Annotated in this window: 56 protein-coding genes (1 of these 56 cut by a window edge); 9 read left to right on the top strand and 47 right to left on the bottom strand. The window is 60.6% G+C overall.

Going from position 1 to position 56,724, the window contains the following annotated elements:
- Positions 1-123 precede the first annotated feature (123 nt).
- Positions 124-600, top strand: a complete 477-nt coding sequence (locus N2601_RS15100; protein ID WP_104825238.1) for a chemotaxis protein CheW — start codon at positions 124-126, stop codon at positions 598-600.
- Positions 601-685: 85 nt separating this feature from the next.
- On the opposite strand, the gene N2601_RS15105 is transcribed toward N2601_RS15100, so the two are convergent.
- From N2601_RS15105 to N2601_RS15145, 9 genes are all read right to left on the bottom strand, one after another.
- Positions 686-2,344, bottom strand: coding sequence for an OFA family MFS transporter (locus N2601_RS15105; RefSeq protein WP_260303183.1), 1,659 nt, complete (start codon positions 2,342-2,344; stop codon positions 686-688).
- A 118-nt stretch (positions 2,345-2,462) separates the two neighbouring features.
- The gene (locus N2601_RS15110) at positions 2,463-2,720 is read right to left on the bottom strand and encodes a formate dehydrogenase subunit delta (protein ID WP_104824570.1); all 258 of its coding nucleotides are present in this window, start codon (positions 2,718-2,720) and stop codon (positions 2,463-2,465) included.
- Positions 2,710-3,537 (bottom strand): formate dehydrogenase accessory sulfurtransferase FdhD, encoded by an 828-nt coding sequence (gene fdhD / locus N2601_RS15115; protein ID WP_260303184.1) that lies wholly within the window; start codon positions 3,535-3,537, stop codon positions 2,710-2,712. Before fdhD ends, N2601_RS15110 begins: the two co-directional genes overlap by 11 nt.
- Before the next feature lie 52 nt (positions 3,538-3,589).
- On the bottom strand, positions 3,590-6,469 hold the full coding sequence (fdhF, locus tag N2601_RS15120; protein WP_104824572.1) for a formate dehydrogenase subunit alpha: 2,880 nt from the start codon (positions 6,467-6,469) through the stop codon (positions 3,590-3,592).
- A 6-nt stretch (positions 6,470-6,475) separates the two neighbouring features.
- Positions 6,476-8,032, bottom strand: a complete 1,557-nt coding sequence (locus tag N2601_RS15125; RefSeq protein WP_104824573.1) for a formate dehydrogenase beta subunit — start codon at positions 8,030-8,032, stop codon at positions 6,476-6,478.
- Positions 8,029-8,508 (bottom strand): formate dehydrogenase subunit gamma, encoded by a 480-nt coding sequence (locus tag N2601_RS15130; RefSeq protein ID WP_104824574.1) that lies wholly within the window; start codon positions 8,506-8,508, stop codon positions 8,029-8,031. Before N2601_RS15130 ends, N2601_RS15125 begins: the two co-directional genes overlap by 4 nt.
- A gap of 117 nt (positions 8,509-8,625) precedes the next feature.
- Positions 8,626-9,522 carry a LysR family transcriptional regulator gene (locus N2601_RS15135; RefSeq protein WP_104824575.1) on the bottom strand — a complete coding sequence of 299 codons (897 nt, stop codon included), beginning with the start codon at positions 9,520-9,522 and terminating at the stop codon, positions 8,626-8,628.
- A 620-nt stretch (positions 9,523-10,142) separates the two neighbouring features.
- Positions 10,143-10,481, bottom strand: coding sequence for an ArsR/SmtB family transcription factor (locus tag N2601_RS15140; RefSeq protein WP_104824577.1), 339 nt, complete (start codon positions 10,479-10,481; stop codon positions 10,143-10,145).
- A 101-nt stretch (positions 10,482-10,582) separates the two neighbouring features.
- Positions 10,583-11,353: an SDR family NAD(P)-dependent oxidoreductase gene (locus N2601_RS15145; protein WP_104825239.1), complete on the bottom strand. Its 771-nt coding sequence runs from the start codon at positions 11,351-11,353 to the stop codon at positions 10,583-10,585.
- A gap of 98 nt (positions 11,354-11,451) precedes the next feature.
- Between N2601_RS15145 and N2601_RS15150 the strand changes: the two genes are divergently transcribed.
- Positions 11,452-12,225, top strand: a complete 774-nt coding sequence (locus tag N2601_RS15150; protein ID WP_104824578.1) for a DeoR/GlpR family DNA-binding transcription regulator — start codon at positions 11,452-11,454, stop codon at positions 12,223-12,225.
- A gap of 117 nt (positions 12,226-12,342) precedes the next feature.
- The gene (gene glpD / locus N2601_RS15155) at positions 12,343-13,854 is read left to right on the top strand and encodes a glycerol-3-phosphate dehydrogenase (RefSeq protein ID WP_104824579.1); all 1,512 of its coding nucleotides are present in this window, start codon (positions 12,343-12,345) and stop codon (positions 13,852-13,854) included.
- A gap of 113 nt (positions 13,855-13,967) precedes the next feature.
- Here the strand turns inward: glpD and soxR are convergent, their stop codons facing one another.
- On the bottom strand, positions 13,968-14,426 hold the full coding sequence (soxR, locus tag N2601_RS15160) for a redox-sensitive transcriptional activator SoxR (RefSeq protein ID WP_104825240.1): 459 nt from the start codon (positions 14,424-14,426) through the stop codon (positions 13,968-13,970).
- 74 nt (positions 14,427-14,500) lie between these two features.
- On the opposite strand from soxR, the gene N2601_RS15165 reads away from it, so the two are divergent.
- Together N2601_RS15165 and N2601_RS15170 are read left to right on the top strand one after the other, a co-directional pair.
- Positions 14,501-15,076: an NADPH-dependent FMN reductase gene (locus N2601_RS15165; RefSeq protein ID WP_104824580.1), complete on the top strand. Its 576-nt coding sequence runs from the start codon at positions 14,501-14,503 to the stop codon at positions 15,074-15,076.
- A 192-nt stretch (positions 15,077-15,268) separates the two neighbouring features.
- Positions 15,269-16,519 (top strand): acyltransferase family protein, encoded by a 1,251-nt coding sequence (locus N2601_RS15170; RefSeq protein ID WP_104824581.1) that lies wholly within the window; start codon positions 15,269-15,271, stop codon positions 16,517-16,519.
- 40 nt (positions 16,520-16,559) lie between these two features.
- Here the strand turns inward: N2601_RS15170 and N2601_RS15175 are convergent, their stop codons facing one another.
- Genes N2601_RS15175 through N2601_RS15185 form a run of 3 tightly spaced genes read right to left on the bottom strand, consistent with a single transcriptional unit; the run spans position 16,560 to position 20,397 of the window.
- Positions 16,560-17,681, bottom strand: coding sequence for a mandelate racemase/muconate lactonizing enzyme family protein (locus N2601_RS15175; RefSeq protein WP_104825241.1), 1,122 nt, complete (start codon positions 17,679-17,681; stop codon positions 16,560-16,562).
- Between the two features lie 21 nt (positions 17,682-17,702).
- Entirely contained in the window at positions 17,703-19,202 is a 1,500-nt protein-coding gene (locus tag N2601_RS15180; RefSeq protein WP_104824582.1) for an aldehyde dehydrogenase, read from the bottom strand.
- A 1-nt stretch (position 19,203) separates the two neighbouring features.
- On the bottom strand, positions 19,204-20,397 hold the full coding sequence (locus N2601_RS15185; protein WP_245463996.1) for an iron-containing alcohol dehydrogenase: 1,194 nt from the start codon (positions 20,395-20,397) through the stop codon (positions 19,204-19,206).
- Between the two features lie 68 nt (positions 20,398-20,465).
- Here N2601_RS15185 and N2601_RS15190 point away from each other — a divergent pair, with 68 nt between their 5' ends.
- Positions 20,466-21,371 carry a LysR substrate-binding domain-containing protein gene (locus N2601_RS15190; protein WP_104824583.1) on the top strand — a complete coding sequence of 302 codons (906 nt, stop codon included), beginning with the start codon at positions 20,466-20,468 and terminating at the stop codon, positions 21,369-21,371.
- A gap of 75 nt (positions 21,372-21,446) precedes the next feature.
- Here the strand turns inward: N2601_RS15190 and N2601_RS15195 are convergent, their stop codons facing one another.
- The 8 genes from N2601_RS15195 to N2601_RS15230 form a co-directional block, all read right to left on the bottom strand.
- Positions 21,447-21,854 (bottom strand): F0F1 ATP synthase subunit epsilon, encoded by a 408-nt coding sequence (locus tag N2601_RS15195; RefSeq protein ID WP_104824584.1) that lies wholly within the window; start codon positions 21,852-21,854, stop codon positions 21,447-21,449.
- 75 nt (positions 21,855-21,929) lie between these two features.
- Positions 21,930-23,360: a F0F1 ATP synthase subunit beta gene (atpD, locus tag N2601_RS15200; protein ID WP_104824585.1), complete on the bottom strand. Its 1,431-nt coding sequence runs from the start codon at positions 23,358-23,360 to the stop codon at positions 21,930-21,932.
- Positions 23,361-23,383: 23 nt separating this feature from the next.
- Positions 23,384-24,268, bottom strand: a complete 885-nt coding sequence (locus tag N2601_RS15205) for a F0F1 ATP synthase subunit gamma (protein WP_104824586.1) — start codon at positions 24,266-24,268, stop codon at positions 23,384-23,386.
- 29 nt (positions 24,269-24,297) lie between these two features.
- Positions 24,298-25,827, bottom strand: coding sequence for a F0F1 ATP synthase subunit alpha (gene atpA, locus N2601_RS15210; protein WP_104824587.1), 1,530 nt, complete (start codon positions 25,825-25,827; stop codon positions 24,298-24,300).
- Complete coding sequence (locus N2601_RS15215; RefSeq protein WP_104825243.1) at positions 25,827-26,393, bottom strand: F0F1 ATP synthase subunit delta; 567 nt, start codon at positions 26,391-26,393, stop codon at positions 25,827-25,829. Before N2601_RS15215 ends, atpA begins: the two co-directional genes overlap by 1 nt.
- A gap of 262 nt (positions 26,394-26,655) precedes the next feature.
- Positions 26,656-27,039, bottom strand: a complete 384-nt coding sequence (locus N2601_RS15220; RefSeq protein ID WP_104824588.1) for an AGROH133_08824 family phage infection protein — start codon at positions 27,037-27,039, stop codon at positions 26,656-26,658.
- A 108-nt stretch (positions 27,040-27,147) separates the two neighbouring features.
- Positions 27,148-29,379 carry a primosomal protein N' gene (locus N2601_RS15225; RefSeq protein WP_260303185.1) on the bottom strand — a complete coding sequence of 744 codons (2,232 nt, stop codon included), beginning with the start codon at positions 29,377-29,379 and terminating at the stop codon, positions 27,148-27,150.
- 137 nt (positions 29,380-29,516) lie between these two features.
- Positions 29,517-30,473 carry a GNAT family N-acetyltransferase gene (locus tag N2601_RS15230; RefSeq protein ID WP_104824590.1) on the bottom strand — a complete coding sequence of 319 codons (957 nt, stop codon included), beginning with the start codon at positions 30,471-30,473 and terminating at the stop codon, positions 29,517-29,519.
- Positions 30,474-30,718: 245 nt separating this feature from the next.
- Between N2601_RS15230 and N2601_RS15235 the strand changes: the two genes are divergently transcribed.
- Positions 30,719-31,654 (top strand): tyrosine recombinase XerC, encoded by a 936-nt coding sequence (locus N2601_RS15235; RefSeq protein ID WP_104824591.1) that lies wholly within the window; start codon positions 30,719-30,721, stop codon positions 31,652-31,654.
- 117 nt (positions 31,655-31,771) lie between these two features.
- Positions 31,772-32,863 carry a TraB/GumN family protein gene (locus tag N2601_RS15240; RefSeq protein ID WP_104825244.1) on the top strand — a complete coding sequence of 364 codons (1,092 nt, stop codon included), beginning with the start codon at positions 31,772-31,774 and terminating at the stop codon, positions 32,861-32,863.
- On the opposite strand, the gene N2601_RS15245 is transcribed toward N2601_RS15240, so the two are convergent.
- The 20 genes from N2601_RS15245 to sdhC all read right to left on the bottom strand — a co-directional run bounded on the left by N2601_RS15245 (position 32,841) and on the right by sdhC (position 52,762).
- A complete protein-coding gene (locus tag N2601_RS15245) occupies positions 32,841-33,488 on the bottom strand; it encodes a DUF2867 domain-containing protein (RefSeq protein WP_311319434.1) in 648 nt (215 codons plus the stop codon). The two genes, N2601_RS15240 and N2601_RS15245, sit on opposite strands and share 23 nt — an antisense overlap.
- 23 nt (positions 33,489-33,511) lie before the next feature.
- Entirely contained in the window at positions 33,512-34,918 is a 1,407-nt protein-coding gene (lpdA, locus tag N2601_RS15250) for a dihydrolipoyl dehydrogenase (protein ID WP_104824593.1), read from the bottom strand.
- Between the two features lie 29 nt (positions 34,919-34,947).
- The gene (locus N2601_RS15255) at positions 34,948-35,586 is read right to left on the bottom strand and encodes a LysE family translocator (protein ID WP_104824594.1); all 639 of its coding nucleotides are present in this window, start codon (positions 35,584-35,586) and stop codon (positions 34,948-34,950) included.
- Positions 35,587-35,604: 18 nt separating this feature from the next.
- Positions 35,605-36,360 carry an SDR family oxidoreductase gene (locus N2601_RS15260; RefSeq protein ID WP_104824595.1) on the bottom strand — a complete coding sequence of 252 codons (756 nt, stop codon included), beginning with the start codon at positions 36,358-36,360 and terminating at the stop codon, positions 35,605-35,607.
- The gene (locus N2601_RS15265; protein WP_104825245.1) at positions 36,357-36,863 is read right to left on the bottom strand and encodes a hypothetical protein; all 507 of its coding nucleotides are present in this window, start codon (positions 36,861-36,863) and stop codon (positions 36,357-36,359) included. The genes N2601_RS15260 and N2601_RS15265 overlap by 4 nt, the downstream gene beginning before the upstream one ends.
- A 20-nt stretch (positions 36,864-36,883) precedes the next feature.
- Positions 36,884-37,633, bottom strand: coding sequence for a DUF4241 domain-containing protein (locus tag N2601_RS15270; RefSeq protein ID WP_104824596.1), 750 nt, complete (start codon positions 37,631-37,633; stop codon positions 36,884-36,886).
- A gap of 14 nt (positions 37,634-37,647) precedes the next feature.
- Positions 37,648-38,877 carry a 2-oxoglutarate dehydrogenase complex dihydrolipoyllysine-residue succinyltransferase gene (odhB, locus tag N2601_RS15275; protein WP_104824597.1) on the bottom strand — a complete coding sequence of 410 codons (1,230 nt, stop codon included), beginning with the start codon at positions 38,875-38,877 and terminating at the stop codon, positions 37,648-37,650.
- Between the two features lie 31 nt (positions 38,878-38,908).
- Positions 38,909-39,229 (bottom strand): YciI family protein, encoded by a 321-nt coding sequence (locus tag N2601_RS15280; protein ID WP_104824598.1) that lies wholly within the window; start codon positions 39,227-39,229, stop codon positions 38,909-38,911.
- Between the two features lie 26 nt (positions 39,230-39,255).
- Positions 39,256-42,240 (bottom strand): 2-oxoglutarate dehydrogenase E1 component, encoded by a 2,985-nt coding sequence (locus N2601_RS15285; RefSeq protein WP_104824599.1) that lies wholly within the window; start codon positions 42,238-42,240, stop codon positions 39,256-39,258.
- A 176-nt stretch (positions 42,241-42,416) separates the two neighbouring features.
- Complete coding sequence (gene sucD / locus N2601_RS15290) at positions 42,417-43,319, bottom strand: succinate--CoA ligase subunit alpha (RefSeq protein WP_104824600.1); 903 nt, start codon at positions 43,317-43,319, stop codon at positions 42,417-42,419.
- 12 nt (positions 43,320-43,331) lie between these two features.
- Positions 43,332-43,823, bottom strand: coding sequence for a DUF1579 family protein (locus N2601_RS15295; protein ID WP_104824601.1), 492 nt, complete (start codon positions 43,821-43,823; stop codon positions 43,332-43,334).
- A 5-nt stretch (positions 43,824-43,828) separates the two neighbouring features.
- On the bottom strand, positions 43,829-45,022 hold the full coding sequence (sucC, locus tag N2601_RS15300; RefSeq protein WP_104824602.1) for an ADP-forming succinate--CoA ligase subunit beta: 1,194 nt from the start codon (positions 45,020-45,022) through the stop codon (positions 43,829-43,831).
- Between the two features lie 27 nt (positions 45,023-45,049).
- Positions 45,050-46,012 (bottom strand): malate dehydrogenase, encoded by a 963-nt coding sequence (gene mdh / locus N2601_RS15305; RefSeq protein ID WP_104824603.1) that lies wholly within the window; start codon positions 46,010-46,012, stop codon positions 45,050-45,052.
- A gap of 180 nt (positions 46,013-46,192) precedes the next feature.
- Positions 46,193-47,356, bottom strand: coding sequence for a cell division protein ZapE (gene zapE, locus N2601_RS15310; protein ID WP_104824604.1), 1,164 nt, complete (start codon positions 47,354-47,356; stop codon positions 46,193-46,195).
- 61 nt (positions 47,357-47,417) lie between these two features.
- Positions 47,418-47,936, bottom strand: a complete 519-nt coding sequence (locus tag N2601_RS15315) for a protease inhibitor Inh/omp19 family protein (RefSeq protein ID WP_104824605.1) — start codon at positions 47,934-47,936, stop codon at positions 47,418-47,420.
- Between the two features lie 390 nt (positions 47,937-48,326).
- Positions 48,327-49,106, bottom strand: a complete 780-nt coding sequence (locus N2601_RS15320) for a succinate dehydrogenase iron-sulfur subunit (protein ID WP_104824606.1) — start codon at positions 49,104-49,106, stop codon at positions 48,327-48,329.
- Positions 49,099-50,055: a hypothetical protein gene (locus N2601_RS15325; protein ID WP_104824607.1), complete on the bottom strand. Its 957-nt coding sequence runs from the start codon at positions 50,053-50,055 to the stop codon at positions 49,099-49,101. The genes N2601_RS15320 and N2601_RS15325 overlap by 8 nt, the downstream gene beginning before the upstream one ends.
- On the bottom strand, positions 50,056-51,912 hold the full coding sequence (gene sdhA, locus N2601_RS15330) for a succinate dehydrogenase flavoprotein subunit (protein ID WP_104824608.1): 1,857 nt from the start codon (positions 51,910-51,912) through the stop codon (positions 50,056-50,058).
- A gap of 6 nt (positions 51,913-51,918) precedes the next feature.
- Positions 51,919-52,299 (bottom strand): succinate dehydrogenase, hydrophobic membrane anchor protein, encoded by a 381-nt coding sequence (sdhD, locus tag N2601_RS15335; protein ID WP_104824609.1) that lies wholly within the window; start codon positions 52,297-52,299, stop codon positions 51,919-51,921.
- A gap of 64 nt (positions 52,300-52,363) precedes the next feature.
- Positions 52,364-52,762 (bottom strand): succinate dehydrogenase, cytochrome b556 subunit, encoded by a 399-nt coding sequence (gene sdhC, locus N2601_RS15340; protein ID WP_260303186.1) that lies wholly within the window; start codon positions 52,760-52,762, stop codon positions 52,364-52,366.
- Between the two features lie 311 nt (positions 52,763-53,073).
- Here sdhC and N2601_RS15345 point away from each other — a divergent pair, with 311 nt between their 5' ends.
- Positions 53,074-53,577: a hypothetical protein gene (locus tag N2601_RS15345; protein WP_245463904.1), complete on the top strand. Its 504-nt coding sequence runs from the start codon at positions 53,074-53,076 to the stop codon at positions 53,575-53,577.
- 6 nt (positions 53,578-53,583) lie between these two features.
- On the opposite strand, the gene N2601_RS15350 is transcribed toward N2601_RS15345, so the two are convergent.
- The 6 genes from N2601_RS15350 to N2601_RS15375 all read right to left on the bottom strand — a co-directional run.
- Positions 53,584-54,234 (bottom strand): class I SAM-dependent methyltransferase, encoded by a 651-nt coding sequence (locus N2601_RS15350; RefSeq protein WP_104824611.1) that lies wholly within the window; start codon positions 54,232-54,234, stop codon positions 53,584-53,586.
- A 19-nt stretch (positions 54,235-54,253) separates the two neighbouring features.
- A complete protein-coding gene (locus N2601_RS15355; protein WP_104824612.1) occupies positions 54,254-54,685 on the bottom strand; it encodes an EVE domain-containing protein in 432 nt (143 codons plus the stop codon).
- Between the two features lie 2 nt (positions 54,686-54,687).
- Positions 54,688-54,981, bottom strand: coding sequence for a YciI-like protein (locus N2601_RS15360; protein WP_104824613.1), 294 nt, complete (start codon positions 54,979-54,981; stop codon positions 54,688-54,690).
- A 67-nt stretch (positions 54,982-55,048) separates the two neighbouring features.
- On the bottom strand, positions 55,049-55,483 hold the full coding sequence (locus tag N2601_RS15365) for a PIN domain-containing protein (RefSeq protein WP_104824614.1): 435 nt from the start codon (positions 55,481-55,483) through the stop codon (positions 55,049-55,051).
- Entirely contained in the window at positions 55,480-55,779 is a 300-nt protein-coding gene (locus N2601_RS15370) for a hypothetical protein (RefSeq protein WP_104824615.1), read from the bottom strand. Before N2601_RS15370 ends, N2601_RS15365 begins: the two co-directional genes overlap by 4 nt.
- 60 nt (positions 55,780-55,839) lie before the next feature.
- Positions 55,840-56,724 carry the 3' portion of an NAD(P)H-dependent glycerol-3-phosphate dehydrogenase gene (locus tag N2601_RS15375; RefSeq protein ID WP_104824616.1) on the bottom strand. It continues 105 nt past the right edge of the window, so the window shows 885 of its 990 coding nt (coding positions 106-990); its start codon lies off the right edge, out of view; it ends in the stop codon at positions 55,840-55,842.

Below are 56,724 nucleotides of genomic sequence, written 5' to 3' on the forward strand. Positions count from 1 at the left end.
AGAAGTACCTAAAGTATATCCTGCCGAAATCTCTTCGGCAGGTTTAGGTTTGAGCAACATTCTTGCGTTATTCTCATGATAACGCGTCAGTTTTGACGCCATACTTGAATGGGAAGAATGTTCATGGCCACGATCAATTCCACCAGCTTCAGCGGCGACACCTTGGAGATCATTGCCTTCCGGCTTCATGATCAGGAGTTCTGCGTCAAGACCACCACGATCCGCGAAATCCGCGGCTGGGCGCCGTCGACGCCGATCCCGCATGCGCCGGCCGATGTCATCGGCGTCATGAACCTGCGCGGCTCGGTCATTCCGATCATCGACCTCGCCTACAAGCTCGGCATGAAGAGCACGGTCGCAAACGAGCGCAGCGCCATCGTCGTCGCCGAAGTCCACAACATGGTCATCGGCATGCTGGTCGACCGCGTTTCCGACATCCTGACGATCTCCTCGAGCCAAGTCCAGCCGGTCCCCGAAGTCACCGCTTCTTTCGATCGCGCCTTTTGCGAAGGCATCATCGCCACCGAAAGCGGCATGATCTGCTTCCTGAACCTCGCCAAGATGTTCAAGGAAAACGAAACGGAAGAACTCGCCGCCTAAACGCTCGTTCTTCATACCATTCTCTATGAATAGAGCCGCCCCGGTTTTCCGGGACGGCTTCTGCATATAGTCGCCGTGCCGGGGTTCAGCCAAACAGCGCGTATGTGCTCTTGATCGTCACCCAGACGCCCCAGAGCAACGGGATGCCGACGATCGCCCAGGCGATCAGCGCCCTGGCGTCGAGGCCGCCTGTGCCGATGCCGAAGGAACCGGTGGGGCCGGCGTTCGCGGCGGCGGTTCTCGCCTGCAAGGCAGCAACCTCGCCATCCGACATGAACCATTTGTCCGAAAGCGGCTTCACCAGCGAGTTGGCGATCAGACCCAACGCCAACATGCCGGCGAGGATATACATGGTGAAGCTGTAAAGCTGCGCGCCTTCGACGCCGGCAGCCTTCTGCGCCTCGCGGATATAGTTGACCACCACCGGACCGATGATGCCGGCCGTCGCCCAGGCGGTGAGCAACCGGCCATGGATCGCACCGACGAACTGCGTGCCGAAGATATCAGCGAGATAGGCGGGAACCGTGGCGAAGCCGCCGCCATACATCGACAGGATGATGCAAAGGGCACCTACGAACAGCACCTTGCTGTGAATGCCCGCTGCCCACGGTGCAAGGACATAGAGCGCAATCCCGATAACGAAGAAGCAATAATAGGTGTTCTTGCGCCCGATTCTATCGGACAAGGATGCCCAGAAGAAGCGACCGCCAATATTGAAGAGCGACAGGAGACCGGCAAAGCCCGCGGCGATCGCAGCGACGGCGGCCACCTGGTCTTTGCTCAGAGCGGCGAACGTCACATCCGGCAGACCGATCAGCGCACCACCGAAGATTTCCTGTAGCATCGGCGAAGCCATGCCGATGACGCCGATGCCAGCCGAGACGTTGAGGCATAGCACAGCCCAGATCAGCCAGAACTGCTTGGTCTTATGGGCGTCGCGCAGATGCACGTGCTTGGTCGTGATCATCGTGCTCTTGGCGGCGGGCGGCGTCCATCCATCCGGGCGCCAGCCGGCCGGCGGCAGGCGGTAGCCGAAGGCGCCGCCCATCATGAAGACGAAGTAGATCGCCGCCATGACGACGAATGTCTGCCAGACTCCGGCTGAACCGTCGCTGCGGAAGCTGGTCATCAGCAGGTTGGCGAGCGGCGCGCCGATCATCGCTCCTCCCCCGAAGCCCATGATAGCCATGCCCGTCGCCATGCCGCGCCGATCGGGAAACCATTTGATAAGCGTCGATACCGGCGAGATATAACCGAGACCGAGACCGACGCCGCCGATGACGCCGGCGCCGATCCACATCAGCCAAAGCTGATGGAAGACGACGCCGATCGCGGCAACCAGAATGCCGCCGCACCAGCAGCAAGCGGAGACGACGCCCGCCTTGCGCGGCCCGACCCGCTCCAGCCAGCCGCCCCAAATGGCAGCGGAAGAGCCCAGCAATACGAAAAACAAGGTATAGATCCAGCCGAGATCGCTGACGCGCCAATCGCAGCTCGTGGTGACGAGGGCGGAAAGAAGATTGAGGCCAGCGCATTCGGCCGGCGGCGTCGAAATGCCGAGTGCTTTCGACAATGGCAGCCAGAAGACGCTGAAACCATAAGCCATGCCAATGCAAAGATGGATCGCCAGAGCTGCTGGCGGCACCAGCCATCGATTGAAACCGGGTTTGGCGATAATGCGCTCCCGATCGAGCAAACCTGATGTTATCTGTTCTCTTGAAATATCTGTTTCCGCAGTCGTCATGAACAACTCCTCCTTGATTCAGAGACTGGAACTTCTCAAGTATTCTACTTTAAATTGTATTAACAGGCAGATTCCGCCATCCTCCCTTCTTATTAAGAATATCTAATATTTGACTGGATCAGTCTTGCTTGACTGGCTCCGGCCTATGGATCAATGGGGCTGCCTCCAGCACCAGGGGATCCAATCCGCTATTTCCATTATCAATTATTTCGAAAAACTGCCGCCGCATCCGCGGATCCCAGAATTTATTGATATGCGTCGCAACGCCCTGTGCCGCCTCGTTGGCTGGCTGCGTTTTGAAGAAAGTAGCGATCTGGTTCGCCATATAGACGAGCTTGGCTGACGTTTTGCCGTGGGGTGTTTCGTCAGGCGACATCGGCGATGCTCCCTGGGGTAATGCGCTGCGGATGGGTGAAAATCTCGAAATCGTCGCCGCGCACCAGTGCTACCAGCGTCATGCCGGCTTCTTCGGCGGTGCGGATGGCGAGTGCGGTCGGCGCGGAAATGGCAATGAGGACGGAGCTGCCCAGTATCGCAGCCTTCTGCACCATCTCGACCGACAAGCGGCTGGTGACGGCAACGACGCCCTCAGGCCCCCTATGGCCGGAACGGATGAGGGCGCCGCAGAGCTTGTCCAACGCATTATGGCGCCCGACATCTTCACGCACGGCGATCAATCCCTCGGCCGGAATATAAAAGCCCGCCCCATGCACGGCGCGGGTCTCATGGTTCAACACCTGCGCGTCGCTCAAAAGAGCGACCGCTTTGACGATATCCCCATACGAGATTGTCAGAGCGACCTTCGAAACATCCGGCACCTCGCGCACCGCCTGCTCGATCGATTCGATGCCACAGAGCCCACAGCCGACCGGCCCGGCCATATGCCGCCGCCGGACGCGCAGCGCATCGGCCGCGTCATCGACCAGAGTGATCTGCATATCGATCCCCCGCTCGTCCTCTATCGGCTCGATCGCGGCTATCTGATCGACATTGGTAATGATGCCCTCGGTCAGGCTGAAGCCGACCGCAAAATCCTCGATATCGGCAGGCGTACCCATCATCACCGCATGCGACGTGCCGCCATAGGAAAAGGCAATCGGAACTTCTTCCGGCACGGTGCGCGTACCCGAGCGTACCAGGCCATTGCGGCGGGCAGTTTCGGGGACGGTCGTGGTGGGGGTGAAACGGGTCATGTGGCGACCCTTCCTTCTCCCCGACGGGGAGAAGGGGTCAATCCATCGGATATCACTCCGCTGCCTCCAGCTTCCCAGCAATCCGGCGCGATTGCCGCGCTTGTTCGTCATAGTCGATCTGCCATTGCGACGGGCCGTTGGAGGGCGAGACCTGCACCGCCGTCACCTTGTATTCCGGACAATTGGTCGCCCAGTCGGAATAGTCGGTTGTGATGACATTCGCCTGCGTGTCCGGATGATGGAAGGTCGTGTAGACGACGCCGGGGGCCACGCGATCGGTGATCAGCGCGCGCAGCGTCGTGTCGCCCGAGCGGCTGGCGAGCTTGACCCAATCGCCGTCGCGGATGCCGCGCTGTTCGGCATCGTGCGGATGGATCTCCAACCGGTCCTCCGCATGCCAGACAACATTGTCCGTCCGCCGCGTTTGTGCGCCGACATTGTACTGGCTGAGGATACGCCCGGTGGTGAGCAGCAGCGGAAAGCGCGGGCCGGTGCGTTCGTCGGTCGCGACATATTCCGTGCGGATGAACTTGCCCTTGCCGCGCACGAAACCATCGACATGCATGATCGGCGAGCCAAGAGGCGTCTTCTCGTTGCATGGCCACTGCACCGAGCCCATCTTTTCCAGATAGTCATAGGAGACAAGCGCGAAGCTCGGCGTCGTCGCGGCGATCTCGTCCATGATCTCGGACGGATGCGTATAGTTCCAGGCAAGGCCCATGGCCTGCGCCATCTTCTGCGTCACTTCCCAATCCCCATAGCCGTTGCGTGGGGTCATGACTTTGCGCACGCGATTGATGCGACGCTCGGCATTGGTGAAGGTGCCGTCCTTTTCGAGGAAGGTCGAGCCCGGCAGGAAGACGTGGGCGTAGTTGGCCGTCTCATTCAGGAAGAGGTCGTGAACGACGACGCATTCCATGGCGGCAAGGCCGGCGGCGACATGCTTGGTGTCCGGATCGGACTGCAGAATATCCTCACCTTGGATGTAGATGCCTTTGAAGGTGCCATCGACGGCGGCATCGAGCATGTTGGGGATGCGCAGACCGGGCTCGTTGTTGAGCTTTACGCCCCAGAGCTTTTCGAAGATGTCACGCGTCGCATCGTCGGAGATGTGGCGATAGCCCGGCAGCTCATGCGGGAAGGACCCCATGTCGCAGGAGCCCTGCACATTGTTCTGGCCGCGCAACGGGTTCACGCCGACGCCCGGACGGCCGATATTGCCCGTCGCCATGGCGAGATTGGCGATCGCCATAACGGTCGTCGAGCCCTGGCTGTGCTCAGTGACGCCAAGGCCGTAATAGATCGCGCCATTGCCGCCCTTGGCATAGAGGCGGGCCGCGCCACGCACGAGATCGGCGGGAACGCCGGTGAACTTTTCCGTCTCCTCCGGGCTATGCTGCGGCTCGGCGACGAAGGCAGCCCAATCCTCGAATTCGGACCAGTCGCAGCGTTCGCGGATGAACTTCTCGTCGAACAAGCCTTCGGTGACGATGACATGGGCGAGCGCCGTCAGCATGGCGACGTTGGTGCCCGGCTTCAGCGGCAGGTGATAGCTCGCCTCGACATGCGGCGTGCGCACCAGATCGATGCGGCGGGGATCGATGACGATAAGCTTGGCGCCCTGGCGCAGCCGCTTCTTCAGCCGCGAACCGAAGACCGGATGGCCGTCCGTCGGATTGGCGCCGATGACGACGACGACATCGGAATGTTCGACGCTGTCGAAATCCTGCGTGCCGGCCGAAGTGCCGAAGGTCTGGCCGAGGCCGTAGCCGGTTGGCGAATGGCAGACGCGGGCGCAAGTATCGACGTTGTTGTTGCCGAAGCCGGCGCGCACCAGCTTCTGCACGAGGTAGGTCTCCTCATTGGTGCAGCGCGACGAGGTGATGCCACCGATGGAGTCGCGGCCGTATTGATATTGCAGGCGCTTGAACTCCGTGGCGATGTGGGCAAAGGCCTCATCCCAGGTGACTTCCCGCCAGGGATCGCTGATCTTCTCGCGGACCATCGGATTGAGGATGCGGTCCTTGTGAGTCGAATAGCCGTAGGCGAAGCGGCCCTTGACGCAGGAATGGCCGCGATTGGCTTGGCCGTCCTTCCAGGGCACCATGCGCACCAGTTCCTCGCCGCGCATTTCCGCCTTGAACGAGCAGCCGACGCCGCAATAGGCGCAGGTGGTGACGACGGAGTGTTCCGGCTGGCCGATCGATATCACCGATTTCTCGGTCAGAGTCGCGGTCGGGCAAGCCTGCACGCAGGCGCCGCAGGAAACGCATTCCGAATCGATGAAATGCTCATGCATGCCCGCCGAGACGCGCGAGCCAAAACCGCGGCCCTCGATAGTCAGCGCGAAGGTGCCCTGCACCTCCTCACAGGCATTCACGCAACGGGAGCAGACGATGCATTTCGACGGATCATAGGTGAAATAGGGATTGGACTCGTCCTTAGGCATCCATTTCTGATTGATGTCGCCGTTGTTGCGTGCCTTGACGTGATTGTCGCCGTCGTAGCCATAGCGCACGTCGCGCAGACCGACAGCGCCCGCCATATCCTGCAATTCGCAATCGCCATTGGCGGCGCAGGTCAGGCAGTCGAGCGGATGGTCGGAGATATAAAGCTCCATCACGCCACGGCGAATATCCTTCAATCGTCCGGTCTGTGTGTGCACCACCATGCCCGGCGCCACCGGCGTCGTGCAGGAAGCCGGCGTGCCTGCCCTTCCCTCGATCTCGACCAGACAGAGGCGGCAGGAGCCGAAGGCATCGATCATGTCGGTGGCGCACAGCTTCGGCACCATGATCCCGGCTTCTCTCGACGCGCGCATGACCGAGGTACCTTCCGGCACGGTGATTTGCTGCCCGTCGATGGTCAAGGACACCATGCTTTCGGAGCGGGAGGCTGGAGTACCGTAATCAATTTCGGAAACAAGGGACATCTGGTCTTACTCCGCCGCTTCAATCAGGGGAACCGGAGAGAAATCCTCCGGAAAATGCGTCATCGCGCTCATGACCGGATAGGGCGTGAACCCGCCGAGTGCGCAAAGCGAGCCGAATTTCATCGTGTTGCAGAGATCGGCAAGCAGCGCCCGGTTCTGTTCCGGCTCGATGCCGCGTGCGATCTTGTCTGCCGTCTCGACGCCGCGGATCGAGCCGATACGGCAGGGCGTGCACTTGCCGCAGCTTTCCACCGCGCAGAATTCCATGGCGAAACGCGCCTGCTTCAACATGTCGGCCGTATCGTCGAAGACGACGATGCCGGCATGGCCGATCAGCCCGTCCTTGGCCGCAAAGGCTTCATAGTCGAAGGGCGTATCGAAGAGCTTGCGAGGGAAATAAGCCCCCAGCGGCCCGCCGACCTGCACCGCCTTCACCGGCCTGCCAGACCTCGTGCCGCCGCCGATCCTGTCGACGATATCGCCAAGCGATAGGCCGAAGGCCGTCTCATAGAGGCCAGCATGTTTGACGTTGCCGGCGATCTGGAGAGGAATCGTGCCGCGCGAACGGCCCATGCCGAAATCGCGGTAGAAGGCAGCCCCCTTGTCCATGATGACCGGGACGGAGGCGAGCGAAATGACATTGTTGATGACGGTCGGACAGTCGAACAGGCCCTTATGCGCCGGCAGCGGGGGCTTGGCGCGCACAACGCCGCGCTTGCCTTCCAGGCTGTTGAGCAGCGACGTTTCCTCGCCACAAACATAGGCGCCGGCGCCGCTGCGGATCTCCATATCGAAAGCCTTGCCGGAGCCAAGCACCGAGGCACCGAGAATGCCGGCAGCTCTGGCGATCTCGACCGCCTCGGTCATGACGGCAATCGCATGCGGATATTCCGAGCGCGTGTAGACGAAACCCTTGGTCGCGCCGGTCGCTAGGCCGGCGATCGCCATGCCCTCGATCAGCACGAAGGGATCGCCTTCCATGATCATACGGTCGGCGAAGGTGCCGCTGTCGCCCTCGTCGGCATTGCAGACGATGTATTTGCGGTCGCCCGGCGCGTCGAGCACCGTCTTCCATTTGATACCGGTCGGGAAACCTGCACCACCGCGACCGCGCAGGCCGGAATCGGTGACCTCCTTGACGATATCGCCTGCCGCCATGTCGACGGCGCGACGCACCCCCTTCAGACCGCCATGGGCTTCATAGTCTTCCAGTGAAAGAGGATCTGTGATGCCGCAACGGGCGAAAGTGAGACGGGTCTGTTCCTTGAGGAATGGGAGGTTTTCGACCTCCCCAAGACAGAGCGGATGAGCGCCGCCGGTGATCAGCCCGGCATCGAAAATATCAGCCACGTCCTTGGCCTTCACCGGCCCATAACCGATACGCTTGCCGTCGACTTCAACCTCGACCAGCGGCTCCAGCCAGAACATGCCGCGCGAGCCGTTGCGCACAATCTGCGCATCAAGACCCCGGCTGGCGATCTCCTGCGCGACCGCCTTCGCCACCTTTTCGGCACCGAGGGAAAGAGCGGCAGCATCGCGGGGAATGTAAATCTTCACCGTCATCGGCGCGCCTCCTTCACGAGGTCTTCGACGGCCTCATCGTCCAGGCGGCCGTGCAGCTCGCCGTCCAGCATCGCCGACGGCGCGCAGGCGCAGAGGCCGAGACAGTAGACCGGCTCCAGCGTCACGCTGCCATCCAGCGTCGTCTGGTGAAAATCGATACCAAGCAGCCGCTTGACGTGCTCGGCCAGCGCATCGCCGCCCATCGACTGACAGGCTTCGGCACGACAGAGCTTCAGGACATGACGGCCAGCGGGATGATCGCGATAATCATGGTAGAAGGTCATCACGCCATGCACTTCGGCGCGCGATAGGTTCAGGGCCTTGGCGATCAACGGAAGCGTATCCTGCGGCACATAACCGAATTCCTCCTGGATCCCGTGCAGGATCGGCAGGAGCGGACCTTCCATCGACTTCATGCTGTCGATGATAACGCCGGCGCGGGCCGCGATCTCGCCCGAACCAAGATGCAAATTCATATGCAGCCCTCCCAGGCTTTCCTCCGTAAACAGGCGTCGACGCGTGCTCACCAAACAAAAATCGCAAGGAAGAGGCGGGGGATCAATAAGGTAATCCCGTCAGTCGATAGAAAACTCCTATCGACTCTTATTGCCTTCGGCCAGCAATCGTGCCTCGTGCAGCAAAGCGGAGACAAGCGGCGTAAACGGTTCGCGATGGGTGGCCACCAGGCCGACGAGATGCTCCGCCTCCGGCTCCGTGATGGGGATCTTATGAATATCGGCCGGAAAGCCGAAGGAATCGGCGATATTCTTCGGCATGATGCTCGCCCAGCGTCCGGTCTGGACATGGGAAAACAGCACGATCATCGAATTGGATTCCAGCGTCGGCCGGGCGGTCGCGCCGGCTTCGCCGAGATGCCGGTTGATGATCCGGCGGTTCTGCATATCGGCCGTCAATAGACAAAGCCGAAGATCGCCCACTTCCTTCCACGTCACACTTGTGCGCTCGGCCAGCGGGCTGCCGGCGGCCGTTATCAGATGATAGCGCTCGGCATAAAGCGGCACGCTGGTGACGCGGCCGAGCGGCTCGTTTTCCAGATAGGTGATGCCGGCATCGATCTCGAGGTTTTCAAGCAGGCTCAGCACCTGCAGCGAATTGCGCGAGGTAATGGAGAAGGTGACGTCGGGATGCCGCTCCTGAAACGGCGCGGTGATCTTCTGCACCATGGCAAGCGCCGTCGGAATGGCGGCGATGCGGAGATGGCCGGCAAGCCCCTTGCGCGCAGCCCGCATTTCCTCGCGCATGGTTCTGGTATCGCCGACGATGCGTCGCGCCCATTCCAGCACCCGCTGGCCCTCCGGCGTGAGCCCCTGAAAGCGCGAGCCGCGGCTGACGAGCATGACGCCGAGCTGATCCTCCAACTGCCTGATCGCCGCCGACAATGTCGGCTGCGTCACCCCGCATTCCTCCGCAGCACGGCCGAAATGCTTCTGGTTGGCAAGCGCGATGAAGAATTCCAGCTTATCGATCATTTAACTCTCCTGAATGCGAGAGTTAAACGGGCCAGGGCATCAGCGCAACATTGGAAAATAGAAGTGAGGCATTGGGGCGGTTCACCGCACTCCTCCAGCAATCACACCCCGTCTCTGCCTCTGAAGGCGCAAGTAAGAATGCAGCCGGAAAGGCTTTCGCCAAATCCGGCTGCATTCACTAGCTTCTACTGCCGTCGTCGGAAATCGTGCCCCTCCGAAAATTCCCTAGAGAGCGGTCTCGCCACCAGCCGATGAGCGCTCAATGAAAACGCGAGGGATAAACGGTATCGCATCCTGTTCGGCAGAGGCAGCATTTCTCGCACGGGCCGTTTTTTCCAGAAGTTTCGCAAAGTCGCTCAACGATACGCGATCGGCACGGAGCATCTGGCGGATCATCGGATCTCGCAGAACTTCCGAAATCGTCATTTCACTATTCTGCACGGCCTATCCTCCTTTTATCTTATAAGGGAGTATTAGCGGCCTTGCATAACACTGTCATGTCAGGCAGTTGACGATACGATGATGAATTGAAGGCCAAAACGAGGCTTCGGAAATTTCCGAATAAACGCAGAGGCCAGTCGGCAGTCGCGGCTCAAGCCTGACAGCCCGAGGAGGACGTTTCAGCAATCGCCCGTGCAGAAGATTTTTTGCAGCGAATTGATTGCGGCGCAGATTTCAGAACTGGCGACAGCATAATAGATGAGCCGGCCTTCGCGACGCGTATCGACCAGCTTTTCCAGGCGAAGCCGCGCCAGATGCTGAGAAACCACCGCCTGCTGCAGACCGAGCAACCCCTCGATCTCCGTAACGGTCTTTTCGCCAGTGGCCAGCATAAAGAGGATGATCAGCCGCGTCTCGTGCGACAGAGCCTTCAACAAAATGCTCGCCCGCCGGGCCTCCGCCGTCAGTTCCTCGACATTATGCTCGGCGGCACCGCCAGGCGGTGGAGACAGCGACATAGGATGGCCTCTAGTGATAACTCACATAGAGATATGTTTATAATATTATGAATCCATAAGCTGGTTCAAAAGGTCGCAGAACACCAAAAAAGGTCCGATTATCAGCAGATAAGCTGTCCTCCGTTGATCTCGATCACTTGGCCGGTGATGTAGCCCGAGAGCGTTGGCGCGGCGAGGAAGAGATAGGCAGGCGCGCAATCCTCCGCTGTGCCCAGACGCTGTAACGGGATCGACCGGCGGGTCTGTTCGAGTTTTTCCTTCGACGAATACCGCTCGTGGAAATCGGTGGCGATGGTTCCCGGCGATACGCAATTCACCCGGATCCCGTCCGGCGCCAGCTCGCGCGCCAAAGCCTTCGAGTAGGTGGCAACGAAAGCCTTGGAGGCGGAATAGATCGCCGACCCAGGACTGCCGCCGGTCAAAGCCGAGATCGAGACCGTATTGACGATCGCCGCCTGCCCGGCCGCCCGCAACAGCGGCAACAGCGCCCTGGTCACCTCGACGACCGAGGTCTGGTTGAGCTGGACAATCCGGTCATACCACTCGTCGGTCAATTCGCCGGCCGGAAAGCGGCCGACCATGGTACCGGCATTGTTGACCAGCACATCGATGCGGTCGAACACATCAGCGGCGGCGAGAGCAAAGTCCCTGGTGCCGCTTTCACTGGTGAAATCAGCGGGAACGAGAAAGGCGCGACGATCGAGTTCGGCCTCCAACAGAAAATCCGGCAGCTCACGGCCGGGGTCGCGGCCGACATGGACGAGAACGCGCGCACTGCAATCGAGAAACTGCCGCGCCACCTCCAGCCCGATGCCACGGCCGGCGCCGGTGACGACGACATTGCGATTTTCGAATAGCTTCGGATGAAACACCATGACCTCCCCAATGTGCAGAATCCGCGCGTCGGCAATTGCGGAATTTTCACTTTATCATATGATGACGAAAAAACGAAAGAAAGGGAGCGTCGACAATGTTCCTATCCGGACGCCAGACGGAGATTCTGGAAATCGCCAAGGCTGAGGGGCGCGTGCTGGTGGAGGAACTGGCGCTGCGTTTTTCGGTAACGCCACAAACCATCCGCAAGGATTTGAACGATCTCTGTGACGGCCGCGTTCTATCGCGCGTCCACGGTGGCGCGATCTTTCCCGGCGGTACGGAAAACGTCAAATACGAAGCGCGCCGCTCCATCGCCGCCCCTGAAAAGCAGGCGATCGGCCGCGCCGCCGCCGGCTTGATCCCCAACAACACCTCTCTTTTCATCAATATCGGCACCACCACGGAAGCAGTCGGCGAGGCGCTCCTCGGCCATCACGAATTGATGGTCATCACCAATAACATCAACGTTGCCAATAAGTTACGTATTTTCCCGTCGATCGAAGTGGTTATCGCGGGCGGCGTCGTGCGCGGCTCGGATGGCGGCATCGTCGGGGAAGCCGCGGTCGATTTTATCAGGCAATTCAAGGTGGACTACGCCATCATCGGGACTTCGGCTGTCGACGCCGACGGCGCGCTTTTGGATTTCGATTTCCGCGAAGTGAAAGTGGCGCAGGCAATCATTGCCAATGCCCGCCATGTCATCCTGGTGGCCGACAGCACCAAGTTCGAACGCACCGCTCCGGTGCGCATCGGCCATCTCTCGCAAGTCCATACTTTCGTTACCGACGAATGTCGCGTCGAATCCGTCCGCGCCGCCGCGGCGGAACACGGCGTTCGCCTGTTGGAAACCTCGCGCCGCCAGAATTGATCCTCACATCGCTTTCGTCACGAAACGTTCGTTTGACATTCGGATTGATTTCGTTTTAGATGAATCAATTTTCGAATTTTCCATTTCCCAAAATGGCAGACCTTTTCGGAGGGGCGGGTGAGCGAGCAGATTTACGACATTTTCGTTATCGGCGGCGGCATCAACGGCTGCGGCATAGCTCGTGACGCTGCCGGACGCGGCTACAAGGTGGCGCTTGCGGAAATGAATGATTTCGCCTCCGGCACATCGTCCGGGGCGACCAAGCTCATCCACGGCGGCCTGCGCTACCTCGAACATTATGAATTCCGCCTGGTGCGCGAGTCGCTGATGGAGCGTGAAGTGCTCTGGGCGATGGCGCCGCACATCATCTGGCCGATGCGTTTCGTCCTGCCTTACCACAAGGGCGGCATCCGCCCGGCCTGGTTGATCCGCCTCGGCCTCTTCCTCTATGATCATCTCGGTGGCCGCAAGCTGCTGCCGCCGACCGCGACGCTGGACATGAAGAGGGACCCGGCGGGAAAACCGCTGAAGGCGTTGTTTACCAAGGCTTTCGAATATTCCGACGGCTGGGTGGACGATGCGCGCATGGTCGTGCTCAACGCCCGCGACGCGGCCGATCGCGGCGCCACGATCATGCCGCGGACCAAGGTAATTTCCGCTCGTCGCGAAGGGGTCACCTGGACGATTGAAACACAGGACACCGTCACCGGCGAGAAGCGCACGTTCCAGTCGCGCATGCTCATCAATGCCGCCGGTCCCTGGGTCGACCATGTCCTGTCCGACGCCTTCGGCAAGAACCAGGTGCACAATGTCCGCCTGGTGCAGGGCAGCCATATCATCGTCCGCAAAAAGTTCGACGATCCTCGCGCCTATTTCTTCCAAAATCCAGATAACCGCATCATCTTCGCCATCCCCTATGAACAGGATTTCACCCTTATCGGCACGACGGATCGCGACTACAAGGATGATCCGAAGGATGTGAAGATTTCCGACGAGGAAACCACCTATCTCTGCAGCGCCGCCAGCGAATATTTCAAGGAGCCGGTCCGGCGCGAGGACATCGTCTGGTCCTATTCCGCCGTACGTCCGCTCTATGACGACGGCGCTTCCAAGGCGCAGGAAGCGACGCGCGATTATGTGCTGAAGGTCGAAGGCGCCGAGGGACAGGCGCCGTTGCTCAACGTTTTCGGGGGCAAGCTCACCACCTATCGCCGCCTTAGCGAACATGCGCTGGAAAAGATCGGAGAGGTCATCGGCCTCAAGGGAACGCCATGGACGGCCAAGAGCTCCCTTCCGGGCGGCGATTTTCCGGTTCGCGGCTACGAGGCCGAGGTCGCCAAGCTGAAGGCACGTTATCCCTTCCTCGCCGACCCGCATGCCCGCCGGCTGGTGCGCCGATATGGCACCCGCGCCGCTATGCTCCTTGGAGAGGCGAAGACCGCGGCCGATCTCGGCCGCAGCTTCGGCAGCGATCTCTATGAAGCGGAAGTCCGCTATCTCATGGCGCATGAATGGGCCTATACCGCCGCCGACGTCCTTTGGCGTCGCTCGAAGAAAGGCCTCTATCTCTCGAAGGATGAAGCCGCCGCGCTGGATGATTATATGGCCGGCACGCGCGTTCATGCTTAGGCAGGCACGGCGCTCCAGAGCAATTCCAGCAAAAGTGCGAAACGGTGTTGCATCCGGAATTGCTTGAAAACAAGAGATAGAGTACTTCCGTGGTTCGAAGAAACACGGATACTCTAGGGATCCAGCAGACGCGGCCCAGGCCCCTCTTCTGACAGCACATCCCAGGGATTGCGCAAGGGGCAGGTCTGCATCGAGAGACAGCCGCAGCCGATGCAGCCGTCGAGTTGATCCCGCAGGCCCTGCAGCCGCTTGATCCTTTTGTCGAGATCATCCTTCCAGTGTGCCGAGAGCGCCCGCCAATCGGCGCCTGTCGGCGTCCGGCTTTGCGGCAGCGTGTCGAGTGCCGCTTGAATCTCGGCAAGCGGAATGCCGACACGCTGCGCCACCTTGATGACCGCCACCCGGCGCAGGACCTCGCGGGCGTAACGCCGCTGATTGCCGCGGCTGCGATGGCTCTCGATCAGCCCTTTTGCCTCGTAGAAATGCAGCGTCGAGACCGCGACGCCGCTGCGCGCCGCCACCTCGCCGACCGTCAGCAATTTGGAAAATTGATCGGATTCGATTTTTTCCATCATACGTCCTTGACCTCAACTTTACTTGAGGTTCTATAGCTCCTGCTCCGAAGCGCGTAAAGCAGGAGCAACACATGACTGGACCTACCAAGCTGGCAATTCTCTACGGCAGCACCCGCAAGGGCCGACTATGTGACCGCGTGGTCAATTGGGTCGTCCGTGAGCTGGAAAACTATCCGCTGATCGACATCGACATTATCGATCCCCTTGAATTCGACCTGCCGGCGCAGCACGACCGCGAGCATCCGGCCGTCGCGGCCCTCGCCGAGCGGCTCTCCAAGGCCGATGCCTTCATCGTCGTCACGCCGGAATACAATCACAGCTTCACCGCCTCGCTGAAATTCGTGCTCGATCTCGTTTATGAGCCATGGCAGGGCAAGCCGGTCGCCTTCGTTTCCTATGGCGGCATTTCCGGCGGGCTTCGTGCCGTCGAACAATTGCGGCTGGTCTTTGCCGAGCTGCATGCCGTAACCGTGCGCGACACCGTCAGCTTCGCCAATCCCTGGGGCCGGTTCGCCGAAGATGGCTCCCTTGAAAACCCGATCGAGGCACGTCAATCGCTGGTGCGGATGATGGCGAAGCTGCATTGGTGGAGCGCGGCCTTGAAACCGGCTCACGCAACGCGCCCCTATCGCTCCGTCGCCGCCTGAGCGCCTTCTGCAATATCCGAACACGGTCTTTCGTTTCTGGCAGGTGCGAAAGACCGGTTTGACGTCCGGACCTGGTACCCCAGGTCCGGACGTCTGTTATACACCCAGAAGTTTACCTTGCCGCAAAGCTGCGCTTGCCGAAGTCGCCTCGATGACCTAACCCAATAGGAAGACAGTTTCGGCGGTATTGCGATGGAGAACGAGAAACGTCTTGGAGGAGCGGATTTCATGCGCGCCGTCGCATGTCTGATGGTGCTCGCCCACCATCTCGCGCTCCGGATGGATTTCAACAAGATCCCCCCGACCTTGGACTTGACCTTCATGTTGGCGCGCTTCGGCAATCACGGCGTCTCGGTCTTCTTCGTTCTCAGCGGCTTTCTTCTTTCGCGTCCCTTCTGGCTGGCGCTGGATAGAGCCCAGCCGCTACCGTCATTGAAGATCTACACCATGCGCCGCGCTGCACGCATCCTGCCGGGCTTCTGGGTCGCGCTCACGGTCGGCTTCGTGCTAAGTTTCACCATCTATGGATTTCCACTCGATGGAGAGTTGATCGGCCGCTATGTCGCCGGCTTCTTCCTGATGAGCCAATGGCATTGGCGCACCTTTTTTCCGGTGCAGGGTGACGGCCCCCTATGGTCGATCCCCTTCGAGACAACCTGCTATGTCCTTTTGCCGATCGGCTTCCTGCTGCTGTTCCATGCAACGCCGAGATCACGCTCCGTTCTCGTCAGCCGGTTGCTCTGGATCGGCATTATCGCGGCCGCGCTGGTCGGCCATTGGCTGGTGGTGAGCTATCTCCCGACAGACAGCGTCGGAAAGGGATGGCAATATGGCTTCGAGGGCGGCGCCAAGGAATGGATGCCGCGCTACAACCCCGTCGGCTTCTTCGCGATATTCGCGATCGGCGCGCTGGCTGCCGGAATACAGACCATCCTTCCTGCCCGCCGCTTGGTAATCTACGATATCATCGGAGCGCTTATGATCGTCATGGGCGCATGGCAGTTGCCGCAATCCATCGGCGGCCCGGCGGAAGGCTATGCGTGGCTTGGCATTCCCTATCAATTCCCGCTGCTTCCCCTGGCGGCGGCTACCGCGCTCTGCGTTCTGCCGCAGTCGGTCTTTCTGGGAAGAGTTGTCGACTTCAGTCTCATCCGCTATGTCGCCACCGTCTCGTTCGGCGTCTATATCTGGCAGGATATCGTGCTGACGCTGATGAAGACGCTCTTCCCCTGGACCTTCGGCACCGGCTCCGACAATGTGCTTGGCGGATGGATCACATCGAGCCTCGTCGCAATCCTCATCATTTTCGCGATCGGCACCTTCAGCTATTTCTGCCTGGAACGCCCAATCATCCGCTGGGCGCGCACCCGCGAGCAGGCGACACGGACGATGCCCACATCCGACAAAAAAGCCGCCCAAGGGAACCCATTGGGCGGCAGATAAGGTGGGAAACGAAACTCGACCGGCAAGGCCGAGCATCATGTCAGATGCGGGTGGCTTTCAGTCGCTCCTCATCGAGAACAACACCGAGGCCGGGAGATAGCCCCAAATCCAGCCAGCCCTCATCGTGCTTGAGCGGCATCGCCATCGGATAGTCACGACGGGCCTCGCTCCATTCCGGATTGTCATACGGATATTCGAGCCAAGGCGCATCCCCGACACCCGCGGTCAAATGCGCGTTCGCCAGCACACCGATACCATTCGTCCATGAGTGCGGCGTAAATTGGACACCCGCCTCGCGCGCCTGGTAGACCAGCCGCCGGCAGCCGGTGATACCGCCGACCAGCGCCACATCCGGCTGAATGACATCGAAGGCGCGTTCCTCGATGATGTCACGGATCTCATACAGCTCCCGCGTCATCTCGCCGCCGGCAATGCGCACGGAGGTCGCCTGCTTCAGCTCCTTCATGCCCTTGCGGTCCGAGCGGTGCAGCGGCTCCTCCATCCAGTAGATGCCGAGCCGCTCCAGCTCTTTTGCAACCGCCAGCGCATCCTTGAAAGTCCATGGTAATGTCGTATCCCACGGCATGCGCCAACCCTGGTTGCAGTCGACCATCAACTCCAGCCTGGTGCCCACACGCGCACGGATCGCCTCCAGGGCCTTCACATCGTCCCGCCAACTGCCGCGCCCGCCCGCAGACGAAGAGAAACGCACCTTCATCGCCGGAAAGCCTTCTTCGAGATAACGTTCCGCCTGCTCCGCCATTGCAGCCGGCTCTCGCAACACGCCGGAGGAAGCGTAGAGGCGCACACGGCTGGCCCGGCCGCCAAGCATCCGCCAAACCGGCTCGCCAGTGATCTTGCCGGAGAGATCCCAGAGCGCCAGATCCATCGGCCAGCAGCGGCCGTAGTGAAAATTAATATGCGACAGGACCTCGTAATGGCGCTCCAGATGCCGCGGGTCCTGACCGATGAACAGATCCTCGTGCCCCTCGAATCCCTTCATCAGATCGCCGGAGCCGATGCCTTCGCGGCCCTCGTCATCCCGAACGCGAACGATCGTCGCATCGAATTGCCGGCGCGGCCGCCCATCCCAGCTCGCCTTGAACGGCGGATCGAGCGGCAGCCGATGGTGGGTGATCTCAATGGAAACGATCTTGCTCATGGCCATGCCTCTCCGCAAACCTCAGCCGAACTGCTGCCAGATGGTCTTGTAGTCGCAATATTTATCGATCGCATGCACCGAGCGATCACGCCCGAAGCCGGACTGCTTGAACCCGCCGAAGGGCGTGGCGAAATTCGACATGTCATAGGTGTTGATCCATACGGTGCCCGCATGGATCGCCTCGGAAAAGCGCTGAGCACGATCCATGTCCTTGGTGAAGACGGCACCGGCGAGGCCGTAGATGGTGTCATTTGCGATCTTTAGGGCCTCCTCCTCGGTATCGAAGGGAATAGCGGCGAGCACGGGGCCAAAGATTTCCTGCCGCGCCAGGCTCATATTATTTGTCATGTCGACGAAGACGCCGGGCGAAACATAATAGCCCCCAGTCTCGCTCAAGACACGCTCGGCGCCGAAGGCGCGGCGCGCGCCTTCCTTCTCGCCGGCGGCGATCATGGACAGCACCTTGTTCATATGCTCCTCCTCGATCAGCGCGCCGATCTGCGCCGAAGGATCGAGAGGGTGCTTGAGAGCGATATCGGAGCGAGTCACCGCCTCGATCTTCGCAATCAGCTTCTCTTGCACCGAGCGCTGCACGATCAGCCGCGTCGAGGCATGGCAGGTTTCGCCGGAATTGTAGAAGCAGCCCCAGGCGGCCGCACTCGCCGCCGCATCGAGATTGGCGTCTTCGAAGACGACCAACGGCGACTTGCCGCCGAGTTCCAGCGCCACGCGCTTGACGTTCGACTGCGCCGCATAGCCCATGATCAGCTTGCCGACCTCGGTCGAGCCGGTGAAGGCGATCATGTCGACATCCATATGCAGCGCCAGCGGCTTGCCGGTCTCTTCGCCATAGCCGGTGACGACGTTGAAGACACCGGCGGGCAGCCCTGCTTCGAACGCAAGTTCGGCCAGGCGGATGGCGGATAGCGAGGACTGCTCCGCCGGCTTCAGCACCACGGAATTGCCGGCCGCGATGGCCGGGCCGAGTTTCCAGGCATCGATGATCATCGGATAGTTCCAAGGCGTAATCGCCCCGATGACACCGAGCGGTATCTTGCGCACCAAAGCGCGGGCATTCGGCCCGGTCGGCGCAATCTCGTCATACATCTTGTCGATCATCTCGGCGTAGAACTGGATGCCGTCGGCGCAGAGGCGCACATCGACGGTGAGCGAGGCCATGACCGGCTTGCCGACATCAAGTGTTTCCAGCATGGCGAGTTCTTCGCCATGGGCGCGGATGAGTTCGGCCCATTTCAGCATGATCCGCTTCTTTTCCAGCGGCTCCTTCCTGCGCCAGACGCCGCTTTCAAAGGCGGCGCGTGCCGCAGCCACGGCCGCATCGATATCGGCCGCGTTGCCGCGGGCCAGTTCCGCACCCGGTCTGCCATCCATCGGCCGGACGCGGGTGAAGGTCGCGCCGGAGGAAGAGGCGCGATAGGCGCCATCGATGAAATGCCGCCCTTCGAGCTTGAGGCCGGATAGAACGCCTTCCCAATAGTCGCGCGTATAATTCTTGGTCATCTCAAATTCCTTTCGGCAGCGCCATGACGGTGGCGGCGAAGCGGTCGATGTCGGCATCCGTGACATCGCGTACGGTCGAACGCCGCATCGGCTGGTTTTCCGGAGCGCGCATTTCGCGCGCGAGATCGGTCGTATCGAAAGGTATGAACGCTGCCGGCAAAGCGTGGACAATACCGCAACGGTCCATCCAATCGGAGAGGAAGGCGGGCAGCGCCGCCGCACCTTCGAGGCCGCAAGCCCTTGCGGCAGCGTTGAGATCAACCGTATCCGCCTCGACCAGCCAGGGCAGCGTCGCTTCAAAGCCGAGGGCGGTTGCAAGCCCATGGTGGACCGGCGCAAGGCCGGCCAGCGCGTGGCTGATATTGTGGGCAATCGCCGTGCCGCAATTGTCGATGGCGATGCCGGCGAAGCAGGAGCCGAGCAGCACGTCACCCCGCGCCTCGATATTGCCGGGCTCCTTCACCGCCGTTTCCAGCGCGCCGGTGATCAGCCGCAGTGCCTGATAGGCGTAGAGCTGCGCACCGCGATGCGTGTTGCGGTTCGTCGCCGCCTCGAAAGCATGGATGAAGGCATCGAGGCCGCACCAGGCGGTGAGACCCGCCGGCAGCGTGGTCGTCAGAGCCGGATCGAGGATGACGAGATCTGCCTTGGTTTCCGGCCCCCAGATCCAGAGCTTCTTGCCCTCGGGGCCTGCAAAAATATTGGTGGCCGAGGTCTCCGAGCCAGTACCGGCCGTCGTCGGCACCATGATCTTCTTCAGCGGGCTCTTCGGTAGGGGATTGGCGGCCAGTGCATAAAACATCGGGTCTTCGCCCGATGCTGCGCAACAGGCGACGATCTTGGCGATATCCAGCGCCGAACCGCCGCCGACGCCGATTACCAGATCCGCGCCCTTCGCCGCTTCTATCGCCGAGCGGATATGCGCGAGTTTCGGCTCGCCGGAGAAATCCGAGAAGACCTGCGTGGCGATGCCCGCTTCCGTCAGATCGCTTCTGATTTTATTCGCAAGACCCGACTGAGCCAGAAAGGCATCGATCACCAAGAAAGCGGCGGAAACACCATCGAAGGATTTGGCGGCACCGGCAAGGCCGGACAGCGCGCCGCTGCCAAAGTGGATGTCTGGAATGGCGGAAATGGAAAAGGACACGAGGATCACCAGGAAAAGCGCAGCAGATTCGATGCCGCAATCCTGCATCACAATTTCAGCTCTTCAAATCTGGCCATTTATCGGGAATATTGATGACTTGATGTTATGGAGAGACAATGCTGGAGAAGATACCGCTGGAATCCTTTCGCGTGTTCGATGCCGCGGCGCGCGCGATGAACTTTTCCCGCGCCGGCCGCGAATTGAACATCACGCAAGCGGCCGTCAGCCGACGTATCAAGGGGCTGGAGGATCATCTGGGCGCCGCGCTCTTTACCCGGCGCGGCCGGAACTTGGCGCTGACGCCGGAAGGCGAACGGCTGTTTCAGCGCGTCCGCGCCACGCTGGAATATCTCGAGGAGAGCCTGGAGCCTTTCCGCGCCGGCACAGGCGAGATCATTTCGATCGCTGCCAGCGGCTCGGTCTCGCATCTCTGGCTCGGGCAGCGGCTCAAGGATTTCGGCAAGGAGAGCCCCGGCATCTCCGTCCGCCTGCTGACGACGGACTCGCCTTCGGAACTTGCATCGGAAACCAACGACCTCGTCATTCTCTATTCCACCGGCGAACATCCGCGCTGGAACCTGACGCTATTGATGAAGGAAGTGCTGGTTCCGATCGCCTCGCCCGATTATCTCGCCAGCCGCGGCCTGGAGCCGCAGGCTTTGACATCGGCTGACATAGCCGGGCTGGATCTCATCGATTACGAGCGCTTCAACGCCCACTGGATCAGCTTCCGCCAATGGTTCGGCCGCATCGGCAACCCACTGAGGAGCAAACTGCCCCGACCGCGGCTATCCTTCTCCACCTACATCATGGCGGTCGAGGCGGCATTGCGTGGCGAGGGTATCGCGCTCGGCAGCCTCGGACTTATCGAGGAACATCTGCGCTCGGGCGCACTGATTACCATCGGCAACGACCGGGTCGAAAGCGGCTTCGGTTATTATCTGGGCGCCCCCCGCTTCCGTGCGCTCTCGCCGGAAGCAGGCCAGTTGCATCGGCATTTGCTCGGCGGCTATCAGGGCTGACGCAAACCGAACCGCCCAACAAAAAAGCGGCCCCAAAAGGCCGCTCTCATTCAAAACCTAAGACTAGGTACCGGATCAATCTTGTCCGATTGCGCCGCGCAGCCGCGTCATTTCCATGATGTAGTGCTCAAGGCGCGACTTGTGCTCGTGATGCTCGGCATCTTCGAGTTCTGCCCTAGCGATATCGATACGACGCGTCAGCTCATCCTGGTTGAGATCTTCCACCGGAATTGCGGATTCGGCCAGCAGCGTGCAGCCGGTCGGCAGGATGTCGGCGAAGCCGCCGAACACGACGTAATCCTGCTTCTTGCCCGATGCGGCATGCACCTTGACGACGCCCGGCTTGATCATGGTCATCGTCGGCGCATGATGGGCCATGACGGTCATCTCGCCTTCGCTGGCGGGAATGACAACATCGATAACCTGCTCCGACAGAAGCAGACGCTCCGGAGATACCAGTTCGAAATTGAAATTGTCAGGCATGACCGGTCTCTTCTCGATTGTCTTTATTTCAAGGCAACGGCGCACGAAACCTCGCGCGCCGTTCGATTGGTCTTATCAGGCAGCCAGCTTCTTGGCTTTTTCCATCGCCTCTTCGATCGAGCCGACCATGTAGAAAGCGGCTTCCGGCAGGTGATCGTATTCGCCGTTGACTAGGCCCTTGAAGCCCTTGATCGTGTCTTCGAGAGCGACGAGCTTACCCGGCGAACCGGTGAAGACTTCTGCGACGAAGAACGGCTGCGACAGGAAGCGCTCGATCTTGCGGGCGCGGGCAACGGCCAGCTTGTCTTCTTCCGACAGTTCGTCCATGCCGAGGATGGCGATGATGTCCTGGAGAGCCTTGTAGCGCTGCAGGGTCGACTGAACCTTACGAGCGACTTCATAGTGCTCTTCGCCGACGACCATCGGGTCGAGCATGCGCGAGGTGGAGTCGAGCGGGTCGACGGCCGGGTAGATACCCTTTTCAGCGATCGAGCGCGACAGAACCGTCGTTGCGTCCAAGTGGGCGAACGAGGTTGCCGGTGCCGGGTCGGTCAAGTCGTCGGCCGGAACGTAAATGGCCTGAACCGAGGTGATCGAGCCCGTCGTCGTCGTGGTGATGCGTTCCTGCATCTGGCCCATGTCGGTGGCGAGCGTCGGCTGATAGCCCACGGCCGAAGGAATACGGCCGAGCAGAGCCGACACTTCCGAACCAGCCTGGGTGAAGCGGAAGATGTTGTCGACGAAGAACAGAACGTCCTGGCCTTCATCGCGGAAGTTTTCAGCAACGGTCAGACCGGTCAGAGCGACGCGAGCACGAGCGCCCGGCGGTTCGTTCATCTGGCCGTAAACGAGCGCAGCCTTGGAGCCTTCGCCGCCGCCATGCTTATTGACGCCAGATTCGATCATTTCGTGGTAGAGGTCGTTGCCTTCGCGGGTACGTTCACCCACGCCTGCGAACACCGAGTAACCACCGTGCGCCTTGGCGACGTTGTTGATCAGTTCCATGATAAGAACGGTCTTGCCAACGCCAGCGCCGCCAAACAGGCCGATCTTGCCGCCCTTTGCGTAGGGAGCGAGCAGGTCGACGACCTTGATGCCGGTGACGAGGATCTGCGCTTCCGTGGACTGCTCGACGTAAGACGGAGCATCCTGGTGGATGGCGCGCTTCTTCTGGGTATTCAGCGGACCTGCTTCGTCGACCGGCTCGCCGATAACGTTCATGATACGGCCAAGCGTTTCATGTCCGACCGGAACCGAGATCGGCGCGCCCGTGTCCTTGACGGACTGGCCGCGAACCAGACCTTCGGTCGAGTCCATGGCGATGGTGCGGACCGCGTTTTCCCCGAGGTGCTGTGCGACTTCGAGAACCAGACGGTTGCCATTGTTGTCGGTTTCAAGCGCGTTCAGGATCGCCGGGAGTTCGCCTTCGAAAGCAACGTCCACAACGGCGCCGATAACCTGCGTAACCTTACCGACAGAACCTGCGGGGGTAGCTGCGTCAGCCATATTCTTACCCTCTTTTCCTAACCTCAGAGCGCTTCCGCGCCCGAAATGATTTCAATCAATTCCTTGGTGATCTGTGCCTGGCGCTGACGGTTGTAATTGAGCGTCAGCTTGTTGATCATCTCACCAGCGTTGCGCGTCGCATTGTCCATCGCGCTCATCTTGGCGCCCATCTCGCCGGCGACGTTCTCGAGGAGCGCGCGGAAGATCTGGACGGAGATGTTGCGCGGGATCAGGTCCGCGAGGATCGAAGCCGCATCCGGCTCGTATTCGTAAACGGCACCCTTATGCTCGGCATCCTCTTCGACAACGGTCGGAGCCGAAGCCGGGACGAGCTGAAACGCGGTCGGCACCTGGCTGATCACCGACTTGAACTCGGAATAGAACAGCGTGCAGACGTCGAACTCGCCGCCTTCGAACATTTCGATGACGCGCTTGCCGATGGCATCGGCATTGTCGAAACCGATACGCTTGACGTCGCGCAGTTCCTTGCGCTCGACGATCAGCGATGCGTATTCACGGCGCAGGATGTCGTAGCCCTTCTTGCCGACCGTGAAGATCTTCACGGTCTTGCCGTCGGCCAACAGCTTGCGGACGTGATCGCGGGCAAAACGTGCGATCTGCGAGTTGAAACCGCCGCAAAGGCCACGCTCAGCCGTGCAGACGATGAGCAAATGCACATCGCTCTTGCCGGTGCCGGTCATCAGCGGCGGCGCACCGTCCGCGTCGCTGACGGCAGCCGTGATATTGGCAAGAACGGCGCTCATGCGTTCCGAATAGGGCCGTGCGGCCTCGGCCGCCTCCTGGGCGCGCCGAAGCTTCGCCGCGGCGACCATTTTCATCGCCTTGGTGATCTTCTGCGTCGCCTTGACGGAGGCGATCCGGTTTTTCAGATCCTTAAGTGAAGGCATCCGGTATCCGTCCTAGAAGTGAGGTCCGATCAGGCGAAAGACTTGGCGTAGCTGTCGAGAGCAGCGATGAGCTTGCTCTTGGTCGCATCGCTGATGGCCTTTTCAGTGCGGATCGCGTCGAGGATGTCCTTGCCTTCCGACCGCAGGTAGGAAAGCAGGCCCTGCTCAAACTTGCCGACCAGGGCAACGCCGATCTTATCGAGATAGCCGTTGACGCCGGAGAAGATCACCGCAACCTGCTCTTCCGTCTTCAGCGGCGAGAACTGCGGCTGCTTCAGGAGCTCGGTCAGGCGGGCGCCGCGGTTCAGCAGGCGCTGCGTTGCGGCATCGAGGTCCGAACCGAACTGAGCGAAGGCGGCCATTTCGCGATACTGGGCGAGTTCGCCCTTGATCGAGCCGGCAACCTGCTTCATCGCCTTGATCTGTGCGGACGAACCGACGCGCGAAACCGACAGACCGACGTTAACGGCCGGGCGGATACCCTGATAGAACAGGTCGGTTTCGAGGAAGATCTGGCCGTCGGTGATCGAGATCACGTTGGTCGGGATGAACGCCGAAACGTCGTTACCTTGCGTTTCGATGACCGGAAGAGCGGTCAGCGAACCGGCGCCCTGTTCGTCGTTCATCTTGGCGGCGCGCTCGAGAAGGCGCGAATGCAGGTAGAAAACGTCGCCCGGATAGGCTTCGCGGCCCGGCGGGCGGCGCAGCAGCAGCGACATCTGACGATAGGAAACAGCCTGCTTCGACAGGTCGTCGTAGCCGATCAGGGCGTGCATGCCGTTGTCACGGAAATATTCGCCCATGGCGCAACCGGCGAACGGCGCCAGGTACTGCATCGGGGCCGGGTCGGAAGCCGTTGCGGCGACGACGATCGAATACTTCAGCGCACCGCGCTCTTCGAGCACCTTGACGAACTGGGCAACGGTCGAACGCTTCTGGCCGATAGCGACGTAGACGCAGTACAGCTTTTCGCTGTCCGGACCGGCATCGTGGATGGCCTTCTGGTTCAGGATCGTGTCGAGAATGATGGCGGTCTTGCCGGTCTGGCGGTCGCCGATGACAAGCTCGCGCTGGCCGCGGCCAACCGGGATCAGAGCGTCGATGGCCTTCAGGCCGGTCGACATCGGCTCATGAACCGACTTGCGCGGAATGATGCCCGGAGCCTTGACGTCGACGCGAGCGCGGCGGGTCGCATTGATCGGGCCCTTGCCGTCGATCGGGTTACCGAGCGCGTCGACAACGCGGCCGAGAAGCTCCGGACCAACCGGAACGTCAACGATCGCGCCGGTGCGCTTGACGGTGTCGCCTTCCTTGATGTCACGGTCGGAGCCGAAGATAACCACGCCGACGTTGTCGGATTCGAGGTTCAGCGCCATGCCACGGATGCCGCCGGGGAATTCGACCATTTCGCCGGCCTGAACATTGTCCAGACCGTAGACGCGGGCGATACCGTCACCGACGGAGAGAACCTGGCCGACTTCGGAGACTTCAGCTTCCTTGCCGAAGTTTTTGATCTGATCTTTCAGAATTGCGGAAATTTCCGCGGCGCGGATATCCATCAGCCGACCTCTTTCAATGCAAGCTTAAGGGTGGAGAGTTTGGTGCGAAGGGACGTATCGATCTGACGCGAACCGACCTTGACGATCAGGCCACCAAGAATCGACGGATCGACGGTGACGGCAATCGCCACGTCCTTGCCGGTGACGCCCTTCAGCGCCGCCTTCAATTCATCTTCCTGCGCCGGGGTCAGCGCATGCGCCGAGGTGACCTCGGCGGAAACTTCGCCGCGATGCTTCGCGGCGATGATACGGAAAGCCTTGATCATGCCCGGCAGCGCAAAAAGGCGCCGGTTGCCTGCCACGACCTTGAGGAAATTGGTGACGTAATTGCCGAAGCCCGCCTTCGTTGCCAGCGCCTGGACGGCACCGACCTGCTCTTCGGCCGAAAAGACCGGGCTCGAGACGAAACGCTTCAGATCTTCGCTGTCATCCAGCATGGCTTGAAACCGATCGAGATCGGCGGTCACTGCCGGAACAGCACCCTCTTCGAGGGCCAGCTCGAACAATGACGAGGCATATCGCTCTGCGACACCAGAAATATGCTGGGATGTGTCTGCCACGGGCACAAAATTCCCTGATTTCAACCCAAGAATCCGGCTTCCGGGAGACGGAAGCCACATGTTCTTGAATTCGTTTTGATTTCCCCCAGAAATCAGCAGGGGCTTCCCCCTACCTCATCCGAAATTCGGGGTTCGTCTAACATAGGATATTGAGACTCGCAACACGCGTAATAGCCGAATACGCTATTCGGGTGAATTTATGATGGCAAAAAGTTCAAAACCATGGGGATAGCGCGGGCAATTGCAGCCGAAGCGAGATCATTTTCGATCAAATATAGCCCAATCCGTAAAGAAGCGGTAGAGCCGCCAAAATCGCCTGGACAACCAGAAGTAACAAATTCACGAGAACGCTTCCCCGATCCGACATGATCGAGAGGATGCGACCGAATGCGGCAACGGCAAAGGACGCCCCGAGCGCCAGGTAGACCATCGGCTGCGCCAGCAGGATAGCGACCAGCCCGAAGCCCAGATAGAAGCCGCCGGCCGAACGTCCCTCGGCATAGGCTTCCGGCCGCCCTTCGCGCACCTGCAACTTCAGGAAACGATAGGTATAGCCAGGCGCGAACATCGCGAGGAACCCGATGAGCGCCGTAAACGCCGCCGAGCAATAGGCAAGCTGTTCGCCCAGGTCAGTCGGAAAATAAAGCTCCATCGGTCGTCCCCAAATCAACCTAAACCAAATCAATCATATCAAGAGGCTGACTTATGGCATGAACAGGCGAAACAGGGGAAGACGCCGGAAAGGCACCGTTTCGCGAAACTACAGGAAACTCTGTGGATCGATGTCAAGCTGCACCTGCACGGAACCGCGCTCCTTCGGCGATTGTGCCAGCAAAGCGCGAAGGAACCCCTGCATATCTGAATTGCGCCGGCCGTGCACAAGCAGGCGGAAACGATGGCGGCCCCGCACCAGGGCGAGCGGCGCTTCAGCCGGCCCGAGCACCGATATGCCCTGGACCTGCGGCGCCGCATTGCGCAGGCCGCGGGCATGAGTTTCCGCATCCTGCCGGGTATCGGCCGAGACGATGATCGAGGCGAGCCGGCCGAAGGGCGGCAATATGGCTCTTTCGCGCTCCGAAATCTCGCGCTCATAGAAAGCGCCGGCATCGCCGGAGACGATCGCCTGCATGACGGGGTGCTGCGGCTGATAGGTCTGCAACAGGCCGTGGCTCTTGAGCCCGGTTCGCCCGGCGCGGCCGGTCACCTGCGACAGAAGCTGGAATGTCCGCTCGGCTGCACGCGGATCGCCATTGGCAAGACCAAGATCGGCGTCGACGATGCCGACCAGCGTCATCAGCGGGAAATTGTGTCCTTTGGCGACGAGCTGCGTGCCGATGACGATATCCGCCTCGCCCTTGGCAATGGCCTCCAGCTCCAGCCGCAGCCGCTTGACGCCGCCCATGATGTCGGAGGAGAGCACGATGGTCCGCGCTTCGGGAAAATGCCGCTCGACCTCCTCGGCAATGCGCTCGACGCCCGGACCGCAGGCGACGAGATGGTCGAGCGTGCCGCATTCCGGGCAGGCTTCAGGCGTCCGTTCGGCATAGCCGCATTGATGGCACTGGATCTGTCCACGGAAACGGTGTTCCACCAGCCAGCTCGAACATTGCGGACATTGGAAGCGATGCCCGCAGACGCGGCAGAGCGTCAACGGTGCATAGCCGCGCCTGTTGAGGAACAGCAGCGACTGTTCGCCCTTTTCCACCGTTTTGCCGATCGCCCGAATTAGCAGCGGCGAGAGGAACCCGCCGCGCTCCGGCGCATGCCGGCGCATGTCGATCAGATGCAGGTCCGGAAGAGCCGCATCCCCGTAGCGGGTCGGCAGATGAATGGTGCTGTAACGCCCGCTCTGGCCGTTGACCTGGCTCTCGACCGAAGGGGTCGCCGACACCAGCACTACCGGAAAATCGCCGATCCGGCCGCGCACGACCGCCATGTCGCGGGCATTGTAATAGACCCGATCCTCCTGCTTGTAGGCGGGATCGTGCTCTTCGTCGACGATGATCAGGCCAAGGTCTTCGAAGGGCAGGAACAGCGCCGAGCGCGCGCCGGCAACGACCCGGACCTCGCCGGTCACCGCCTGCCGCCAGACTTTTTCGCGCATGCGCGGCGCCAGGTCCGAGTGCCACTCGGCCGGCTTGGCGCCGAAGCGATCCTGAAAGCGCTCGAGGAAACTCGCCGTCAGCGCGATTTCCGGCAGCAGGATCAACACCTGCTTGCCGCGCTTCAGCATCTCGGCGATCGCCTCGAAATAGACCTCGGTCTTGCCCGAGCCGGTGACGCCATCGATCAGCGAAACGGAGAACTCGCCCTTGCGCACCTCGGCAAGGATTTCATCGGCCGCTTCGCGCTGCGGGCCTTCGAGCCGCGAGGCGGTGAAATCCGGATCGGGCCTGGCGACGACGGGCGGCGGCGGCAGGAATATGGTTTCGAAAATGCCCTGCGCGATCAGCCCGTCGACGACTCCAGTCGAAACGCCGGCAGCGTGCGCCAGCCCGCTCCGCGTCCACGAGAGGCCGTCCTTTGCCGTCTCCATGACCCGGGTGCGGGCGGGTGTCAGCCGTTCCGGTGCGCCGCCGACAAAACGAAGGCCCTCGACCATCGGTTCGGGATCGAAGGCTGCGGGCGCGCGCAGCGCCATGCGCGCCACCAGCCCCGGCGGCGACAGCGTATAGGCGGCCACCCAGTCGATGAAATCGCGCATCTCCTTGGTCAGCGGCGGGCAATCGAAGACATGGCTGATCGGCCGCAGCTTCTTCGGATCGACGCCGCCCTCATCGCCGCCATCCCAGACGACACCGATCACCTGCCTCGGCCCGAGCGGCACCTGCACGACCGAGCCGGGCTCGACCGCCATGCCTTCCGGAACCGCATAGGAATAGGGCTTCGGCGCCGGCATCGGCACCAGAACCGGGACCGTGCGGCTCATGGTCGGGTGTGCGGGCGCAGCTTCAAACAGCGCGCCGAACAGATCGGACGAATCTTTAGTCATCGCGCCAGACCATGCCCCGAGCGGCGACAAAAAGAAACCCGGGGTGGTTCGGCATCATATTGTCCGAAGCCACTTCAAACTTTCACCGCTGTTGTCTTTTGACACAGGATGCCGAAGCAATGAGCTGCCAACAGCCGTCAAACGGAATGCTCCGCGACGGCGGCTGCCATATCCTGGACCGCAGCCGGAGGACCGACCGGCGCAAACGTCGTATTTCCGTCGGCAGCCAGATCGAACACCGTATGCTTCTCCAGCGCCTTCGTCACTTCGTTGACGTCGCCGTCCAGATGCTCGACCGGGATGAGATTGCCGATCAGGAAATCGAAGCGGTCGCCGCGCTTGTTGAGGAGCTCGTGGAACACCGTCATGTCGCGCAGCTCCGTCGACCATTTGGCGAACCAATAGAACAGCCCGGAATTGCGCGCTGTCAGATGCACCGGCAGGATCGGCAGATTATACTTACGCGCCAGCCCCACGGCCGATGTCTTCCAAGGCCGCTCGTTCAGCTTGCCGTTTGCCCAATAGGCGATGCGGCCGGAGGGGAAGAGCACGGTAACCTTGCCCTCGGCAACGGCGCGATTGGTGATCTGCAGCGTTTCGCGCGTCTTCAGTTTGCTCTTATATTCCTCACGCCATTCGACCGGGATGATCATCTCGGCGAATCGCGGATTGACGCGGACGGCATCGCGATTGGCGAAAACCATCATATCGGGCCGGCGCGTCTTCAGGAGATCGAAGACGGCGACGCCGTCGGCAATGCCGGTCGGATGGTTGCTGACGAGAATGAAGCCGCCGGAAGCCGGGATGCGTTCGGCGTGGGTTACCCCGATATCGAGCCGCAGCAGATCGCTCATATATTCGAAGCACTGGAAACCCGGCAGCTTGGCGATGTCGTTGGCAAATTCGATCGCCTTGTTGTAGCGCAGCAGCGTGTAGAGAAAGGGCCGCATCAAGGGCCAGAGTGGGTTGCGAACGATCTTCTGGCCGCGCTCGGCGATCAGCGTATCGACGATATGTCCGGGCTGGCCCTGGGACACCAAAGCAATTGCTTCTGCAAGTTGTCCCAATGCAGTTATCGAACCGCGACGTGCCATGAAATGCCCTGGATGGTTGGGTTGTACTCTATTGCAATCGAATATGATCGAAGCATGACAAGCGCCTCGCGTATAACCGCTTAAATCGATTTTGATTCAAGGCGCAGCCTATACGCAGTTGAAAAGAACTACTGCGATCTTTCCGTACGCAAAGGAGAGACACGGCACAGTAGGAATGTTAGCGATTCCATAACCTTCCCTCCTTCAAAGTGGCAGAAGGAATTTGAATTTCAAGGGGTTTTCCACTGAACGAGTTGCTGATTATCGCCGATCCCGAGCTGATGGCTGAGCGCAGCCGTTGGTTGGATACGCTCGGCCAGGAGCGGCGGCTTTCGGCCCATACGCTGGATGCCTACGAGCGTGACACGCGGCAATTCTTGACGTTTCTGACCGGCCATCTCGGTGGCCCGGCGACAATCAAGGATATCCATGCGCTACGCCCCGCCGACTTCCGCGGTTTTCTGGCTGCGCGCCGCAAGGATGGCGCGGGTGCGCGTTCGCTCGGGCGCAACCTCGCCGGCCTTCGTTCGCTGCTGCGCTATCTTGAAAAGAAAGGCCTGGTGAACGCGGCCGGCGCCGGAGCGGTACGCTCGCCGAAGCAGCCGAAATCACTGCCGAAGCCGCTGTCGGACACCCAGGCGATCACCGTCGTCAGCGACGAGGCGCAGATGCATGACGAGCCTTGGATTGCCGCGCGCGACACGGCAGTGCTGACCCTGCTCTATGGCTGTGGCCTGCGCATCTCCGAAGCGCTGGATCTGACGCCGGAAGACGTGCGCCCCGGCGCGACGGCGCTACGGATCACCGGCAAGGGCAACAAGACCCGGCTGGTGCCGCTGCTGCCCATCGTCGTCGAAGCGGTCGAGAAATACCGTGCGCTCTGCCCCTATCATCTCAACGCAGATGCCCCGCTCTTTCGCGGCGCGCGCGGCGGCAAGCTGCATGCCGGCCTTATCCAGCGCGGCATGCAGAAGCTGCGCTGCGCCTTCGGGCTGCCGGACACGGCGACGCCCCATGCGCTGCGCCATTCTTTCGCCACGCATCTGCTCGCAGGTGGCGGCGACCTGCGTACGATCCAGGAATTGCTCGGCCATGCCAGCCTTTCGACAACACAGGTCTATACTGGGGTCGATTCATCGCGGCTGCTGGAGGTCTATGACCGGGCTCACCCGCGGGCGTAAGAAAGTGTTAACCTCTCGCGTTAAGGGAATATGCGTTTCAGGCGGATAGAGCAGAAGCTAATTCGGCATGATCCCGGCCAAAGTCGCGATCATGTCCCCTGCTTTCGGAAGGTTGAGATAATGTCTGCTCTCGGAATCAAGACAGCGCGGCTGACAGCGTCGAGATTCGGTGACATTCTCCTCTGGCTGGCGACGGCCTTTCCCTGGATGCTGATGACGGCATTGATCGTGGCTCTGTTGTCGCTGGCGCCTGCGCATGCCGAAGAGGCCGCGTCCGATAGCTGCGGCGGCAAAGATCTGATGGCTGAACTGCAAAAGAGCGACCCCGCCAAATATGCCTCGATCCTCGCCGAGGGTGACAAGGTGGCGAATGGCAAGGGCATCTTCTGGAAGATCGAAAAGTCCGGCCTAAAACCCTCCTGGCTGCTCGGCACCATGCATGTCAGCGACGCGCGCGTGGTGACCATGCCGAAGGGCGCAGCCGAAGCAAGTGCCGGGGCGGATACGATCGTCGTCGAATCCGATGAAATCCTCGACGACAAGAAGGCGATGGCAGCTCTCTTCGGCAATCCGTCTTTGATGATGCTGACCGACGGCTCGACCATTAGCCAGCATCTGTCGCCGGAAGAGAATGCCAAGCTGGAAGCGGGCCTGAAACAGCGCGGCGTGTCGCTCGCCACCGTCGCCCACATGCAACCTTGGTTGATTTCGAGCTCTTTCGAAATGACCGGCTGTGAAGTCCGCCGCAAGACGGCCGGCATGAAATTCCTCGATCAGAAGCTTGCGAGCGACGCGATCGCTAGCGGCAAACAGGTGAAGGGGCTGGAAACACTGGCCGAACAGGCCAAGGCCATGAGCGATCTGCCGATCGAACTTCACGTGAAATCGCTGATCCAGACGCTGGAACTCGGCGACAAGATCAACGACGTCAACGAAACCATGACCGATCTCTATCTCGCCGGCAATATCGGCGCGATCGTCCCGATGCTGAAGAACATCGTGCCGGATCAGAACCTGTCCGACGATGATACCGCCGCCTTCGAACAGCGCATCATTTTGGACCGCAACAAGGTAATGGCCGAACGCGCCGCGCCGATCCTCGCCAAGGGCAACGCCTTCATCGCCGTCGGCGCACTGCATCTGGTCGGCGATCAGGGTCTGGTGGAACTGCTGCGCAAGCAGGGTTTTACGGTGACGGCGGCGAACTGAGCGCGCCCATTCGTTTGCCGAAGTCAGTCAGCACTGTCTCGACAATCAACCGATGGAACGGCGTGATCACAGCGATATAGATCTGGCCGAGCAAGATTTTCCGTTTCACGAGCGTCGTTATATCGATGAGTCGACGCCCCCGACCATCATCCCGCACATCGATTACGACACGGAAATCAAGGTGCTTGTCGTCGAAGCCGAGAACAACTTGGTTCTCTGATTTGCTGACGATCGGAAAGAAGCCGATTGTTTCCGACGTATTTAGGGAGTGATGTCCCGTAGATTTCAGGCCGAAGACGCTGACGACCGTATCGCGCAGCTTTAGCAGTGACCGCACCCAAAAAGGAAATTTGCCGAACATTGTGCGCGCGGCAGCGACTGCCGTAAAATCCGATTCCTGTACCTGTAGCTCGTAACAATCAGCCCAGTCCGCGCCCGGCAATGCGGGATGCGGCATATTTGGTTTAACCATTACGGGCTTTGCCGGCATTTTGGCGTCTGCTGTTTCACTCTCTGCAAAGTAGCACAGCCAACGTATAGCCAGACATACAAACGACGGCTGCGGCAATTCGCTCACGACAACCCGCAAAAGGAAACGGCGGCCGTCATCACCGCCGCCGCTCACATCAAAGGATACGTCTCTATAATTTACATATGGATCGGCTTGAAGAAGGTCGCGAGCGCGGCTTCCTTTACGGCTTCCGACATGGTCGGATGCGCATGGCAGGTGCGGCCGAGATCTTCCGACGAGCCGCCGAATTCCATCAGCACGGCAATCTCGTGGATCATCTCGCCAGCGCCGAAGCCGACGATGTGGCCGCCGAGAACGCGGTCAGTCTCTTTGTCCGCCAGGATCTTGACGAAACCGTCCGTCGCCAGCATGGCGCGGGCGCGGCCATTGGCGGTGAAGGGGAATTTGCCGACCTTGTAGGCGATGCCCGCGGCCTTCAGCTCTTCCTCGGTCTTGCCGACGGAGGCGACTTCGGGCTGCGTGTAGACCACGCTCGGAATGACATCGTAATTCACATGGCCAGCCTGACCGGCGAGGATTTCGGCAAGCGCCACGCCCTCGTCTTCCGCCTTGTGCGCCAGCATCGGGCCCTTCACCACGTCGCCGATGGCATAGATGCCAGGAACATTGGTCTTGAAATGGCCATCGATTTCGACGCGGCCCCTGACATCGAGGGCAACGCCTGCCTCTTCCAGGCCGAGACCGGCCGTGTAGGGCTTGCGGCCGGTCGACACCAGCACGACATCGGCATCGAGCACCACCTTGTCGCCGCCCTTGACCGGCTCAAAGGTGACCTTGGCGCCGTCGCCGACCTTTTCGACGCCGGTGACCTTGGCGCTGAGATGGAAGTCGATGCCCTGTTTGGCCAGCATGCGCTGGAACTGCTTGGAGACTTCGCCGTCCATGCCGCCGAGAATGGTGTCGAGATATTCGACGACCGTGACCTTGGCGCCGAGGCGCGACCAGACCGAGCCGAGCTCGAGGCCGATGACACCGCCGCCGACGACGATCATGTTGGCCGGCACCTTGTCGAGCGCGATGCCGCCGGTGGACGAAATGATCACCTTCTCATCGATTTCGAGCGACACGCCCGGAATGCCGGCAACGTCGGAGCCGGTGGCGATAACGATGTTCTTGCCCTCGATCTCGGTCACCTTGCCATCCTCGGCCGTGACGGAAACCTTGCCGGTAGCGACGATCTTGCCGGTGCCCTGGAAGGTATCGATCTTGTTCTTCTTGAAGAGGAAAGCGACGCCGTCGGTGTTCGCCTTCACCGTCGCATCCTTGTGCGCCATCATCTTCGAAAGATTGAGCGTCGGTGCTGCGACTTCGACGCCGAGCGCGTCCATGCCATGGCCGGCATGATGGAACATTTCGGAGGCATGCAGCAGCGCCTTGGACGGGATGCAGCCGATGTTGAGGCAGGTGCCGCCGAACGTGGCGCGCTTTTCGATGACTGCCACCTTGAGGCCGAGCTGCGCCGCCTTGATAGCGCAGACATAGCCGCCGGGGCCGGTTCCGATAATGATCACATCGTAGGACATGGTTTTAATTTCCTTGTTTTGTATCTCTGTTAGTCGGTCGCCCGCGCCAATGCGAGGCGGATACCGAAGCCGACAAGTGCCGCTCCAGTGATGCGGTTGAACCATTTGCCGCCGGCGATGAAGCGATCGCGGACCGGCTTGACGGTGAAGAAGACGGAGACGCCGGCAAACCAGGCGACAAGCGCCGTCGCCATGCCTATGCCATAGGAAAACTGAATGAGCGCCGGCGTGTCGTGATGCACGAGCGTCGAAAACAGCGACAGGAAAAACAGCACCGGCTTCGGATTGAGCGCATTGGTGATGAAACCCGTTGCCAGGCAGCGCCAGATGGAAACCGGCTTGCGATCCTCCTCGCCGATCTCGATCTCCTTCACCTTGAAGCCGGGCTCCCGGAAAGACTTGATGCCGAGATAGACGAGATAAAGGACGCCGGCCCATTTGATCAGGCTGAAGAGCATCAGCGATTGCGAGACGATGAGACCGAGGCCGAGAATGGTATAGCTGACGTGGAAAAGCAGAGAGAAGCCCATGCCGAGGCCGGTCATGACGGCCGCGCGGCGGCCATGCACGATGCTCTGGCGCAGGATGACGGCGAAGTCAGCGCCCGGTGCGACGATGAAAATCGAAAACACCGCCATCAGGCCGAGGAATTCCAAGACATATTGCATGATTTCTGCCCTTTCCGATCAGCGGCCGCCGCTCACATCGAGGACGGCGCCCGTTATATAGGATGCCTGGGCTCCCAACAGGTAGAGGATGGCGTCCGCCACCTCTTCCGCGGTCCCCGCCCTCTTCATCGGCAGTTGCGGAGCGATCTCGCGCGCACGGTCTGGCAGGCCTGCCGCCGCGTGGATTTCCGTATCGATAATGCCCGGCCGCACCGCATTGACCCTTATGCCCTCGGCCGCCACCTCGCGCGCCAGGCCGAGCGTGAACGTATCGATCGCGCCCTTGGAAGCCGCATAATCGACATATTGCCCACCGCCACCAAGGGTGGCTGCCACGGAGGAGAGGTTGACGATCGCGCCGCCCTTGCCGCCATGGCGAGTGGACATGCGGCGAACGGCTTCCGCGGCGGCCAGCATCGAGCCGGTGATGTTGATGCGAAACATCCGGTCGAGGCGCTCCGGCGTCATCTCGTCCAGACGCTGCACGCGATCGACGATGCCGGCATTGTTGACGAGACCGTCCAACCGACCGAAATGCTGGTCGACGGTGGAGAAAATGGACCTGATATCCTCGGGCGAGCCGACATCGCCGGCGACCGCAATCGCCTCGCCGCCGGCATCCCTAATCGCGGTGACGACCGCCTCAGCAGCCGCCTTGTTCGAAGCGTAATTGACGGCCACGGCCCAGCCTTGCCGGGCAGCCGCAATCGACACTGCCGCCCCGATGCCGCGGCTGCCGCCGGTGACGAGAAGAACAGGGGATTTGCCAGTCATTCGCCGCATCCTTTCAAGGTCAGGACATCCCAGGGGGCGACGGTCGCTTTGCCTTTGCCCCAGATGGAGGATTCACGGATCGAAGGTCCGAGCGCCGGCAGGAACAGCCGCGCCGCGGCGCCTGCGCCCTCCGCCGGCAAGACACCGATATTGCCCTTCAGGTCAGAGGCGTAGATCATGCCCTGCCAAACAGTGCAGGCGCGGAGATCGGCGCCGGTCACATCGCCTTCCGGGCAGTTGAACATGATCAGGCCGTTGGCGCGCAGTTGATCATCCGAGCGCATCACCACGCCATCCGCCACGATCGGCGTGTTCCGCACAGAGAATTTGAATTTGTTGCTGGTGGCTGCCGCGTCGGAATCGACCGGTTCGAAACGCAGCTCGTAGGCATCGTCCATGTCGCCATAAACAGCCTTTTCCTGTACGCATTCATCCGCAAGCGCCGGCACCGGAATGGCCGCAAACGCCATCATTGCCCAGTGCACGGGGCCTAGTCGTGCCATCCCTCGGTTCGCCAGCATGATCACCCTCCCCCTGGTTCGTGCCGACCGTCTGCATTTTCTGTCACCCCGAAATCCGTAAAGAGGACAAGCGGGCGATCCTTCGCATCGAGGCCCCAGAACACCGGGTAGAAACCATCGCCCCATCCGCTCCAGAACACCGCGACATTGCCGCGCTTGCCGGTCACCGGCCGATGCATGACATATTTGTCGTCATTCGCCTCGATCTCGGGAGCGAGCACATCATCGTAGTAATTGATGTCGGTGGCGGACTTCTGGGTGCGGACCTGCTGCTCCCGTTCCTGGATCAGGGCGTATGTTTCCGCATCCATATAGCAGCCAAGACCGGCATCGACCGGATAGCCGAAGAACTCGTCGTTCTTCAGCGACTTGATATCCTGGCCGGGAATGAGCGCCAGCTCCCAGCGCGCCGGCTTGCCATCGGCAAAGCGCAGGCCGGCCGCGGCAACGCGGCCGAAGGCCTTGTAGATGGACACGGGATAGTTGCCCGGCGCAACGATCCTGACGAAGGCGGGACGATCCGGCCCGACCAGAGGATCGCTGGCGACGATGCGGCCGGACGTCAATTCGACATCGCCCATGTGAAAGACAGTGATCGACCGGGCGGCGAGATCGGCGTCGCTCAGCGACGCCAGATCGAGATTGCTGCTGAGCTTGGCAACGTCGAAATCATCCGCGGCGGCGGAAAATGGCATCCACGCGGCGACGGCGCACAAGAGTCCGCGCATCGTCCGCATGGGCCATTTCGACATGAGCCAGCGCTCCCTTAGAGATCGAGAACCAGACGTTCCGGATCTTCCAGGCTTTCCTTGACGCGCACGAGGAAGGTAACCGCTTCCTTGCCGTCGACGATGCGGTGATCGTAGGAGAGCGCCAGATACATCATCGGGCGGATGACGACCTGGCCGCCGATGGCGACCGGACGCTCCTGGATCTTGTGCATGCCGAGAATGCCCGACTGCGGCGCATTCAGGATCGGCGAGGACATCAGCGAGCCGTAGACGCCGCCGTTGGAGATGGTGAAGGTACCGCCCTGCATGTCGGCCATGGAGAGCTGGCCGTCACGGGCTGCCTTGCCGAGGCGGCCGATTTCCTTCTCGATGCCGGCGATCGACATCTGGTCGGCATCACGCACGATCGGAACCACGAGGCCCTTGTCCGTGCCGACGGCAACGCCGATGTGGCAGTAGTTCTTGTAGATGATGTCGGTGCCGTCGATCTCGGCGTTGACGGCCGGGAGTTCCTTCAGCGCATGCGTGACTGCCTTGGTGAAGAAGCCCATGAAGCCGAGCTTCACGCCATGCTTCTTCTCGAAGATGTCCTTGTACCTGTTGCGCAGGTCCATGACGGCCTTCATGTCCACCTCGTTATAGGTGGTGAGCATGGCGGCGGTGTTCTGCGCATCCTTAAGGCGCTTGGCGATCGTCTGGCGCAGGCGCGTCATCTTCACGCGCTCTTCGCGGCCGGCATCTTCGACGGTGGTCGGGGCTCGGGCGGCAACCGGAGCAGCCGGTGCGGCGGCAGGCGCCGAGGCAGCCTTGGCGACGGCGGCGATGACATCACCCTTCAGGACCTGGCCGCGCTTGCCGCTGCCATCGACCTGATCGGCGGAAAGATTGTTTTCGGCGAGCAGCTTGGCGGCGGCCGGAGCCGCCGGCATGGCGGAAGCCGGTGCGGCGACTGGAGCAGCGGCGACCGGAGCGGGCGCGGCAGCAGCGGTCGGTGCGGCAGCCTGGGCCGGAGCAACCGCAGCACCGTTGCCGGCGGAGATCTGGCCGAGCAGCGCGCCGAGGCCTACGGTTTCGCCGGCCTGGGCAACGATTTCGGAAAGCGTGCCGGCCGAAGGCGCAGGGACTTCGATCGTCACCTTGTCGGTTTCGAGTTCGAGAAGCGGCTCATCAGCCTTGATGGCATCGCCGACCTTCTTGAACCAAGTACCGACGGTCGCTTCGCTGACGGATTCGCCGAGGGTAGGAACGCGGATTTCAGTGGCCATTGTTCAGATCCTGATTTTTCGTCGTTATGACTTAGATAGAATTACCGGCGACGGACGGCCGGAGAATGATCGAGGGCATCGGCGAGATTTCGATGCGGAAACCGAGCCCGGCGAGAAGGACGGGATCGGCATCGCCAAGCGCCTTGGCGGCATCGGCGTCTTCCACGTCGAGGACAGCCATGCCGAAAGCACCATCGGCCGCGAAAACCGGACCGACGATAACAGCCGTTCCGGCACTTGCATGATCGCGCCAATAAGCGGCGTGTTTCTGCATGGCGGCCATCTCCTCCCCTGTGGCGTCATGCGGGAAGCTGGGGCGCGGCGGCACAAGTTTCAGATGAAAATAGGCCATCGCGCACCCCCTTTCCGGCTCATGCCTTAACCGCCGAGCGCATCCTCAAGGAATGCAGCGAGCTGCGCCAGATGCTTGGACATCAGGCCCGTCGCCGGCGAGGCGGCGGCCGGACGGCCGGTGTAGCGAACCCGCTGGTACTTGGCGTCGATATGGGCAAGCACCCATTCCAGATACGGATCGATGAAGGACCATGCGCCCATGTTCTTCGGCTCTTCCTGGCACCAGACCATCTCCGCATTGCGGAAGCGGCTGAGCTCGTTGATGAGCGCCTTGGCCGGGAACGGATAGAGCTGTTCGATACGCAGCAGGTAGATATCGTCGATGCCGCGCTTCTCGCGCTCTTCCAGCAGGTCGTAATAGACCTTGCCCGAGCAGATGACGACGCGACGAATCTTGGCGTCCTTCTGCAGCTTGATCGGGCCGTCCTTGATCACTTCCGCATCGTCCCAGAGCAGGCGATGGAAGGAGGTTTCCCCCGCCATCTCCGCTAGGCCCGATACCGCACGCTTATGGCGCAGCAGCGACTTTGGCGTCATCAGGATCAGCGGCTTGCGGAAGTCACGCTTCAACTGGCGACGCAGGATATGGAAGTAGTTCGCCGGCGTCGTGACGTTGGCGACCTGCATGTTGTCTTCGGCACAGAGCTGCAGATAGCGTTCCAGGCGGGCCGAAGAGTGTTCCGGACCCTGACCTTCATAGCCATGCGGCAGCAGGCAGACGAGGCCGGACATGCGCAGCCACTTGCGTTCGCCCGACGAGATGAACTGGTCGAACACGACCTGCGCACCGTTGGCGAAGTCGCCGAACTGCGCTTCCCACAGCGTCAGCGCATTCGGACGGGCCAGCGAATAGCCGTATTCGAAGCCGAGAACCGCCTCTTCCGACAGCATCGAGTTGATGACTTCGTAGCGGGCCTGGGTCGGCGACAGGTTGGCGAGCGGGATGTAGCGATCTTCGGTTTCCTGATCGTAGAGAACCGAATGACGCTGCGAGAACGTGCCGCGCTCGCAATCCTGACCGGACAGACGGATCTTGTGGCCTTCGACCACGAGCGAGCCGAAAGCGAGCGCTTCCGCCATTGCCCAGTCGATGCCTTCGCCTGTCTGGACCATGCCAGCACGGTTTTCCATGAAGCGCTGGATGGTTCGGTGCGCATGAAAGCCGGCCGGAATTTCCGACAGCTTGCGGCCGATATCCTTCAGCGTCTTCATCGGCACCGCAGTCTTGCCGCGACGCTGCTCGTCTGCATTGTCGGCCGTATGCAGGCCCGACCATTCGCCGTCCAGCCAGTCGGCCTTGTTCGGCTTGTAGGACTGGCCGGCCTCGAACTCCTGTTCGAGATGGGCGCGCCAGTCGGCCTTCATCTTCTCGACTTCGCCTTCGCTCAGCACGCCTTCGGCAACCAGCCGCTCGGAATAGAGCTGCAGCACCGTCTTGTGGGCGCGAATGACCTTGTACATCTTCGGCTGCGTGAAGGACGGCTCGTCGCCTTCATTGTGGCCGTAGCGGCGATAGCAGAACAGGTCGACCACAACAGGCTTGTGGAACTTCATGCGGAATTCGGTCGCGATCTTCGCCGCATAGACCACCGCTTCCGGATCATCGCCGTTGACGTGGAAGATCGGCGCTTCGATCATCTTGGCAACGTCGGACGGATAGGGCGACGAACGCGAGAAGGCCGGATTGGTGGTGAAGCCGATCTGGTTGTTGATGATGACGTGCATCGTGCCGGCGACGCGGTGGCCGCGCAGACCGGAAAGCCCGAGGATTTCAGCCACGACGCCCTGACCGGCGAAAGCCGCGTCGCCGTGGATCAGCAACGGCACGACCTTGGCGCGTTCGGAGAGCGGAATGATATCGCCGTCCCAGAGAGTGGCGCTCATATCCTGCTTGGCGCGGACCTTGCCCATGACGACCGGATTGACGATTTCCAGATGCGACGGGTTGGCTGTCAGCGAAACGTGCACCTTGGTGCCGTCGAAATCGCGGTCCGAAGAGGCGCCGAGATGGTACTTGACGTCGCCCGAGCCTTCGACCTCGTCCGGCGCGTAGGAGCCGCCCTTGAACTCATGGAAGATGGCGCGGTGCGGCTTGCCCATGACCTGGGAAAGCACGTTGAGACGGCCGCGATGGGCCATGCCGAACACGGCTTCCTTGAGGCCGAGCTGGCTGCCGCTCTTCAGAATCTGCTCCAGTGCCGGGATGAGCGATTCGCCGCCATCGAGGCCGAAACGCTTCGTGCCCTTGAACTTGACGTCAAGGAACTGCTCGTAGCCCTCGGATTCGATCACTTTCTGCAGGATCGCCTTCTTGCGCTCCGCGCTGAAGGCGATGCCCTTGTCGACGCCCTCGATGCGTTCCTGAATCCAGGCCTTCTCCTCCGGATTGGAGATATGCATGAATTCGACGCCGAGCGTCGAGCAGTAGGTGCGCTCGAGGATTTCCATCATCTCGCGCACGCTCGCATATTCGAGGCCGAGCACGTTATCGATGAAGATCTTGCGGTCGAGGTCGGCCTCGGTGAAGCCATAGGCTTCCGGCGACAGCTCCTTGTAGTCTTCGACCGCAGCGGCGATACCCAGCGGGTCGAGCTTGGCGTGCAGGTGGCCGCGCATGCGATAGGCGCGGATCATCATGATGGCGCGGACAGAATCGCGCGTCGCCTGCAGAATGTCGGCGGTGTCCGTCGGCTTACCTGCGGCTTCGGCCTTGGCCTTCACCTTGGTCTCGATCGCCTTCTCGACGATGCCCCAGTTGCCGTCGAGCGCGGAGACGAGCTCGCCGTTTGCCTGGATCGGCCAGTTCTTGCGCTGCCAGGAGGCGCCCTTGGCCGCCTTCTTCACATCGTCAGGACTGTCTTCCAGTGCCTTGAAGAACGACCGCCATTCGTCGGAGACCGACGATGGGTCTTCCTCGAAGCGCGCATAAAGCTGCTCGATATAAGCAGCGTTGGCGCCGTCCAGGAACGAGGTGATCTGAAATTGCTCGTTGGCTTCTTGCCTTGCCATGGTGATATGCGGACGCTCTCGTCCGCCTCCCGACTTGTTTGCTTTGCCGGCTTATGGAAATCCGGCGACCATATTTCGTCCGCGATCCCTTGGGATCACGTATCTGCTTTTACGAATTCGAAGGCCGGACGGGCTGGCGACTGCCGCTTCCCGTCCGGGTCTTGCAATAGGTAGGATCAGCCCTTCAGGACTTCTACCAGCGTCTTGCCGAGACGCGCCGGCGACGGCGACACGCGGATGCCTGCCGATTCCATCGCTGCGATCTTGTCTTCCGCGCCGCCCTTGCCGCCAGAAATTACGGCGCCGGCATGGCCCATCGTGCGGCCGGGAGGTGCCGTGCGGCCGGCGATGAAGCCGACCATCGGCTTCTTGCGGCCCTTCTTGGCTTCGTCCTTGAGGAACTGCGCGGCGTCTTCTTCCGCCGAGCCGCCGATTTCGCCGATCATGATGATCGACTTGGTTTCGTCGTCGGCGAGGAACATTTCCAGGACGTCGATGAATTCGGTGCCCTTGACCGGGTCGCCGCCGATGCCGACAGCCGTCGTCTGGCCGAGGCCTTCATTGGTGGTCTGGAACACGGCTTCGTAGGTCAGCGTGCCGGAACGCGAGAGAACGCCGACCGAGCCCTTCTTGAAGATGGAGCCCGGCATGATGCCGATCTTGCATTCGTTCGGGGTCAGGACGCCGGGGCAGTTCGGCCCGATCAGGCGCGACTTCGACTTGATGAGACGGTCCTTGACCTTGACCATGTCGGCGACCGGAATGCCTTCCGTGATGCAGACGATCAGCGGGATCTCGGCTTCGATCGCTTCGAGGATCGCGGCCGCAGCGCCAGCCGGCGGCACGTAGATGACCGAAGCGTTGGCGCCGGTTGCTTCCTTGCCTTCGGCGACGGACTTGAAGATCGGCAGCTTTTCGCCGTCCTTGCCGGCCCAGGTTTCACCGCCCTTGGAAGGGTGGATACCGCCGACCATCTTCGTGCCGTGATAGGCAAGCGCCTGTTCAGTGTGGAAAGTACCGGTCTTGCCGGTCAGGCCCTGAACCAGGACCTTGGTGTCTTTGTTGATGAGAATAGACATGCGAGGCCTTTGTTACGAGAGGTTGGAAGACGCGGAGGCGACGCGACGATAGATGCCGCTGACGACCTCCTGCCATGTATCGCTGCCGGCGGGCGAGAAAGTGACGCCCATGCGGTAGCAGTCTTCATTTTCGAACTGGAAGAGAGTGCGTTGTTGACCGCGCGGCGAGACCTTGGTCAGGACAAGCTTGTCGTCGATCCACTCGCCGGAAGCCGGCGCGGCGGGCACGAAGCCGACCGTATCGAACTGATAGAGCTTGTAGGCCTGATCCGCAGCGTCGAAGCCGAGAATGTTCCGGGCTTCGAACGATGTGCTGCCGTCCCGTGTCTGCACGTAGCGCTGTTCGACGAAAAATCCGCCGAACAGACACTCGGCCGTGAGCTGCGCGGTTGCCTTTCCTTCCTTCGTCCAGGCCGAGGCCGCGACATGCTCTTCCCCTTCCCAGATGCCGGCGAAGGCACCGAGGCGAAGATGAGCAGCCGTTGGAGCGAAGGAAGCAGCCATCCCGATCAGCCCTTGACTGCCTTCACGATCTTCTGGGCGGCATCGTCCAGGTCATCAGCGGAGATGACGTTGAGACCGGATTCGTTGATGATCTTTTTGCCGAGCTCGACATTCGTGCCTTCGAGGCGAACGACGAGCGGAACCTTCAGACCGACTTCCTTGACGGCTGCGAGCACGCCATCGGCGATGACATCGCACTTCATGATGCCGCCGAAGATGTTGACGAGGATGCCTTCGACAGCCGGGTCGGCGGTGATGATCTTGAAGGCCGCGGTGACCTTTTCCTTGGTAGCGCCGCCGCCGACATCGAGGAAGTTCGCCGGCTCTGCGCCGTAGAGCTTGATGATGTCCATGGTCGCCATGGCAAGGCCGGCGCCGTTGACCATGCAGCCGATGTTGCCGTCGAGGGCGACATAGGCGAGGTCATACTTGTGCGCTTCGATTTCCTTGGCGTCCTCTTCGGTCGTGTCGCGAAGCGCAACGATGTCCTCGTGGCGGAACAGCGCATTGCCGTCGAAGGATACCTTGGCGTCGAGGACGCGCAGATTGCCGTTGGTCATGACGATCAGCGGGTTGACTTCGAGCAGGGCCATGTCCTTTTCGACGAAGGCCTTGTAGAGGATCGGGAAGAGCTTGGCAGCGTCTTCACGGGCAGCGCCTTCGAGCTTCAGCGCGTCGGACAGGGCAGCCGAGTTGGCAGCCGTAACGCCGGTCGACGGGTCGATGGCGACGGTGATGATCTTTTCCGGCGTGTCGTGTGCAACGGTTTCGATGTCCATGCCGCCTTCGGTCGAAACGACGAAGGCAACCTTGCCGACCGAGCGGTCGACCAGGATCGAGAGATACAGTTCGCGGTCGATATCGGCGCCGTCTTCGATGTAGAGGCGGTTGACCTGCTTGCCGGCCGGGCCGGTCTGCTTGGTCACCAGCGTGTGGCCGAGCATTTCCTTGGCATTGGCAACGACGTCCTCGATCGACTTGGCGAGGCGAACACCGCCCTTGGCGTCGGGGCCGAGTTCCTTGAACTTGCCCTTACCGCGACCGCCGGCATGGATCTGGCTCTTGACGACATAAAGCGGGCCCGGAAGCTGCTTTGCGGCGGCTTCGGCTTCATCGGCGGAGAAAATGGCAACGCCGTCCGCGACGGGTGCGCCATAGGTCTTCAGCAGAGCCTTGGCCTGATATTCATGAATGTTCATGGATTTATCCCTATTGGAACGCGGAAATTACTTCAGCGACGGCGCGATGACGGCGCAGGCTTCGCAGAGGCCGGCAACGGCTGCGACAGACTTGTCGAAGGCTTCTTTTTCGGCCTTGTTCAGGTCGATCTCGATCACGCGCTCGATGCCGCCGGCACCGATGACGGTGGGAACGCCGACATACATGTCCTTCACGCCGTACTGGCCGGAGAGGTAGGCAGCGCAAGGCAGGACGCGCTTCTTGTCCTTGAGGTAGGATTCGGCCATCGCGATGGCGGAAGCAGCCGGAGCGTAGTAGGCCGAGCCGGTCTTCAGGAGGCCAACGATCTCGGCGCCGCCGTCACGGGTGCGCTGGATGATTTCTTCGAGGCGTTCCTTGGTGACCCAGCCCATGGTGACGAGGTCGGTCAGCGGAATGCCGGCAACGGTGGAGTAACGGGCGAGCGGCACCATCGAGTCGCCGTGTCCGCCGAGAACGAAAGCGGTGACGTCTTCGACGGAGACGTTGAATTCCTGGGAGAGGAAGAGGCGGAAGCGCGACGAGTCGAGCACGCCAGCCATGCCGACGACCTTGTTGGTCGGCAGGCCCGAGAACTTCTGCAGAGCCCAGACCATGGCGTCAAGCGGATTGGTGATGCAGATCACGAAAGCGTCCGGGGCATATTTCTTGATGCCGGCGCCGACCTGTTCCATGACCTTGAGGTTGATGCCGAGAAGATCGTCGCGGCTCATGCCCGGCTTGCGGGGAACGCCGGCGGTGACGATGCAGACGTCAGCGCCTTCGATCGCGGAATAGTCGCTGGCGCCGGTGAGGTTGGCGTCGAAGCCTTCGACAGGAGAAGACTGGGCGATGTCGAGACCCTTGCCCTGGGGAATGCCGTCCGCGATGTCGAACAGGACGATGTCGCCCAGTTCTTTCAGGCCGGCGAGATGCGCCAGCGTGCCACCAATCATGCCAGAACCAATAAGTGCGATCTTGTTGCGCGCCATTTCGGTGTATCCTTTGCGATCAAAATCCGTGGCGGGACACCTTGCAAGGCATCCACCATTGCCGCCAATCGCATAGACCCAAAGGTCGAAATTGGCAATTGATTATTTTTGGATCAGGTATTTCAATCGGTTAGATCGAAAATGTCTTACGTAAACGTAAGACATTTTGTCACCAAAACGTTACTCGGCGGCGCGTTTTGCCTGAGTCTGGGCAAGATATTCCGTGCTGCGCATTTCGAAAAGCCGCGATGCGGTGCGGTCGAACTCGAAGCCTTCCGTGCCGCGTTTTTCGATCAGAAGCTCCTCCGGCATCGCCTCGGCCGAAACGTAAAGCCGGATGGCATGATCGTAAAGCGTGTCGATGAGAATGATGAAGCGCTTGGTCTGGTTGCGCTTTTCCGGCCCGAGCTTCGGAACGCGGTCGAGAAATATCGTGTCGAACCGATTGGCGATGGCCAGGAAATCGGCTGCGCCCAGCGGCGCTTCACAGAGATCGGCGAACGAGAAGCGCGCCGCGCGATCGACGGCGAGCGGCACATGGATGGAACGCCCCTTCATCGGAATGTCTGACGGCTGTGCCTTGCGTCCGTGCAGCACCTGCACCCACGACGCATCCATTGCCATATCGGTGCGATCGTTGATCGGGGTCAGATAGACCGGCTGGCTATTCAGCTTCTCCATGCGGTAATCCGTTGGCGAGTCCAGCGTGACGACATCGACATGGCGTTTCAAAAGATCGATGAAAGGCAGGAACAGGCCGCGATTGAGGCCATCGCGATAGAGATTGTCCGGCTCGACATTCGATGTGGCAACCAAGACGCAGCCGAGCGAAAACAATTCGGAAAACAGCCGCGACAGGATCATCGCATCGGCAATGTCGGTCACGGTGAATTCATCGAAGCAAAGCAGCTCCGCCTGACCATAAAGGTCGGCTGCGACCGGCGGTACCGGATCGGCCTGCTTGGTCTCGCCATTCTTGAACTTCAGCCGGTGAGCAGCGATGCGGTTGTGCACATCCGCCATGAACTCATGGAAATGTGCCCGACGTTTCTTGCTGCAGGGCGCCATGTTGAAGAACATGTCCATCAGCATGGTCTTGCCGCGCCCGACACTGCCATGGATGTAGAGGCCACGAACGATCCCCGTCGGCCTCTTGCGCGCGGCAAACATCCAGCCAAGCGCGCTCGATTTGGTCGCCGGTCGCTTCCGCTTGAGATCGGCAAGCACGCGATCGAGGGATTTTGCGACATCCATCTGCGCCGAATCCACCTGAAGCGATCCGGAAGCCGTCAGCGTCTTTAGATGTTCGACGACGCTGATGGAATAGTCGGGCATGGGCTGCATGGGGAAATACCCGCCTGTGCAAGGAGGAAGCGGCTGGACGGCCCAGCCGCTTCAAAAGAGCTTATCGGCTGAGGCTGAGCGGCTGGCCGGATGCCGTGGAACCGTCGAAGCGCGAAGCGGCCGTCTTGTAGAGCGAGCCGATCTGGCTGCCGTCACGATTCTTGAGGATGACCTGCTTGCCGGACACTTCCCAGGAACCCATCGTCGTCAACTCGCCCGCGCAACCGCGCGTGCCGCCGCGCGAACCGCTGCCGAGATTGGTGAGCGTCAGGAACATGTCGCAGCTCGCGCCGCCATTGCTGACCTTCCAGCTACCGACCATGGATTCCTTGGTCACGTCCTGCGCGGAAGCGGCCATCGCCTGCTGTTGCTGCTGATTGGCAGCATTCGGCGTATTCGTCGGCGCTGCCGGGAACTGCGAGGCGCCGCCGGTGGTCGGCGGAAGCTGGCTGGATTGGACGGAAGGAACGGGTTGAGCCTGCAATGGCGCGGCAGAATATTCGTCGTTGTATGCTGTGCGCTGGCAACCGGCAAGCGACAGACCTATCGCCGCAGCCGTCGCTGCATATCTCAATTGCATCATCATACTCCTAATTGTCCACCATCGAGGTTTGCAAACTGGCGCTTAATTAAGTTGGAATTACCGTATTTCACTTTGGTTAATCAAGTCGCTACGGGACACAAATCGCTGGAGGCCATAGCTCCGCAGGAATCCGGTCATTTCAAGGCTTAACCAGACAAACCTCATCCGGCGAGTTCCTGCAGGTCCGCGTTCTAGCGAAGTTTGCTGGAGAAATCGGAACAACATGCAAGCGAGGCCGATAAAAATTCCGTGAGCTGCAGCGGCGGCATCCGCCTCTTCACCGAGAGCGGCCTACAGAATGATCCCGCTCCGACCCGATGTGGTCGAAGCGGTAATCATGGCGGTCAGGCTATTCCCGCCGCAACAGGGACGAACGGTCGGCGGCGGTCAGATCCGCCTCTCGACCATCATCTTCTTGATTTCGGCGATCGCCTTGGCCGGGTTCAGACCCTTGGGGCAGGTCTGGGCGCAGTTCATGATCGTGTGGCAGCGATAGAGGCGGAACGGATCTTCGAGATTATCAAGACGCTCGCCCTTTGCTTCGTCACGGCTGTCGATCAGCCAGCGATAGGCCTGCAGAAGAACGGCCGGGCCGAGATAACGGTCGCCGTTCCACCAGTAGCTCGGACAGGAGGTCGAGCAGCAGGCGCAGAGGATGCATTCATAAAGGCCGTCGAGCTTCAGACGATCCTCGTGGCTCTGCTTCCACTCCTTCGCCGGCGGCGGCGACACCGTCTTCAGCCAGGGCTCGATCGAGCGATGCTGGGCGTAGAAGTTCGTCAGATCCGGCACGAGATCTTTGACGACGGGCATATGCGGCAGCGGATAGATTTTCACCGTGCCCTTGATCTCGTCCATGCCCTTGGTGCAGGCGAGCGTATTGGTGCCATCGATGTTCATCGCGCACGAGCCGCAAATGCCTTCGCGACAGGAGCGGCGCAGTGTCAGCGTCGGATCGATCTTGTTCTTGATGTAGAGCAGACCGTCGAGCACCATCGGGCCGCAATCGTCGACATCGATGTAATAAGTGTCGATGCTCGGGTTCAGGCCGTCATCCGGGCTCCAGCGATAGACACGGAATTCGCGGGTGTTCGTGGCACCGGCCGGCTTCGGCCAGACCTTGCCTTCACGCATCTGAGAGTTCTTGGGGAGAGCGAGTTCAACCATTCTTTCTATCCACCTTCACGATGTTCAGAATTAATCCAATATCTGGCGCCTCACCAGATAGATGATACATTTTGTCTATCATCGAGGCTGCATCGAAGGCCCCGCGCGTCGCATTCCAACTTTTAAATTCTTCCGCAGAAGAAAGCGCCAGATAGCTACCTAGTATGGAGGCTACAATTTCCGAAACTAAGAAAGTCAGCGCGATCAGCATCGCATATGCGATCGCTTTAAACTCTGAGGAAGCCAGCAGCGCACTCGTCGCGCTCTCATCATCTTCAACGATTACTTTCATATGCGCGCCGTAGCTCCAGTGAGCATGATCACTCATCCACCCATACAAGCGCCCTACCTGAGGGAATTTAGCCGTCGTTGTCGCTATAGATTTGGTCGTCTTAGTCTTCTTGATCACCTCGCCGTCATCCAGGCCGTGCACAGCAAAAACCCAGGAGACTTGCTCAAGAATCATGCGCGCTATCGCTACCGCTTCAAACAGCGCACCTTTATCGGCTTCAGAGAATGCACGTTCAAAGCTATACAAGACTCGAATCAACGTTAAATCGCCAATCACTTCACCAATAGATGGCTCACGCGTTAGCAACTTTGGATACCATTTCAGTATCTCATCCAAGCAAGTGGTTTGCTCTCGGCAGCTCCGACGATAGAGCCGATCTAGACGAGCATCACCTCCAGGATCCTCTGAATACGGCTTGTCTTTGAAATACTTTCTGTAAATGTTGTCGACGGATTTATTCTGCAACGAGTATGTTAAAACAGCCGCGCTAATCATCTCACGGAGACGAGCCGGATAATGCTTATCAACGCCAACTTGATAAGCGCTCCTGTTCACTGGAACTTCAAAATCCTTTCGCATAGACAACGGAAAAGCGGCCCGTAGTTTTGACGAGACTCGCTCTCCGTCATCATCCGAAGCTTCGTCTAGTGACAACACTTAATATACTCGTGCCTTCGGCTCGATCTTGTGCGGATCGATGCCTTCGGCGATCAGGTCGGTGTGAACGGGACGATAGTCGAGCTTCACGTCGCCTGCCTCGTTGACCCAGGCAAGCGTATGCTTGCGCCAGTTTTCGTCGTCGCGGCCGGCAAACTTGCCCTCGGTATAGTCCTCACGGGCATGCGAGCCACGGCTTTCCTTGCGGGCTTCGGCGCCGTAGATCGTCGTGATGGCGTTTGCCATCAGGTTGTGCAGCTCCAGCGTCTCGACAAGGTCGGAATTCCAGATCAGCGAACGGTCGGTGACCTTGATATCGGGCATTTCCTTCCAGATCTCCGAAAGGCGGCGGCAGCCGGATTCCAGCGATTCCTGGGTGCGGAACACGGCGGCGTCTTCCTGCATGGCGCGCTGCATCTTTTCGCGCAGCACCGCCGTCGGCGTCGAGCCGCTGGCGTGGCGCAGGCGGTCGAAACGCTCCATAATCTTGTCGCAGGCGGCAACATTGACCGGCGGAACCGGGCTGTTGCGGTCGATGACCTGGCCGGCGCGGATGGCGGCGGCGCGGCCGAAGACCACAAGGTCGATCAGCGAGTTGGAGCCGAGGCGATTGGCGCCGTGCACCGAGGCGCAACCGGCTTCACCGACGGCCATCAGGCCCGGCAGAACACGCTCCGGATTGTTGCTGTCGGCATTCAGCACTTCACCCCAATAATTCGTGGGAATGCCGCCCATATTGTAGTGAACGGTCGGCAGGACCGGGATCGGCTCGCGGGTGACATCGACGCCGGCGAAGATGCGCGCGCTCTCGGAAATACCCGGCAGGCGCTCATGCAGCACGGCCGGATCGAGATGGTCGAGATGCAGGAAGATGTGGTCCTTGTTCTTGCCGACGCCGCGGCCTTCGCGGATTTCCAGCGTCATGCAGCGCGAAACGACGTCGCGCGAGGCAAGGTCCTTGGCCGACGGCGCGTAGCGCTCCATGAAGCGCTCGCCTTCGGAGTTGACGAGATACCCGCCTTCGCCGCGTGCGCCTTCGGTGATCAGACAGCCGGAACCATAGATGCCGGTCGGATGGAACTGTACGAATTCCATATCCTGCAGCGGCAAGCCGGCGCGGGCAACCATGCCGCCGCCGTCGCCGGTGCAGGTATGGGCCGAAGTCGCCGAGAAATAGGCGCGGCCGTAGCCGCCGGTCGCCAGCACCACCATCTTGGCGGCGAAGCGATGGATCGTTCCATCGTCCAGGCACCAGGCGACGACGCCGGTGCAGCGGCTGCCATCGTCGGACATGATCAGATCGAGCGCGAAATATTCGATGAAGAATTCAGCGTTGTTGCGCAGCGACTGGCCATAAAGCGTGTGCAGGATAGCGTGGCCGGTACGGTCGGCAGCGGCGCAGGTGCGCTGAACCGGCGGGCCTTCGCCGTAGTTCTGCATATGGCCGCCGAACGGGCGCTGGTAGATCTTGCCCTCTTCGTTACGCGAGAAGGGCACGCCGTAGTGCTCGAGCTCGTAGACCGCCTTCGGCGCTTCCATGGCGAGATACTGCATGGCGTCGACGTCGCCGAGCCAGTCGGAACCCTTGACGGTGTCGTAGAGATGCCACTGCCAGCTATCCGGCGTCATGTTCTGCAGTGAGGCGGCGATACCGCCCTGGGCTGCGACCGTGTGCGAGCGGGTCGGGAATACCTTGGTGATGCAGGCGGTTCGGAAACCCTGCTCGGCCATGCCGAGCGTGGCGCGCAGGCCAGCGCCGCCGGCGCCGACAACGATCACATCGTAGGAGTGATCGACATATTTATAGGCTTTCCCGTTCTGAGCGGGCCCATTCTGAGCGGATGAATTCGGTGCCATCGGTAATTATCCTACGAACGCGATCTTCAGAATGGCGAAGAGACAGAGCCCGGCCACGATGATCGCGAAGAATGTGTTGAGCATAAGAAGGACGATCTTGCTGATCTCGCTATGGACATAGTCCTCGATGATGACCTGCATGCCTATCCGCATGTGGATGACGCCGGAGATCACCATCAGGCCGAAAATAACGGCAACGATCGGGTTCGACAGCGCGTGCACGACTTCCGCGTAGGGCGCGCCGGCATAGATCATCAGGAAGATGACGAAGAAAATGATGAGAGGAACGTTGGCGACGGCGGTCAGGCGCTGGCGCCAGAAATGCTCCGTGCCTTCCTTAGCGGAACCGAGACCGCGGACTTTGCCCAGGGGAGTGCGCATATCCATGAGAAATATCCTTTAAAGCATGATCCCGAAAGCGTTCGAGCGCTTTCGAGAACAGTCATGCCAATCAAATCAGCCGGATGATAATGCCGATGATCCAGACCAGCGCGGTAAGACAGAGCGAGCCGACGAGCGTCGCCTTGGCCATCCTGGTCGAGACAGCGGGGTCGTAGCCGTATCCGAGATCCCAGACGAAATGGCGGAAACCGCCGAGCATGTGGTGCAGCAGCGCCCAGGTATAACCGAGCAGGACGAGCCGGCCGATGATCGAGCCCATGATCCAGTTGACCAGATCGAAATAGCCCTGGCCGGTCGCCGCCGCGATCAGCCACCAGGCGACCAGCGGCGTGCCGAAATAAAGCGCGCCGCCGGTGATGCGGTGGACGATCGACATGACCATGGTGGGAATAAGTTTGTAGACTTGCAGATGCGGCGACAGGGGCCGGTTTTGTGTGACGTTCGCCATCAGAACCTCGCGGCGTTACGATACGCTTCTATCCCGGAATATCTCCGGGGCAACACACGCCTGGGGGAAGTCCTGTGTGCGTTGCATCAATTGGACCATTAATCACGGAAAGGCACGTCGACAAGCACAATTGCTGTCTGCCTTGAATTTAATCGATTCGGATCAGCCGACACTTTTAGCGAGTGCGCAGAAACGACATTCTCCGATTGGCCATTCCACACGATTTTCCCGCCAACCGAGTAGACTTGGCGTCGCTCTTGCGGCACTCTGTTCTTCATATTTTATTAAGCATTTGGAGAGCGAGGCAACCTATGGGACAGCATCTTTTCAAGGCAGCAACGCTCGTCTTAGCGGCAGCCGCCGCCCTTTCGTCCATGTCGGCCTCCGCAGGCGATTATCGCCATGGGTACCGCCCGTTCCAGCATCATGGGCCATTTCCGCTGCACCCCGGACGCGTCGGTGCCTATGCCACGGAGGTCGCCTTTTCGACCGGCTATCGCCATGGATATCGGCCGTTCCATCATCGCGGCCCGGTTCGGTTGCAACAAATCTCCTGGCCGCAGCACTACACGCAGCCGCAACCGACCAGAATCATCCTCATGGATCGGCAATATGCCGCTGACATCGGCACCTATGCGGGCACGGCCGATATGTATCAGGCCGACGATGGGACTTATATTGTCGGCTATGGCGGCGGCTATGATCAATATCAGGGCGAACCGGCTGCATTGAAGCCGAGAGCCAAGATCATCAACGTCAAACGTGCCGGCAATGCCTGCTCCTACGAGGCCGGCGTCTGTGTGATTCGCCCCTGACGGTCGTTAGCCGGCTAGAAATCGCCAGACCGTGGTCTTCTTGACCTCGCTATCCTCCAGCGCCCGCGTCACCGGCACCTGATAGGTCGCCTGAAGCTCCAGACGATCCTTGGGCAGGTAGGCCCTCCCCGGATCGCCGACCAGCACAAGGCGATCCTCTCCCGCGAGCTGCCGGAACCAGGGAATCAGCCGATCGGCGAAATCGCGATCATAAAAGACATCGCCGGCGAGAATGACGTCGGCATCCGTAGCTTGGTCAATGAGATTGTCGCCTGTAAAATCGAGCGCAACGCCGTTTTCCGCAGCATTCAGCCTTACCGCGGTTTCCGCCCAGGGATCGATATCGGCGGCGAGCACATGGCTTGCGCCCGCGAGCTTTGCCGCAATCGCGACGAGGCCGGAGCCGCTGGCGAAATCCAGTACCCGTTTTCCGGCGACCATGTCGGGATGATCGAGCACATAGCGCGCAAGCCCCTGCCCGCCCGCCCAGGCAAAAGCCCAGAAGGGCGGCGGCAGGCCGATCTCTTCAAGTTCTTCCTCCGTCTTCAGCCAGAGATCATGGGCTTCGCTTGCCAGATGCAGCCGGATTTCCGGCACATGCGGCGGCGCCATGAGACTGGTATTCGCACGGATGAAACTCTCCGGATCGGTCTTCAAAGCGTCCTCGAATTACGGGTCAGACGGGCGGATTGTCGAGTTCGCCCATGCGGCAGACTTCGAGATATTCCTCATCGGTCACCGGCTGCACGGAAAGCCGCATCGAGGTGACGAGCGACATCTGCGAGAGCTTCGGATTGGCTTTGATATCCTTTAGCGACACCGGTTTCGGCATGTCGCACACGGCGCGGATATCCACGCAATCCCAGCGCGGATCGTCCTTGGCGGTCGAATCGGGATGCGACAGCGCGCAGACCTCGACAATGCCGACGATCTCCAGCCCTTCGTTGGAATGATAGAAGAAGCCCTTGTCGCCGATCTGCATCGCCCGCATGTTGTTGCGGGCGAGATAGTTGCGCACTCCGGTCCATTCCGTGCCCTTCTCGCCAGCCTTCTTCTGTGCCTCCCAGGACCAGGAGGACGGCTCGGATTTATACAGCCAGTGCGCCATGTTCATACCTCCGGATTGTTGAAGACCCAGTTGAACGGCTTGATCTCTACGCTCTCGAACAGGCCAGCCTTGGTGTAGGGATCGGCATCGGCGATCGCCTTCGCCGCCTCGATCGTTTCGGCACTGACGACAACCAGGCTCCCATTCGGCTTGCCTTCGGCATCGAGGAAGGGACCCGCCATCTTCAGCGTACCCTCGGCATTGAGCTTGTTCAAATGCTCGAGATGCGCAGGGCGCGTGTCCATGCGGACATTCAAATGACCGGGCTTGTCCTTGCAGACAAAGGCAAACAGCATTGTTTCATTCTCCTATGGAAATCAGCAGATCATCAGGGGTGATGGATAAAGTCTCATCCACCGAAGGTCATCTTGTTTCTGCGCGAAGCGGATTGATAATATCGAGGCCCCAGAAATCGGCCTCATTGTGCGTGACGATGATGCATTCATTCGCGATTGCGACGGAAGCGATCAACATATCCAGCGGGTCACGCTGCCGCCCCGCTGCTCGCCCCTCCGCCATGAGTTGCGCCCATACCAAGGCCGCGTTCTCATCGAAGGAAAGAATACGTCCGGCGAAATACGCCAGTGGTCCTTGTGCACCGAGAAACCAGGTTTCGAGGTCATCGCGCATACGCCCCGCCGGCATGATCAGGATGCCGCGCTGAATCTCGGCGATCGTGGAGGCTGCGATGAAGAGATCATCGTCTATTTGGGCTTGAAGCCATCTGGCAAGATCAGGTGACGGCTCTGGTTTGATCGTGTTGCTGATAATATTGGTATCGAGCAAATAACGGGTCAAAGATCGATCTCGCGCACTTTGCCACGAACTCGTTCAAGATCGATATCCGCGCCGACGAGGGGCGAACTACGCAGCCAGGCATAAACGCCACCTTTCTTCGGCGGCTCGCCGGAGAGCGTCTGGTTCAGGACATTACGGATATATGCCGCTTCGGTCCCTCCTTCCGCCAGACGCCGCGCCACAGAACGAATGAGCGCCCGATCACTATCAAGGCCCAGCACTTCGAAACGAGCCAGGCCGCGCTCCTCGATACGTGAGCGGTAATTTTGAATTGCACGCTTCTGTGAACTGCCCATTCTGGCCTCCGCGATATTACCGGTAATATATCCAGTAATCGCGGTGCATTCAAGTTCAAGTCATTCCGTCGTGATCGGCCGGGTCATCAATTGCCCAATGGCGGTCGCTATGTCGAGCTTGCCATCGATGATGGCCGAGACCGCTTCGGTGATCGGCATGTCGACGCCCAGCTCAAGTGCCAGCCGCGCCGCGATCGAGGCGGCATAAGCGCCTTCGACGAGGTCGCCATGCGATGGATCCGCCGCCTCGCCGCGGCCGAGCGCGATGCCGAAACGCAGATTGCGGGATTGGTGGCTGGTAGCGGTCAGCACGAGGTCGCCGAGGCCGGAGAGACCGCGCACCGTTTCCGCCTTGCCGCCCTTGGCGACGACGAAGCGCGACATTTCCGCAAGGCCGCGGCTGATCAGTGCCGCGCGCGCCGAATCGCCGATGCCGCGCCCTTCGACAATGCCGCAGGCAATCGCCAATACATTCTTTAGCGCGCCGCCAAGCTGCACACCGACGCGATCGTCGGAGGCATAGAGACGGAATGTCGGCCCTGAAATCGCTTGCGCCAGCCGTTCGGCCACCGCCATATCGCCGGCGGCGATCGCCATAGCCGTCGGCAGGCCCTTGGCAATGTCGGTCGCAAAGCCCGGACCGGAGAGAACCGCAATGGTGTGATGCGGCAATTCCCGCTCCAGCATGTCGGTCAGGAGATCGCCTGAGACCTTGTCGATGCCCTTGGCGCAGGTGACGACGACGGCATCTTCCGCCAGGTAAGGCCCGTAATGGCGCGCCGCATCCGCCTGCGCCTGCGACGGCATGGCGAAAAGCACGATGCCAGCGTCCGAAATCGCGTCCGGCTCGGCCGAAAATTGCAGCGAATCCGGCAATTCTATGCCCGGCAGAGCCGTATCATGCAGACGATCATCCCTGAGATCGGCCATCAGAGCCGCCTTGCG

It is taken from the genome of Rhizobium sp. CB3060 (assembly GCF_025200735.1).
GTDB lineage: Bacteria > Pseudomonadota > Alphaproteobacteria > Rhizobiales > Rhizobiaceae > Rhizobium.

What these genes read in the sequence shown, in the direction of transcription:
- N2601_RS15110 (WP_104824570.1), bottom strand. Translation starts at nt 2,720, where the DNA reads ATGTCGCCTGACGAAACACCCCACGGCAAAACGTCAGCCAAGCTCGTC.
- N2601_RS15220 (WP_104824588.1), bottom strand. Translation starts at nt 27,039, where the DNA reads ATGGAGCTTTATTTTCCGACTGACCTGGGCGAACAGCTTGCCTATTGC.
- lpdA (WP_104824593.1), bottom strand. Translation starts at nt 34,918, where the DNA reads ATGTCCTACGATGTGATCATTATCGGAACCGGCCCCGGCGGCTATGTC.
- N2601_RS15170 (WP_104824581.1), top strand. Translation starts at nt 15,269, where the DNA reads ATGGAGAACGAGAAACGTCTTGGAGGAGCGGATTTCATGCGCGCCGTC.
- N2601_RS15285 (WP_104824599.1), bottom strand. Translation starts at nt 42,240, where the DNA reads ATGGCAAGGCAAGAAGCCAACGAGCAATTTCAGATCACCTCGTTCCTG.
- N2601_RS15105 (WP_260303183.1), bottom strand. Translation starts at nt 2,344, where the DNA reads ATGACGACTGCGGAAACAGATATTTCAAGAGAACAGATAACATCAGGT.
- N2601_RS15150 (WP_104824578.1), top strand. Translation starts at nt 11,452, where the DNA reads ATGTTCCTATCCGGACGCCAGACGGAGATTCTGGAAATCGCCAAGGCT.
- N2601_RS15320 (WP_104824606.1), bottom strand. Translation starts at nt 49,106, where the DNA reads ATGGTTGAACTCGCTCTCCCCAAGAACTCTCAGATGCGTGAAGGCAAG.
- soxR (WP_104825240.1), bottom strand. Translation starts at nt 14,426, where the DNA reads ATGGAAAAAATCGAATCCGATCAATTTTCCAAATTGCTGACGGTCGGC.
- N2601_RS15140 (WP_104824577.1), bottom strand. Translation starts at nt 10,481, where the DNA reads ATGTCGCTGTCTCCACCGCCTGGCGGTGCCGCCGAGCATAATGTCGAG.
- N2601_RS15315 (WP_104824605.1), bottom strand. Translation starts at nt 47,936, where the DNA reads ATGCAATTGAGATATGCAGCGACGGCTGCGGCGATAGGTCTGTCGCTT.
- N2601_RS15205 (WP_104824586.1), bottom strand. Translation starts at nt 24,268, where the DNA reads ATGCCTTCACTTAAGGATCTGAAAAACCGGATCGCCTCCGTCAAGGCG.
- N2601_RS15195 (WP_104824584.1), bottom strand. Translation starts at nt 21,854, where the DNA reads ATGCCTGACAATTTCAATTTCGAACTGGTATCTCCGGAGCGTCTGCTT.
- N2601_RS15180 (WP_104824582.1), bottom strand. Translation starts at nt 19,202, where the DNA reads ATGACCAAGAATTATACGCGCGACTATTGGGAAGGCGTTCTATCCGGC.
- N2601_RS15260 (WP_104824595.1), bottom strand. Translation starts at nt 36,360, where the DNA reads ATGACTGGCAAATCCCCTGTTCTTCTCGTCACCGGCGGCAGCCGCGGC.
- sdhD (WP_104824609.1), bottom strand. Translation starts at nt 52,299, where the DNA reads ATGGATATGCGCACTCCCCTGGGCAAAGTCCGCGGTCTCGGTTCCGCT.
- fdhF (WP_104824572.1), bottom strand. Translation starts at nt 6,469, where the DNA reads ATGTCCCTTGTTTCCGAAATTGATTACGGTACTCCAGCCTCCCGCTCC.
- N2601_RS15135 (WP_104824575.1), bottom strand. Translation starts at nt 9,522, where the DNA reads ATGATCGATAAGCTGGAATTCTTCATCGCGCTTGCCAACCAGAAGCAT.
- N2601_RS15130 (WP_104824574.1), bottom strand. Translation starts at nt 8,508, where the DNA reads ATGAATTTGCATCTTGGTTCGGGCGAGATCGCGGCCCGCGCCGGCGTT.
- sdhC (WP_260303186.1), bottom strand. Translation starts at nt 52,762, where the DNA reads ATGGCGAACGTCACACAAAACCGGCCCCTGTCGCCGCATCTGCAAGTC.
- N2601_RS15265 (WP_104825245.1), bottom strand. Translation starts at nt 36,863, where the DNA reads ATGGCACGACTAGGCCCCGTGCACTGGGCAATGATGGCGTTTGCGGCC.
- N2601_RS15165 (WP_104824580.1), top strand. Translation starts at nt 14,501, where the DNA reads ATGACTGGACCTACCAAGCTGGCAATTCTCTACGGCAGCACCCGCAAG.
- fdhD (WP_260303184.1), bottom strand. Translation starts at nt 3,537, where the DNA reads ATGACCCGTTTCACCCCCACCACGACCGTCCCCGAAACTGCCCGCCGC.
- N2601_RS15355 (WP_104824612.1), bottom strand. Translation starts at nt 54,685, where the DNA reads ATGGCGCACTGGCTGTATAAATCCGAGCCGTCCTCCTGGTCCTGGGAG.
- atpD (WP_104824585.1), bottom strand. Translation starts at nt 23,360, where the DNA reads ATGGCTGACGCAGCTACCCCCGCAGGTTCTGTCGGTAAGGTTACGCAG.
- N2601_RS15280 (WP_104824598.1), bottom strand. Translation starts at nt 39,229, where the DNA reads ATGGCCTATTTTCATCTGAAACTTGTGCCGCCGCGCCCCAGCTTCCCG.
- zapE (WP_104824604.1), bottom strand. Translation starts at nt 47,356, where the DNA reads ATGCAGCCCATGCCCGACTATTCCATCAGCGTCGTCGAACATCTAAAG.
- N2601_RS15345 (WP_245463904.1), top strand. Translation starts at nt 53,074, where the DNA reads ATGGGACAGCATCTTTTCAAGGCAGCAACGCTCGTCTTAGCGGCAGCC.
- N2601_RS15225 (WP_260303185.1), bottom strand. Translation starts at nt 29,379, where the DNA reads ATGACTAAAGATTCGTCCGATCTGTTCGGCGCGCTGTTTGAAGCTGCG.
- N2601_RS15370 (WP_104824615.1), bottom strand. Translation starts at nt 55,779, where the DNA reads ATGGGCAGTTCACAGAAGCGTGCAATTCAAAATTACCGCTCACGTATC.
- N2601_RS15100 (WP_104825238.1), top strand. Translation starts at nt 124, where the DNA reads ATGGCCACGATCAATTCCACCAGCTTCAGCGGCGACACCTTGGAGATC.
- N2601_RS15175 (WP_104825241.1), bottom strand. Translation starts at nt 17,681, where the DNA reads ATGAGCAAGATCGTTTCCATTGAGATCACCCACCATCGGCTGCCGCTC.
- N2601_RS15230 (WP_104824590.1), bottom strand. Translation starts at nt 30,473, where the DNA reads ATGGCACGTCGCGGTTCGATAACTGCATTGGGACAACTTGCAGAAGCA.
- N2601_RS15185 (WP_245463996.1), bottom strand. Translation starts at nt 20,397, where the DNA reads ATGCAGGATTGCGGCATCGAATCTGCTGCGCTTTTCCTGGTGATCCTC.
- N2601_RS15190 (WP_104824583.1), top strand. Translation starts at nt 20,466, where the DNA reads ATGCTGGAGAAGATACCGCTGGAATCCTTTCGCGTGTTCGATGCCGCG.
- N2601_RS15255 (WP_104824594.1), bottom strand. Translation starts at nt 35,586, where the DNA reads ATGCAATATGTCTTGGAATTCCTCGGCCTGATGGCGGTGTTTTCGATT.
- N2601_RS15360 (WP_104824613.1), bottom strand. Translation starts at nt 54,981, where the DNA reads ATGCTGTTTGCCTTTGTCTGCAAGGACAAGCCCGGTCATTTGAATGTC.
- mdh (WP_104824603.1), bottom strand. Translation starts at nt 46,012, where the DNA reads ATGGCGCGCAACAAGATCGCACTTATTGGTTCTGGCATGATTGGTGGC.
- sdhA (WP_104824608.1), bottom strand. Translation starts at nt 51,912, where the DNA reads ATGGCACCGAATTCATCCGCTCAGAATGGGCCCGCTCAGAACGGGAAA.
- N2601_RS15295 (WP_104824601.1), bottom strand. Translation starts at nt 43,823, where the DNA reads ATGGCTGCTTCCTTCGCTCCAACGGCTGCTCATCTTCGCCTCGGTGCC.
- sucC (WP_104824602.1), bottom strand. Translation starts at nt 45,022, where the DNA reads ATGAACATTCATGAATATCAGGCCAAGGCTCTGCTGAAGACCTATGGC.
- sucD (WP_104824600.1), bottom strand. Translation starts at nt 43,319, where the DNA reads ATGTCTATTCTCATCAACAAAGACACCAAGGTCCTGGTTCAGGGCCTG.
- atpA (WP_104824587.1), bottom strand. Translation starts at nt 25,827, where the DNA reads ATGGATATCCGCGCCGCGGAAATTTCCGCAATTCTGAAAGATCAGATC.
- N2601_RS15125 (WP_104824573.1), bottom strand. Translation starts at nt 8,032, where the DNA reads ATGACGGTGAAGATTTACATTCCCCGCGATGCTGCCGCTCTTTCCCTC.
- odhB (WP_104824597.1), bottom strand. Translation starts at nt 38,877, where the DNA reads ATGGCCACTGAAATCCGCGTTCCTACCCTCGGCGAATCCGTCAGCGAA.
- N2601_RS15270 (WP_104824596.1), bottom strand. Translation starts at nt 37,633, where the DNA reads ATGTCGAAATGGCCCATGCGGACGATGCGCGGACTCTTGTGCGCCGTC.